The sequence below is a fragment of the Anaerotruncus massiliensis (ex Togo et al. 2026) genome (assembly GCF_030825285.1).
GTDB lineage: Bacteria > Bacillota > Clostridia > Oscillospirales > Ruminococcaceae > Anaerotruncus > Anaerotruncus massiliensis.
This window is the reverse complement of the sequence record NZ_JAPJQF010000015.1, coordinates 1-55,379: the sequence shown is the minus strand read 5'-3', so window position 1 is coordinate 55,379 and position 55,379 is coordinate 1. Positions and strand designations below refer to the sequence as shown.

Here is a 55,379-nt window from a genome sequence, read left to right as displayed (position 1 = left end):
CTCCGCCGCCGAACCCGCCGCCGAAGAAGCCCCCGATGAACGGCCCGCCGTGGAAGTCGTCGTCGTCCCAGTGCCGGCGCCCGCGGTGACGGCCGCCGCGCATGAAGAGCATCACGACCGCGATCATGACAAAGAAGACCACGAGCGCCCCGGCGAAGTTTCCCTCGCGGGAATCCTCCCCATAGTCGCGCGGCTCGTAACCGGGCAGCGCCTCGAGACCGTACTCCACCATCGTCTCGGAGAGCAGGGCGCTGTAGAGCTCGCGGGTCCCCGCGTCAAAATCGCCCGCCTTGTAGCTTTCGAGCGCGTAGGCGTCGATCATGCGGCCGACCTTCGCGTCGTTGAGCGCGCCCTCCAGACCCCGCCCCACCTCGACGCGGATCTCCCCGTCGTCGGGCGCGAGCAGAAGGAGCAGGCCGTTGTCCTTCTCCCCGTCGCCGATGCCCCACTGGCGGCCCACGTTCAGCGCATAGGACGCCGGGTCCTCGCCGTCGAGCGACCGCACCGTCAGCACGACGATCTGCGCGCCCGTCTCCTGCGCAAGGGAGGCGGACTGCTCCATGATATACGCTTTGGTGTCCGGCGAAAGCACGCCGGCGTAGTCGTTTACAAAGAAGTCGCTGGTCGGGCTCGGATAGGCGGCGCCGCAGAGCGCCGCCGCCACAAGCAGGAGCGCCGCGAGAATGGCTGCTGTCTTTTTCATGCCCGTCCCTCTCCGCTTACGCGCCGAAATCCACGTCCGGCGCAGACTGCGCCGACTCGGGCGCGGTGAAGTACTCCGCCTTCTCGAATCCGAACATGCCGGCGACCAGGCGGTTCGGGAAGGTGATGATCCTGCTGTTGTAGCTCTTGACCGCGTCGTTGTAGTCGTTGCGCGCGACCGAGATGCGGTTCTCGGTGCCCGCGAGCTCATCCATCAGCGAGATATACCCCTGGCTCGACTGGATCTCCGGATAGTTCTCCACGACCATCAGCAGCCGGGAGAGCGCGCTGGAGAGATTGTCGTTGGCCGCGGCCAGCTCCTCCATCCCCATGCCCTGCGCGCCCGCCAGCTGCGCGCGCGCCTCGGTGACGCTGTCGATGACCGACTGCTCCTGCGCCGCCAGCCCCTTGACCGTGTTGACGAGGTTGGGGATCAGGTCGGCCCTGCGCTGAAGCTGGGTCTGGATCGCCGCCTGCTGGGTGTCGACGTTTTCGCGCGCCGCGGCGATGCCGTTATACCCCCCGACAAGGGAGACACCGATGATCACGATGATCGCGAGAACCGCGATCAGGACGACCACGCCGGTAGACATTTTTTTCATCTTATCGTTCCTTTCTTTTGGCCTGCCACCATCCTAGCACAACCCGGCGTCCCGTACAAGCGGGCCGCCCGTGAATTCACGAATCCGTCACAGACCGTTCATTTTCCCAGTTCGCGGACCATCTGGACATAGGGCAGCTCTTCGTAGCCGAGGCGGCCGTAGAGCCTGCGCGCGCCTTCGTTATCCGGCTCCACCTCGAGGCGGAAGCGCGCCGCCCTCCCCGCATAGTATTCGCTGACAAAGGAAAAATACGCGCTGCCGAGCCCCTTCCCCTGGAATTCGGGACGCAGGTAGAGCTCCTCGAGCAGCACGACCATGCCGCCCGCCTCGGTCGACCAGGTGAGGGACACCTGCCCGTAGCCGGCGAGCTTCCCCTCCTGCTCGAGGAGGAAGACGTCCACATAGGGGCTGTCCGAGACCGCCTGCTCGTAGGTGCGTTCAAAAAAATGCGCCGGGACGGGGTGCAGCACGGCCGGCGAATGGTAAAATTCATCGAGCAGCGTGAGAAAATCCGTTTTGTCCTGCGGGGTCAGCTTCCTGATCATGTTATTCATGCTCCTGTTCCTTGATATTTGGCAACAGTATACCCAATTCCGTCCCGTTTTGCAACTCCGCCCGGACGTCCCCGGCCTCCCTTGCCAATTCCGCCCACCCGTGCTATAATGTTGCCAACGGGAAATATCCGGTACAATTTCATCGCCTGCGTCCAAGGGGGCTCCCGCGGATCAAGGCTTTTCAGGTAAATCGTTCTAAAGCGCGCGGGTTCGGCCCGGCGGAGAAGGCGGTGGTATTTTTGTGCTGCAAACGCGGCGCCGCGCCTTTGGGGACGCGGCGCTTTTTTTGGCGGCGGAGACGCGGCCGCTTCGGAAAGGAAGGCTGACGGATGGAAACAAGAATCGCCCTGATCGGCATCATCGTGGAGGACATGCGGGCGGCGGACCGGCTCAACGCCATCCTGCACGAATTCGCGGGCTGCATCGTCGGACGGATGGGCATCCCCTACCACGCGAAAGACGTCAGCATCATCAGCGTGGTCGTCGACGCGCCGAACAACGTGATCAGCTCCCTTTCGGGCAAGCTCGGGATGCTCCCCGGCGTCAGCATCAAGACGGTCTATTCCAAGGCAGGAGGTCCCCCGCATGACGCTGAATGACACGGTTTCCGGGCTGGCAGGGCTTCTCACTTTACAGGACTTCTCCCCCGTCTACCGGGAGGCCGACCGGGTCCGTCGGGAGGCGGTCGGGGACGTGGTGCACATCCGCGCTATCCTCGAATTCTCCAACCACTGCAGGCGGCAGTGCCGCTATTGCGGGCTCAACAGCAGGAACGCGGCCTGCGACCGCTACCGCATGACGCCGGAGGAGATGGTTGATTCCGCCCGCGCCGCCTGGGAGGCGGGCTACAAAACGATCGTGCTCCAGTCGGGCGAGGACCCGTTTTTTACCTCCGCGCTGCTCGGGGAGATCGTCCGGGAGATCAAGCGGACGGGACTGGCGGTGACGGTGAGCTGCGGCGAGATGCCGCGGGAGGACTACGCGCACCTGCGGGCGTGCGGGGCCGACCGCTACCTGCTCAAGCACGAGACCGCCGACCCCGTCCTCTACGATTCGCTGCACCCCTGCGGCACCCTCTCCGAGCGGGTCGCCTGCCTGAAAACCCTCAAGGCCCTCGGGTTCGAGACGGGCAGCGGGTTCATGATCGGGCTGCCCGGCCAGACGAACGAGACGGTCGCGCGCGACCTGCTGCTGCTGCGCGAGATCGGCTGCGACATGGCGGGCATCGGGCCCTTCATCCCCCACCCGGACACGCCGCTGCGGGACCTGCCGCACGGGAGCACCGAGCTCACCAAGCGGGCGGTCGCGCTCGCGCGGCTGCTGCTGCCGAAGGCGAACCTGCCCGCCACCACCTCCCTCGGGGTGATCGACGGGAAGGAAAAAAACGACGTCTTCTCCTGCGGGGCGAACGTCATCATGCGCAAGGTGACGCCCGACGCCTACAAGCAGAAATATGAAATCTATCCCGCCGCGCTCGGACATACCGATATCAAGGCCGAGCGCGCCGAGCTGGAAAATATGATCCGCGGTCTGGGAAAAATACCGCAGTAAAGAAAGGTTGAATGAAAATGTACAATCCGAAGTCGAAGGTCGCAACCGAATTTATCGACGACGCTGAGATCAGGGAGACGCTCGAGTACGCCGAACAGAACAAGGCGAATTTCCCCCTCATCGATCAGATCCTGGAGAAGGCCGCAACGCTGAAGGGCCTCTCCCACCGCGAGGCGGCGGTGCTTCTCGAATGTGAAGACCCCGCCTACATAGAAAAAATCTACGCGCTCGCGATGGACATCAAGAAGAAAAACTACGGCAACCGCATCGTCATGTTTGCCCCCCTCTACCTCTCCAACTACTGCGTCAACGAGTGCCGCTACTGCCCCTACCACCACCACAACAAGCACATCGCCCGCAAGCAGCTCTCCCAGGAGGACATCGTGCGGGAGGTCGTCGCGCTCCAGGACATGGGCCACAAGCGCCTCGCGCTCGAGACGGGCGAGGACCCCGTCAACTGCCCGATCGAATACGTGCTCGAGAGCATCAAGACGATCTACGGCATCAAGCACAAAAACGGCGCGATCCGCCGCGTGAACGTCAACATCGCCGCCACGACGGTCGAAAACTACCGCCGCCTCAAGGAGGCGGGCATCGGGACGTATATCCTCTTCCAGGAGACCTATAATAAAGAGTCCTACGAATACCTGCACCCGGCGGGGCCGAAGAGCAACTATGCCTACCACACCGAGGCGATGGACCGCGCGATGGAGGGCGGTATCGACGACGTGGGCTGCGGCGTGCTCTTTGGGCTCAACCTCTATAAATACGACTTTGTCGGCCTGCTCATGCACGCCGAGCACCTCGAGGCGGTCTTCGGCGTCGGCCCGCACACGATCAGCGTGCCCCGCGTGCGCACCGCCGACGACATCGACCCCGACGAGTTCAACAACGCCATCTCGGACGAGATCTTCCAGAAGATCGTCGCCGTGCTGCGTGTCGCCGTCCCCTACACCGGCATGATCATCTCGACGCGCGAATCGCAGAGGACCCGCGAAAAGGTGCTCCACCTGGGCATCTCGCAGATCTCCGGCGCCTCCCGGACGAGCGTCGGCGGCTACGCCGAGGCCGAGGAGGAGAACTCCGCCCAGTTCGACGTCAGCGACAACCGCACCCTCGACGAGGTGGTGGGCTGGCTGCTCGACCTCGGCCACATCCCGAGCTTCTGCACCGCCTGCTACCGTGAGGGACGCACCGGCGACCGGTTCATGACCCTTGTCAAAAACCAGCAGATCGGCAACTGCTGCGACCCCAACGCGCTCATGACCCTCAAGGAGTACCTCGAGGACTACGCCTCCCCCGAGACGAAGGCCAAGGGCGAAAAGATGATCGCGGACACGATCCCCCTCATCCCCAACGAGAAGGTCCGCCGCCTCACCGTGGAGCACCTGGCGGACATCGCCGCGGGCAAGCGCGATTTTCGGTTCTGACCGGGCCGTCCGCCCCCGTCAATGGCGCCGGGGACGGACACGAAACCGCATCATATAAAAGGAGTGCCATTCCATGAGCCTGACAACAACCCCCAGCGCCAACCGGCTGCACATCGGCATCTTCGGCAAGCGCAACAGCGGCAAATCCTCCCTTATCAACGCGATCACCAACCAGGACACCGCCCTCACCTCCGAGGTCGCGGGCACGACGACCGACCCCGTCTACAAGGCGATGGAGATCCACGGCATCGGGCCCTGCATGCTGATCGACACCGCCGGCTTCGACGACGAGGGGGAGCTCGGCGCGCTGCGCGTCCGGCGCACGCGCGACGCGCTCGAAAAGACCGACGTGGCGATCGTCGTCTTCTGCGAGGCGGACGTCTCTCTGGAGGCCGACTGGATCGGGGCGCTGCAGGAACGCGGCACGCCGGTCGTCGCCGTCATCAACAAGGCCGATCTGCTCGGCAACGTCTCCGAGATCGCCAGGGCGATCCATGACGCGTTCTCCCTCTTCCCCATCGTCGTCTCCGCAAAGGAGCGCACCGGCGTCAAGGACGTGATCGAGGCGGTCATTCGCCAGCTGCCCGAGGATTACGAAAAAAAGAGCATCACCGCCGGACTCGTCGGCGAGGGGGACGTCGTCCTGCTCGTCATGCCGCAGGACATCCAGGCGCCCAAGGGCCGCCTCATCCTGCCGCAGGTACAGACGATCCGCGACCTGCTCGACAACCGCTGCGTCGTGCTGTCGGTCACGGCCGACAAGCTCGACGAGGGCCTCGCGGCCCTGCGGGAGCCGCCCCGCCTCATCATCACCGACTCGCAGGTCTTCCCCGCCGTCTACCAGAAAAAGCCGCCCGAAAGCCTGCTCACCTCCTTTTCGGTGCTGATGGCGGCCGTCAAGGGGGACATCGCCTCCTTCGTCGAGGGGGCCGCCGCGATCGACGCGCTCACCCCCGATTCCCGCGTGCTCATCGCCGAGGCGTGCACCCACGCCCCCCTCGAAGAGGACATCGGGCGCGTCAAGCTCCCCCGCCTGCTGCGCAGGCGGGTGGGCGAAGCCCTCGCCGTCGACGTGGTCAGCGGCCCCGACTTCCCGGAGGATCTCAGCGGCTACAATCTGATCATCCACTGCGGCGCCTGCATGTTCAACCGCCGCTACGTCCTCTCCCGCATCGAACGGGCCCGCGCGGCGGGGGTCCCGATCACCAACTACGGGGTCGCGCTCGCCAAGCTCGGCGGCATCCTCGACAAGATCAGCTACCGCTGAATCGCAACCGTGCAGCATCCTGCAAAAAGGCCGCCGAAGGCGGCCTTTTTCTGCACGGATATTTGCATTTTTCCCCTCCGCAGCCGGTAAATTTGGGCGGATTCTGCAAGACTTTCCCGGAAAAGATGCAAATAGGCCCAAATCCCCTTGACTTTACCGCTCTGATTGCATAAACTGTATCTCAAAGGCTTAGCGCCTTTTCTTGTGTTGCAAGAATGTTTAATATGGGAGAGGATTAAAATGAAAAGAGTACTTGCTCTCGTTTTGGCGACCCTGGTGCTGCTCGCGGCCGCGGGCTGCGGCTCCAAGCCCGCCGAGGAGAAGACCTTCACGATCGGAATGGAGTGCGCCTACGCCCCCTTCAACTGGACCCAGCTCGAAAAGACCGACACCGCCGTCGACATCGGCAACGCCTCCTACGCGGACGGCTACGACGTCGTCATGGGCAAATACATCGCCGAGAAGCTCGGCCGCACCCTGGTCGTCAAGCCGATCGCCTGGGAAGGCCTCGAGCCCGCCGTCAACAACGGCGAGATCGACGCGATCATCGCGGGCATGACCGCCACCCCCGAGCGGAAACAGAACGTCGACTTCACCACCCCCTACTATGAGAGCAAGATGGTCGTCATCGTCCGCAAGGACAGCGACCTGGCCGGCATTACCGACATCCAGCAGCTCTCCGGCCGCAAGGTCCAGGGCCAGCTCAACACCATCTACGACGACGTCATCGATCAGATCGACGGGGTCGACCACGTCACCCCGCTCGCGACCTACCCGCTGATGGTCGTCGCGCTCCAGAACGGCGAGGTCGACGCGCTGACCGCCGAGCTGCCCGTGGCGGTCGGCGTCACCAGCAGCAACTCCGACTTGACCTACGTCGAGTTCGACGCGGACAAGGGCTTTGAGGCCGACACCTCCGTTTCAATCGCGGTCAAGAAGGGCAACACCGAGCTGCTCGACGAGATTCAGAAGGCGCTCGACAGCATCACCGAGGAGACCCGCCAGCAGTGGATGATCGAAGCGACCGGGCGCCAGCCTGCGCAGGAATGATCCACGGCGCACGCCGTCCGAAAGTACGAAAGATAGGATTGTGTGACCATGTTTGCATCTGCAATTGATATCGCCGTCAAATACTGGCCGATGTTCTGGGCCGGCATCAAGACGACCCTGCTTCTGTCCATCACCGGCACCGTCATCGGCCTGCTGATCGGCCTGGTCGTCGGCAGCGTGCGGTCGGTCTGCTCCAAAAGCGAGTCGCGGGATTCCGGCGTCGCCAAGGCGGTCAAAAAGATCGTCTATTTCATCACCTGCGTCTATGTGGAGTTCTTCCGCGGCACCCCGATGATGGTGCAGGCGGTCTTCCTCTACTACGGCCTCAAGCCGGTCTTCAACTGGGACACCACCGTCGCCGGCATCTGCATCATCTCGATCAACACCGGCGCCTACATGGCGGAGATCCTGCGCTCCGGGCTCCAGTCGGTCGACGTCGGCCAGACCGAGGCCGCGCGCAGCATCGGCATGACCCCCGCGCAGACGATGTTCCACGTCGTACTGCCGCAGGGCGTCAAAAACGCCTTCCCCGCCATCGGCAACGAGTTCGTCGTCAACATCAAGGACTCCTCGGTGCTCAACGCCATCTCGGTGACCGAGCTGTTCTTCCAGTCCAACAAGATCGCGGGCAGCATCTTCAAGTTCACCGACACCTTCCTCGTGACCGCGCTGGTCTATCTGGTGCTCACCTTTACGACCACCCGCATCCTGCGCGCGATCGAAATCCGCATGCACCGCCCGCCCTCCAGCTATCCGACCTCGCAGACGGTGCCCGAGGCGCGCATCAAACCGGAAGGAGGGGCGCAGTGATGGAACACATCGTGGAGATCAAAAACCTCAAAAAGCACTTTGGCGAGCTGCGCGTCCTCGACGACATCAACTTCCACATCGACAAGGGGGACGTGATCACCGTTATCGGCTCGTCCGGCAGCGGCAAGTCCACCCTGCTCCGGTGCATCAACCTGCTTGAGATCCCCGACGACGGCGAGATCCTCCTCCACGGCAAGGATATCCTCAAGGGGGAGCTCGACGTCAACAAGCACCGCGCCAAGGTTGGCATGGTCTTCCAGTCCTTCAACCTCTTCAACAACATGAGCGTGCTGAAGAACTGCATGATCGGCCAGATGACCGTGCTGAAGCGCAGCAAGGAGGAGAGCCAGAAGAAGGCGGAGCAGCTGCTCGCCACGGTGGGCATGTCCAGCTTCATCGGCGCCTCCCCCGCCCAGCTCTCGGGCGGCCAGCGGCAGCGCGTCGCGATCGCGCGGGCGCTCTGCATGGACCCGGAGGTCCTCCTCTTCGACGAGCCGACCTCCGCGCTCGACCCCGAGATGGTCGGCGGCGTGCTCGCGGTCATGAAGGATCTGGCCAAGTCGGGCCTCACGATGATCGTCGTCACCCACGAGATGGGCTTCGCCCGTGAGGTCTCCTCCCGCGTCGTCTTCATGGACAGCGGCATCATCCTCGAGGAGGGCCCGCCCGAGCAGATTTTCACCGCCCCCAAAAACGAGCGCACGCGGGAGTTCCTCTCGCGCTACCTCGCATAGAAAAAACGGATCAAAAAGGCCGCCGGCATTGCCGGCGGCCTTTTTTCGTTTATTTGTGATAGAGCTTTTTGGTCTGGTACTGCGGTTCGCAGGTGAGGTTGAGCCCCAGCTTGCGGAAGGTGTCCCCGTCCACGTGGGAGAGGATGACCGTCGAGTGCGCCTCGCAGCCGCGCAGCTTCTGGAGCTGGCGCATCGCGAGCTCCGCCGTCGGGTTGGTCGCCGCGCAGATCGACAGCGCGACGAGGATCTCGTCGGTGTGGAGCCGCGGGTTGTGGTTGCCGAGGTGCTTGGTCTTGAGGTTCTGGATCGGCTCGATGATGATCGGCGAAATCAGGTGGATGTCGTGCTGGATGCCGCCGAGCGCCTTGAGGGCGTTGAGCAGCACCGCCGCCGACGCGCCGAGCAGGGCCGAGGTCTTGCCCGTGACGATGCGGCCGTCCGCGAGCTGGATGGAGGCGGCGGGCATCCCCGTCTCCTCCGCCTTTTTCAGCGCCGGGGCGATCACCGGGCGGTCGGAGGTCGACACCCCCGCCTGGTTCATGAGCAGCTCCACCTTGTAGACCATGTCCGCGTCGGCGAGGCCCTGGCGCTGCTCGCAGAGCACGCTGTAATAGCGGCGGATGATCTCCTGCCGGGCGGCCGCGCAGACCACCCCGTCGTCGGTGATGCAGCTGCCCACCATGTTGACGCCCATGTCCGTCGGGGATTTGTAGGGGGAGACGCCCGCGAGCTTCTCGAAGATCGACCGGAGGACGGGGAACACCTCCACGTCGCGGTTGTAGTTGACCGTGGTGACCCCGTAAGCCTCGAGGTGGAAGGGGTCGATCATATTGACGTCGTTGAGGTCGGCGGTCGCCGCCTCGTAGGCGAGGTTGACCGGATGCTTGAGCGGCAGGTTCCAGATCGGGAAGGTCTCAAACTTCGCGTAACCGGCCTTCACGCCGCGCTTGTATTCGTGGTAGAGCTGGGAGAGGCAGGTCGCCATTTTCCCGCTGCCCGGGCCGGGCGCAGTGACGACCACGAGCGAACGGCTCGTTTCGATGTATTCGTTTTTGCCGTAGCCCTCGTCGCTGACGATGAGGGGCACGTTGGAGGGATAGCCCGCGATCGGGTAGTGGCGGTAGACCTTGACGCCGAGGCTCTCCATCCGCTTCTGGAAGGCGTCGGCCGCGGGCTGGGCGCTGTACTGGGAGATCACCACGCTGCCCACGTAGAGTCCGATGCTGCGGAACGCGTCGATCAGGCGGAGCACGTCGAGGTCGTAGGTGATGCCCAGGTCGCCGCGCAGCTTGTTCTTTTCGATGTCCGAGGCGTTGATGACGATGACGATCTCCACCTCGTCCTTCAGTTCAAGCAGCATCTTCACCTTGCTGTCCGGCCGGAAGCCCGGCAGCACGCGGGACGCGTGGTAGTCGTCGAACAGCTTGCCGCCGAATTCGAGGTACAGCTTGCCGCCGAACTGCGCGATCCGTTCGAGGATGCGCTCCGACTGTGTGCGCAGGTATTTTTCGTTGTCAAAACCCAGCTCCATAAATCTCCAACCTCCACAAAACTTACCGCTCTCCATTATACTCAATTCCCGGGGATTTTACAAGAAAGTTCGCCAATTTTTCTGTATTTTCATCCCGCGGCGGGGATTCCTTCCCCACCGATACATACTTTTGGGAAAGAGGCAAATAATGTAACCATCCCTGCAAACGAATGGAGTGAGCAAATGAACGAAAAGACGGTTCTTCCGGTCAAAAACGACTACGGCTATTACGAGATCCGGCTGGAAAGCATCGGCGGGCTGGGCGCCAACCTCTGCGGAAAGATGCTCGGCGAGCTCGGCGCGGTCTATCTGGGGCTCAATTCCGCGTCCTTTTCGAGCTACGGCTCGGAAAAACGCGGTTCCCCCGTCAAGGCCTTCATCCGCTGGTGCGAGCAGGACATGGACCTGCGCGTCAACAGCCCCATCGAATCCCCCCACATCCTCGGGCTCTTCCACGAGGCGATGGCGGGCAAGCTGCCGGTGACGGCGGGCGTCACCGAGGAGACGCGCGTGATCGTCAATACCGGCGCCTCCCCCGACGAAATGCGCGAGCGGCTCAAGCTGCACGCCGGCGAGCTCACCTGCGTCGACGCGCAGAAGATCGCCATGGACTGCAAGTCGCGCGTCAACATGGTCATGCTCGGCGCGATCGTCAGGGCCTCCGGCTTCATCCCGCTCGACGCGGCGCTCTCCCTCGCGCGCGAGACGATCGGCAAAAAGTACCCCGCCCTCTGCGAGCAGAACCTCGAGGGCATCCGCCGCGGCTACGCCGAGGGCGTCTCCCGCCAGTTCTCCGACGACGGCCGCTTCCCCGCCGTCCCCTATACCGAGGCACGCGACAAATGGGGCTACCGGAACGCGCCGCTCGGCGGCGTGAACCCCCGGTTCGGCAGTTCCGTGTCCAACGACCTGTCCGCCTCCCGCGAGGGGTATATCCCCCTCTTCATCCAGGAGAAGTGCATCAACTGCGGGCTGTGCGACACCACCTGCCCCGACATGGTCTTCCAGTTCCGGCCCGGCGAGTACAAGGGCCGCAAGGCGATGGTCAACACTGGGCTCGACTACCACCACTGCAAGGGCTGCCTGCGGTGCGTCGACGTCTGCCCGACCGAGGCGCTCGTCGCCGGGCTCGAGCGCGAGCATCCGGACAAGAAGTGGTTCGTCCGCAACAAGGACCTCATCGTCGACCGGATGGAGTTCGAGGACGCGGGGCCCAACTCGTGGGTGACGAGCGAGAGCTTCCTCAATGAAAAACGTGTGGACGGAGGGGTTGTGTGATGAAAAAACAGCGGGTGCTTTTCGACAGCGGTAACGAATTGGCGGCCTACGCCGCCAAGCAGATCAACTACCATGTGATGGGCTACTACCCCATCACCCCCTCCACCCAGATCGCCGAATTCCTCGACCAGATGAAGGCGGACGGCGAGCACGACATCTCGCTGATCGCCGCCGAGGGCGAGCACAGCGCCGCCGGCATCTGCTACGGCGCGTCGACGGGCGGCGGGCGCGTCTTCAACGCGACCTCCGCCAACGGCCTGCTCTACGCGCTCGAGGAGCTGCCCGTCCAGTCGGGCACGCGCTTCCCGATGGTCATGAACGTCGCCTGCCGCACCGTCTCGGGGCCGTTGTCGATCAAGGGGGACCACAGCGACATCATGTATACCCTCAACACCGGCTGGGTCATCCTCTTTGCCAACTCCCCGCAGGCGGTCTACGACTTCAACATCTGCGCGCTGAAGCTCGCCGAGCGGGTGAAGCTGCCCGTCATCGTCGCGTTCGACGGGTTCTTCACGAGCCACCAGAAGCGCCGCTGCGAGGTGTTCGAGGAGGATTCCGACGTGCAGGCGTTCGTCGGGAAATACGACGCGCCCTACAGCGCCCTCGACCTCGCGCATCCCGTCTCGATCGGCTCCTATATGAACGAGCCGGACATCATCAACAACAAGTTCCAGCTCCACCTCGCGATGGAGCAGGCGCGCGAGGCGATTCCCGAGATCTTCGCGGAATATGAAAAGCTCTCCGGCCGTGCCTATTGCCGAACCGAAAGCTACCTCGCGGACGACGCGGAGGTGCTGCTCTTCCTGCTCGGCTCGAGCTACCACACCGCCAAGGTCGCGGCCGACCGCTTCCGCGCGCAGGGCAAAAAGGTGGGCGTCTTCACGACCAACGTGCTTCGCCCCTTCCCCGGCGAGGAGCTCGCCGCGATCTGTAAAAACGCCAAAACCGTGCTCGTCGGCGACCGGCAGGACAGCTACGGCGCAGAAGGCGGCAACATGAGCCTCGAAATCCGCGCCGCGCTCCAGCGCGCGGGCGTTTCCGCGCGGGTGCTCAGCCGCGTCTACGGCCTCGGGGGGCTCGACTTCTACGTCGAGGACGCCGAGCGGATGATCGAAAGCTGCTATGATACGAAAGCCCCCGCCTTCGACTATCTCGGCAGCTATCCGGGCGAGCAGGTGGACAACCAGCAGTATTTCGCGCCGATCACCGGGGAGGCCGCCTCCCCCGGGCTCACCACCTGCGTCTTTGAGGACGGCAAGGCCGTCGTCAGGGGCGGCCGCGTCAACGAGACGACCGCCATGCCCAAGCGCCTCGCCCCCGGCCACGGCGCCTGCCCCGGCTGCGGCATCCCCGTCAACGTGAACCTCCTGCTGCGCGGCATCGAGGGCAACGTCGTGCTGCTCTTCCAGACCGGCTGCGGCATGGTCGTCACGACCGCCTACCCCAAGACCTCCTTCCGCGTCCCCTACGTGCACAACCTCTTCCAGAACGGCGCGGCGACCCTCGCTGGGCTCGTCGAGATGTGCCGCCAGCGGCAGAAGCGGGGCGAGCTGCCCGAGGGGGAGATCACCTTCGTCATGGTGAGCGGCGACGGCGGCATGGACATCGGCATGGGCTCCGCCATTGGCACCGCGCTGCGCAACAATCACCTCATCCTCTTCGAGTACGACAACGGCGGCTATATGAATACCGGCTATCAGCTCTCCTACTCGACGCCGATGGGCGCGAAGAGCTCGACCTCCCATGTCGGCCCCAACCAGTACGGCAAAAACTTCTTCCACAAGGACACGCCGATGATCATGGCGGCCACCAACATCCCCTATGTCGCGACGGTCGCCGAATGCAACCCGGCCGACTTCCTCAAGAAGGCCGCGAAGGCGAAGGCCTACGCCGCCGAGCACGGCATGGCCTACCTCAAGGCGCTCTCCGCCTGCCCGCTCAACTGGGGCGACAAGCCGAACACCGAACGCCGTGTCATCCAGGCGGGCGTCGACTGCTGTTATTTCCCCCTCTACGAGGTCGAGCGCGGTATCACCAAAATCACCTACGACCCCGAGGCGGCCGGCAAGAAGCTCCCCGCCGCCGACTGGCTGGGGATGATGGGGCGCACCAAACACCTCATGAACGAGCGGTACGCCGACGTCGTGCAGGCCATCCAGAACGAGATCGACCACCGCTGGCTGCGCCTCAAGGCGCGCAACGACTGCGAACTGCTCTAGTTTCTACCAATCGCACGAAGGGCGGCGGGTTTCCCGCCGCCCTTTTTGTGCAGTTTTGCCATGCCGCTTTCCGGGCGCGGCCGCGGCGTCTGAATTCCCGTGAGATTCCACAAATTTGTCATATATAATCACGCCAAAGAAGTGCGGTTTTCACAATTCCGCCGGGACGGCGCGGCATTGCCGCGCCGTTTCCCTTTTGCGGCAGCCTGCGGTATGATGGAACCAGTGAAAAGGAGGCGGAGGCATGGCGGTTCCAAAGGTGGCGGCGATCCACGATCTTTCCGGGCTGGGGAAATGCTCGCTGACGGCGGCGGTCCCCGTTTTATCCGCGATGGGGGTGCAGGCGTGTCCCCTGCCCACGGCGGTGCTCAGCAACCAGACGGGCTTTTCCAGCTACGCATGCGTCGACCTGTCGCGGCACCTCGACGCCTTCACCCGGGAGTGGGAAAAGCGCGGCGTCCGTTTCGACGGCGTCTACACCGGCTTTCTCTGCGGAGCGCGGCAGGTCCGGATGGTCGAGCGGTTTCTCGACCGGTTCTACCTGTCCGGGACGCTGCTGCTCGTCGACCCGGTGCTCGGCGACAACGGCAAGCTCTACCCCGTCTTCGGCAGGACGATGTGCGACTCCCTCAAATCCCTTGTCGCGCGCGCCGACGTCATCACCCCCAACCTCACCGAGGCCTGCATCCTGGCGGACGGCGACTATGCGTCCGCCGCGCGGGCGCAAAGCCTCGAGCCGGTGTGGGAGCTGGCCGAGCGGCTCGCCGGCATGGGGCCGCGCACGGTGATCGTCACCGGCGTGCACCGGGGGGATCTGATCTGCAACGCGGGCTTCGACGCGCGGACGGGCAGGCGCTTCTCGGTGGGCAACCGCAGCGTCGGCAGCGGACGCAGCTTTTCGGGCACTGGGGACCTGCTCGCCTCGGTTCTCTGCGGCGGGCTGGTGCGCGGCGAAACGGCGGAGGCCGCGCTGGAAAAGGCGGCCCGCCTGCTCGAGGCCGCGATCTCCGACGCGGAGGCCGACGGCACCGATCCCAACGAAGGCGTCCCCTTTGAAAACCATCTCGACCTGCTGATCGGAAAGGAAGGATAAACGATGACAAGTCCGAATTCGGCGGCCCTGAGCCGCAGATCCTATAAGCTGCTGACCGCCAGCGCGATGTTCGCGGCGATGATCACGCTGACCACCGCCTACCTCTTCCACATTCCCGTCGGCGTCAACGGCGGCTACATCCACTTCGGCGACGCCTTCATCTATCTGGCGGCCGGCCTGCTCCCGATGCCCTACGCCTGCGCGGCGGCGGCGATCGGCGGGGGGCTCGCGGATTTCGTCTCGGGCGTCCCGGTCTGGATGATCCCCACGATGATCATCAAGCCCCTCACCGCCGTCTGGTTCACGGCGAAATCCCCAAAGCTCCTCTGCGGGCGCAACCTGCTCGCCCTGCTGCTCGCGGGGATCGTCTCCAACGCCGGCTATTACGTCGCCGAGGCCCTCTTCTCGGGCAACTGGCTCGCGCCGCTCGTCACCCTGTGGGGGGGCGTCGTCCAGTCGGGCGGAAGCGCGGTCGTCTTCCTGCTCGCGGCGTTCGCGCTCGACAGGTTGAATGTGAAAGAACAGCTTGGGCTTTACAGGGGGAACGAGTGATGGAAGATATCCTTTATGTATACGGCGACAGCCTCTACGTCAACCTGACCAACAAATGCCCCTGCCGCTGCACCTTCTGCATCCGTTCCCAAAAGGAGGGGCTCGGCACGGCCGAAAGCCTCTGGCTCGACCACGACCCCACCGCCGAAGAGGTCCTCGCGGCCTTTGGGGATTACGACCTCTCCGCCTATCAGGAGGTCATCTTCTGCGGGTACGGCGAGCCGATGTGCGCGCTCGACACCCTGCTCGCCGTCTGCCGGTACCTGCGCGGCGTGGGCGGCGTGAAGATCCGCGTCAACACGAACGGCCTGGGCGACCTCATCCACGGCAAACCCACCGCCCCCCTGCTCGAGGGGCTCGTGGACACCGTATCGGTCAGTCTCAACACCTCCGACGCGGAAAAATACAACGCCGTCTGCCGCCCCTCCTTCGGGCCCGCGGCCTACGACGCGATGTTACAGTTCGCCGTGGACTGCAAGCGGTACGTCCCCGCCGTCAAATTTTCGATCGTCGACGTCATCCCCCCCGACGAGATTGAAATCTGCAAGCAGACGGCCGCGCGGCTGGGCATCCCGCTGCGCATCCGGCATTTTTCCGACTAGAAACGCAGAAAAAGGCGGCCTCCGGGAAGCGCGACAGCCGATAAGGAAGTATTGAGAGCAAACTAACTTATACGGCCGGCAAGCGAGGTTGCAGCAGAAAGCGAGTGAGAAGCAATACACTTTTCACTCGCTTTTTGTTTCCAATAGAGTTATAGAATAGCGTTTTGTTCCTCCCAGGATAATTATACCGAAAGTTTTTGATATGCACTCTGAAAGGCACATAAATACCGACTTCTTGACTTTCACTCTTTTTACGCTGATGGGATAAATATTATGCGTCAACGTGGAGCGTCGAGGACAAACAACCAAAAAAGAACAACAGATAAAATCGCTTGCAATTAGTGTGTTAATGGACAAATATAGAGGGTAAGCTCCAAAACCTCCCCCCTATATGTATTACATCATTTCTCGCAACTCTTGCATGGTTTTTAACAACTTCATTGTTGAGGCATAATCCAATTGAGTACCTTCGTATTCACAACGGTAAAGTCCTTGCAAATTAGAGGGTAACACTGTACCCTTCTTACAGAGTAGTATAACACGCTTTCCATATAACGCAATAGCAGCACCGATCTCAATCAGAACATTCTCATTAAGACGGTTGAATTTTTGTTCGCCATTCCCAACAGGAACTTCCTCAGTATCTATATGAATGATACCTGCGTCGCAATTTCTCATATCATCAAAAACTTTATCTGGCACAGGAATTGCAGTGGTTTCCCTTTCTACCGAAACAATTGCTTCCATTTGTCCGTATGCCAATAACTCTTTAAGTTGCCCTATGATAATTGCATTGTTTTTACCATGCGATATGAATATATTAGGTTTTTCTTTTTTCAATGGTACAGCGGGTGTTGTGCCAATTGGCGGGGCGATGTTCATCTTCTCAAGTACATCATTAGGCAACGATTGCTCTGCATGAGTGGACTCTAAGCTACTGCTTTCTGCATCATCGACTATGTTTGGTGAAGATGTCACTCTGTCTAAAAAAATGTATTCGTTGCCGCTAATAACTCTAAGAATTTTTGCCTTGATAGCATTGTTTCTTAGTAATTCCCATGTGCTTTCTACTTTATCTCCGGGAACGCCTTTGGTGAGAAGGATATTCCGCGCAATATCTGGACGTGGCAATTTGTTTTTGTCAAACTGCTGATAAAAATCTGCTAACAATGTTGGAAGCATTATGGCTTCTTTCAATGCAATATCATTATCGCCTTCAATTAGTGGAGCAACAATACGCTCCCCGAGGTGTGTTAATGAAATGCTTTGTGCATTGTATGCACCGCTTGTTATTCCGTAAGCTACTGCTGCGCCTGTTAACGTCCTCCAATTAGAGCTAGTTGGAGATATTTTACATGCTTCAGCCAGCAATAATGGGGGTGTAGCTTGTCCAGCAAAATTGTCTTTAATTGCCTGGGGGATAATCAATACATCCTCTATGGGCACAGATGGACATACCGCTTGTGATAAGCGAGTCTGCTTTTTCTTTTGCGGCGTTGCCGCCACGCCCTCTTGCGATACGACATTTTCTTTTGCCATGACAAAACCTCCTATAATTTTTACTATGTTTGTATTATATGATTAAAAGTTCACGTTGTCAATACATTTTTTTGCAATCTTCCCATTCAAACAAAACAATTCTTTGCTTAGTGCTGACAAAGTTATTTGTAACGCAGTAGGACGCCATTTTAAGGGGTGTGAGTATAAAATCCTTAGCCATGCCTTTATTGCGTCCACAAAGCCGCATAAATACAGGCTTTTCTACCCTCTATTGCGTGACAGAGAACCCTATAATTTAAGAGGGCGCAAGCGGTTTATCCGTTTGCGCCCTCTTGATTGCTTAACATCAAAGACGGAAACAGCCGTCAAGGACGCGAAGCGTGAAGTTTATCCTTGACGGCTGTTTTTGGCTTTGCTACTTGCGCGGTGGCTGATAGTCCGTTCGGAACTTCATAACAGCCATGAGCAGCTTTGCATTTAACCGCTCTTTCATATCGGCGTTTCCTCCGATTAATCTGCCTATGTAGGCTTTGTGTTGTTCCTGTACCGCAAGGAGCGCGGCGGTATCGCCTGTGATTGCTCTTTCAATCACTTCATAGGGAACAAGGTTGTATTTGCTGTTCCTCATCATTCATCTTCTCCATTTCCGTCCGCAACTGTTTCAAAGCTGCGTTTTTCTGATAGTTGACCGTTGTACGTGGCTTTCCCAATAACGCCCCAATCTGCTTATATCTTAATTGCAGATAATAGCGCATAAGAATAATTTCCCGCCGACGCTCCAATAGGCACAACAAAGCTTTTGCTAACTTCTCGCTGTCAACAATAACCGTCTGCCCGTTGACTGCAAAGGCAGTCGGCTTGTCCTGCAAGACAAAGTATTCGTCCATACTGCGAGGTGCAAAATAGGTATTCTCTTGCAGATACTCAAAGGATATTTCACGCTGTACCTTGCGCTTTCGTTCCCTGTAATAATTACAGGCTTCATTGTGTAATACGGCTTTGCAAAATGCGTGAAACCGGCGTTCAGTACGCTCTCTGTATTCTTTGGATAACATCATTCTCACCCCCTTTCCGTTTGGAATGAGGGCTATAACAAAACCGCCTGTGCAGCGCAAAACTGAACAGACGGTTATGCTATATGATGTGATAATGCATTTATAATGATGTGAGAGTTCCTCTTGATAGCCGCAATATCCCGTAGGTAGGAACGGCCTTTTTTTGACAAACTACTGATTGGAAAACAGTGTTGATATAAAGCGGACATAGCGATACCTCCTTGATACCGCCGTATCCTTGCAAATAATCGTTTTTTCTCCGTATTTCTGTTTTACATGAAAAACGGCGGCTCTATATTTTCCCCAAAAACGAAAAAGCCGATAACCATGAGTTTTCACCTCATGTGTTATCGGCTCTGCGTCTATGCGTCTGGCTCTTTGGAAACGGACATATTCAGTTGCCCTATGTTGATTAGGGTTTCATGTTTGCATTTAGGGCAGAATAGCGGGAAGTTCACAAGAACGGTATCGTCGCGTATTCTTACCCTTGTTTTACTCTTGCAAAAGGGACACAATATCCAACTTTCCTTTTTGGCGTTTACGGGTAACTGCACGTTACTTGTCCTATTCCCACTTAAAGAATTTCACTGCAATTCCTGTGCAGATGATTGTAACCATTACCATAACCACAATAGGAAACCAAGTATTTGGGGTCGGCAAGCCAAGAAAAGTTGATTTCATCAGTTGGATACCCTGTGTCATTGGAAAAACGCTCACGATTTTTTGCATAACTGCGGGCATTACCTCAAAGGGAAGTGTCGCACCCGAAAAAATTAACATTGGGAAATATAAGATACAGGCGATAACGCTCGCGCTCTTTGAATTTTTTGCAATACCGCCGACCATCATTCCGATACTTAGGGTAGATACCATTGCCAGCAACCAACTTCCTAAAAACGCTAACCATGAGCCGCTTATTCTCACATTCCATATCAGCATTGCCGTAGGAATAAGCGTAAGCATAGATACAAGACAGTACACGACATAAATTGTAAATTCAACAGAAAGCAGCTTTAGCGGGCTAACAGGCGTAACTTGAAAACGCTTTAGGATTTTTCGCTCCCTGTATTCTGATACAACAAGGGGCAGCCCCATTAAGCCGCCTGCGCATATACTTATCGTGCAAAGTGCGCCGAAAGATTGTTCCATAAAAGTGTACGCCGCACCGTCCGCAGCGGGCTTTGTTCCATAAATGAAACCGAGAATAACCAAGACAACAAACGGCATAATGACCGCAAAAATAACCATGTTCATATTTCGGATATTGAGCTTCAGCTCATTCTTTAATAATGCTCCAAACGATTTCATTCTTCTTCGACCTCCTCACCGGAAAGGGCAAGATAAGCGTCCTCAAACTTTGTGCAGCCGCTTGTTTCTTTTGCCTGTTCAACTGTGCCATAGAATACGACTTTTCCCTGTTTGAGAATACATATCTCGTCGCAAAGGGCTTCTACTTCGTCCATGAGATGTGAAGTCAGAAAAATAGTTAAGCCCTTGCTTTTCAAATCAGACAATATTTTCCACACGCCGCGACGGGCTTTTGCGTCAAGCCCCGTTGTCAGTTCGTCAAGAAAAACAAGTTGTGGGTTAGGAATGAGCGCAAGGACGATAAACAGCCGTTGCCTTTCACCGCCGGAAAGACTTTTTACTGCGCTGCTCATCTTATCGCCTATTCCAAATTGAGTACAAAGTTCTTTCCAGTCTGCTGGGTTTTTATAGAGACAGGCGGTTTCTTCGCATAGTTCAGAAACTTTGATTTCCGGCTGATAGTCGCACTCTTGAAACTGTACACCTACATTTTGAAAAAGATTGCGTCTGTCCCTTTGGGGATTGCACCCTAAGACGGTTATTGTACCGCTGTCCGCAGTTCTTGTTCCCAAGATACATTCAATGATTGTACTTTTTCCTGCTCCGTTTGCTCCAAGCAGTCCATAAACGGTACCGCGTTCTACGGATAGACTGATATTGTCTATCGCAAGCAGCTTGCCATAGGACTTTGACAACTGCTCCACTTCGATTGCTGTTTGCATGGTAATACCTCCTTAGCTTTGTTTTCGTAAATAAGAATACCACCAATAAAAACATTGGTGGTAAAATGTAGGGTTTATTAAAATCGAATTTTCATTTCTTGCAGCATATTCAAGACTTTATAAGCATTTTCTTCTGCCACCGAAAGTGAAATGATAAGTCTATCGCAGGCTGAAATAATATTGTCAGATTGTTTTGGAGTGTTTAATGCAGTCCGAATATCTGCATGGGGATTTTTGGATATTTGTTGGAGCAGCCGTAAAATTGCTTCTAATGAATAGTTTGCACACCGTAGAGAACGAATAATTTTTAACCGTTGTATATCTTCATCCGTATATACACGATACCCATTTTCTTTTCGTTTAATGGTAAGCAAACCGTTCATTTCCCAATTTCGGAGCGTGTCCATAGAAATATCAAGTGCTTCTGATACCTCTTTTCGTTTTAAACATTGCGTGTGTTCCTGCAAGCCGCCGGATAGAAGCTGTTTCACAATCTCGATAGCTTCCTCGGCGTTGGCGCGTTCTTGCTTGATTTGCTTTAGATAGTCATTGATAAGTAAGATTGCAGCGTCAAAATCTCCTGTCGCTGCTATTTTAGTCATTTGAACAATTTTCTTCCGCAGTCCATTTTGTAATACTTCAACTTGAAACGCAATCCGCACCAATCGGCATTGTTCTATATGAAATTCTGTAAATACCCGATAGCCGTTTGGTAATCGTTCGGGCTTTGGAATTAACTTCAATTTTTCATATAGCCGTACTGTGTTAGGGTGTATTCCAATAATTTCCGCAACCTCGGCGGTTTTATATGTTGTCATTGATTGCCACCTCTATTCTTTTCTTCAATAGTATCACAAATAAAAAGTCTGGTGTTATAGTGTATGGTTTCATTATATCATGGAGATTAAACCACTACAAGGTGAAATGCTATTTTAAGACTTTCGGTCACGCCAAATAGCAAATATAAATCATGGCATTGCAGCCGCTATGTGCTGCAATACTCTGAACCTTTGGCAAAAACGCCCCCTGCGGTGTTGTAGGTAGTGAAAGGAGAACTGCGAATGGAAAACAGAAAACGGAACGTGCAAATCATTGTACGTGTAACAGAGGAAGGAAGGGCGTTGATTGAGGAAAAAGTGAAGCAGATACCGACGATAAACCTATCTGCTTACTCCCGTAAAATGCTTATCGACGGGTATATTCTTATTTTGAATTTAGAAGAAGTCAAAGCGCATACGGCGAAGCTTCAGAAAATCGGTGTGAACGTCAATCAGATTGCAAGGCGTATCAATGAAACAGGGCGCATTTACGCCGACGATATGGACGAGATAAAACGGCTCATGGAAGAAGTATGGAGATTGGAGCGTCGGCTGCTCCTGCAATTCAAGGGGCTGATAAAATGAGGGTTTGGGAAACTTTCCAACAAGCGTTTTGTAGGGCAAAATACGGAACCGGCTATCCGGTTCCTATGCTTGCTACGAAACTGTAAACACCGATTTCAAGGGAAAGGACGGAAAGGAATGGAAAAGAAACGACAACAAGACGAAAGCGAATACTTACCAAAACGGGGCAATTCGCTAAACGAAACCGTCTATTACAAAATAGGCGGCACAATCTTTGAAATTGAAACCTCCTGCGGCGGTTCTGAACTGCTGTATGATAAAATGAAACGGCTCATAAAATCGGAAACCGTCACATCGTCTGCTGACAAGGAGAAGAAAGTCCGCTATAATAAAGACAGCAACCAGTTTGTCGGGCGTTCATTACAGGAGGAATGAACCCATGACGAATACAAATTATCCCGACAATATAACCGCTTTATATGCCCGTTTAAGCCAAGAGGACGCGCTTGACGGTGAGAGCAATTCCATAGCCAACCAGAAGAAAATCCTGCTCAAATACGCCAAAGACAACGGTTTTCCAAACCCCTTGTTTTTCATCGATGATGGAGTATCTGGAGTAACTTTCGATAGACCCGGTTGGAATGAGATGATAGGGCTTGCGGAAACGGGAAAGGTCAAGACGGTCATCGTCAAGGATATGTCCCGTATGGGGCGCGATTATCTGAAAGTGGGCTATTACACCGAAAGTTTCTTTGCCGAGAGGGATATTCGCTATATCGCCATCAATGACGGTGTGGACAGCGACAAGGGCGACAACGATTTCACTCCGTTTCGCAATCTGTTCAACGATTTTTACGCACGGGATACGAGTAAGAAAATCCGCGCTGTGATGAGGGCAAAGGGCAATTCGGGCGAACACCTCTGCACCAATCCGCCCTATGGGTACAGGAAAGACCCGGAGGACAAGAAACAGTGGATTGTGGACGAGGAAGCCGCCGAGGTAGTCAAACGTATCTTTGTGCTGTGCGTGGACGGAAAAGGGCCAATGCAGATTGCAAAGCTGCTGACCGCCGACAAGGTTTTGACCGTTAAGGCGTACTATGCAAAGCGCGACGGAAAGCCGATGCCGGACAATCTCTATCGGTGGGATTACAAATCCGTCGCAGGGATATTGGAGCGTCCCGAATATACGGGGTGTACGGTGAACATCAAGACCTATTCCAAATCCCACAAGCTGAAAAAGCGGCTGGACAACGCGCCCGAAAATTACCGTATCTTTCCCAATACACAATCTGCCATCATTGATGAAAAAGTGTTTGAGAGAGTACAGGAATTGAGGAAAAACAAACGCCGCCCCGCAAAGCAAGCGGAACGGCAAGGGTTATTTTCAGGGCTACTGTACTGCGCAGACTGTGGGAGCAAGCTGCATTTTGCAACTGGGAAGAACATGACCCCAGAGCAGGATTGCTACCGCTGTGCAAGGTACAAGAGCAATACGGGCGATTGCACCATGCACTATATCCGCGAGGAAACGCTAAAGCTGTTTGTGCTGCGCCGAATATTCGACGTAACGGCGATGTTCATAGACAACGCCGACGATTTCCGCAGGGTAGTACAAAAGCAGCGTTTTGAGGAAACGGAAAAGGTTGTAAAGCGGCGCAAGAAAGAGTTGGAACAGGCAAAAAAACGGATAGTGGAACTTGACCGTATTTTCAAGCGTATCTATGAAGACGACATAACGGGCGCGATTTCCCATGAACGGTTTTTGAAGCTGTCCGCCGAGTATGAAGCAGAGCAAAAGGAACTGATGGAGTTTGTCAAGACAGAACAAGCCGCCGTTGATACCTATAAGCAGGACAGAGCCGATTTTGACAGCTTTGCCGCCGTTATCCGCAAGTATGTAGGTATCAACGAACTGACGCCTACTATCGTCAATGAGTTTGTGAAAAAGATAATCGTCCACGCCCCCGACAAGTCCAGCGGACACCGCCGGCAGAAAATCCAAATCGTTTGGAACTTTATCGGGGAATTGGAGCAGGACAACGAGACGCAAACCATTGAACGGCAAAGAAAAAGCAGAACGGCATAGCCTTTCGACTATGCCGCCTTGCAAATATTAAATTACTTCCTTGTGGGTGTGTGCCAAACCGGAGGCCGCCTTTTTTCAGCGCCGGGTGTTCGGTCCGAGCGCTTCCTTCTTGACGTTGTGATGCTGGTTCTGGTTGGCCGCGTGATGGTTGCTCTCCGGCCGGATTCCTTCGTTCTGCGCCTCGACCCGCTCGGCGGGGCCGTCGGGCAGCTTTGCCTTCTTTGCCAACGGAGATTCCTCCCTCTCAGGATTTCTTTCCATTAGGATTCCTCCGCCGGCCCCGGATATACGAATAAAAGCGGCGGGAATCCCGCCGCTTTTATGTTTATGCCGTTACTTGAAATAGCGGTTGAGCAGGCCCTGGAAGCCGCAGCCGTGGCGCGCCTCGTCCTTGCACATCTCGTGGACGGTGTCGTGGATCGCGTCGAGACCGAGTTCCTTGGCGCGGGTGGCGAGCTTCTTCTTGCCCTCACAGGCGCCGTTCTCGGCGGCCACGCGCAGCTCGAGGTTCTTCTTGGTGTCCGCGAAGACGACCTCGCCGAGCAGCTCGGCGAATTTCGCGGCGTGCTCCGCCTCTTCGTAGGCGGCCTTCTCATAGTAGAGGCCGATCTCGGGGTAGCCCTCGCGGTGCGCCTGACGCGCCATCGCCAGATACATGCCGACCTCGGAGCACTCGCCGGTGAAGTTCATGCGCAGGCCCTCAACGATCTCCGGGTCCACGCCGGCCGCGACGCCGACACGGTGCTCATCGGCCCAGGTCAGGGAATCGGCCTTCTGCTCCTCGAACTTGGAAGCGGGCGCCTTGCACTGCGGGCAGAACTCCGGTGGGGTGTCCCCCTCATGAACATATCCACAAATGGTGCAAACAAACTTTTTCATCGTCATATCCTCCTGTCAATTTCGATTTCAAGTGCGGTTTTCTTAACCCTGGTTAACTATACCACAACAGTATAGTTAAGTCAAGCCCTTTTGGAAAATTCCAGAGAAAATGATAACAAATCTTTCTGAATATATTTCCGTTTCCGTGTAAACTTTTTTCCAACCCGCCGGGGATTTTCTGCCATTGCCGATCATTGCATGGAATAAACCGTCCGAATTTCCGAATAATAAGAGTACACTAATTGAAAAGAGGTGAAATGACCATGGCGAAGAACAACAACCGTTCCGAACAGAACAGCCTGAGAAACGAGCAGAATAATTCTTCCAATCGTTTCAGCAACGAGCAGAACAATTCTTCCAACCGTTTCAGCAACGAGCAGAACAACTCCTCCAACCGTTTCAGCAACGAGCAGAACAGCTCCTCCAACAACAACCAGAAATCCTCCCAGGCGAAGAAGAACCGTAACGAGCTGTCCGACTAAGGCCATTTCGTCTGATAGAGCGCCGAAAGCCCCCGGATATCCCGCCGCGCGCGGCAGATCCGGGGGCTTTCCCTCGCCGTTTTACAAAGAGGGCCGGCCGCGCGTGCGGCCGGCCCTCTTTTTATCCGGTGATCGGCTTGAAGCCCAGCCCGATCACCTCGGTGGAATCGGTCACGATGATGAAGGCCGCGGGGTCGACCTCGTGGATGATCTTCTTGAGCGGATGGTACTGCTGGCGGCGCACCGCCACGAGCAGGACCTGCGCATCGCTCTGGGTGAACGCCCCGGTCGACTTGAGAAGGGTGCAGCCGCGTTCCAGCTCCGCCATCACCCGCTTGGCGATCGTCTGGGAGTCCCGCGACATGACGTAGATGAGCTTCCCGGTATCCATGCCGTAGAGGATGCCGTCGATCACCTTGGAGGCGGTAAAGACCGCCACCATGCCGTAGAGGGCCGTTTCGATGCGCCCGAAGACCGCCGCCGAAATGAGGATGACCACCACGTCGATCGACATCAGGATCCTGCCGAGCGGGATATAGGGATACCGGAGCTGGAGCACCCGGGAGACGATATCGCTGCCGCCCGTCGTGGAGCCGCGCAGGAAGACGACCGCCATCCCCGCGCCCATGAGCACGCCGCCGAAGAGCGCGGCAAGCAGCGGGTCGCCCGTGTAGGCGGGCAGCGGCGCGGCGGCGTAGTCGATCATGACGGACAGGACGACCACCGTCTTGAGGGTGCGCAGGGCGAACCGCCTGCCGAGGAACCGGAGCCCGACCAGCAGCAGCGGGATATTGATGAAGAAGGACCAGACGCCGATCGGGACCTGCGTCAGGTAGTTGAGCACCACCGCAAGGCCGCTCACGCCGCCCGGCGCGATCTGGTTGGGGGCGATAAACATCTGCATCCCCACGGCGAAGGCAAAGCTGCCCACCCCGTCGAAGGCAAGCTCCACCAGCAGTTCCCACAGCGTTTTGCGCAGTCCCGCTCTCTCCAACGCGATCCCCCTACCCTTCCGCCGCGGCGCAGGCCAGGTCGAAAAGCTCCCCGATGCGCTCCGTCTCGCCCTTGAGATAGAGATAGCCGAAGAGCGCCTCCACGCCGGTGGCGCGGCGGTAATCGGCGAGCGCCGCGTGCTTGGGGGAGCTGGTGGCGTTGGCGTTGCGCCCGCGCTTGTAGACGGCGAGCTCCTCCTCGGTGAGCGCACCGGAGATGCGCTCGAACGCGTCCGACTGAGCCGCCGCGTTGACGAGCTTCACCGCCTTGCGGTGCATGTCGTTGACGGGGCGGTTGCCCTCCGCCACGACCCGCTGGCGCACGCACAGCTCATAGACCGCGTCCCCCAGAAAGGCGAGGGTCAGCGGGCTTAAGAGCTTCGGATTCTGTTCCTGCGGTTTCATATCGAGCATAAAAGCCGTCCTTTATCTGATGTATTCAAACTCAAAATTGAGGATGCTGACCGTGTCGCCCTCCTGGATGCCCATCTCCTCGAGCCTGTCGATGATGCCGCTCTGGCGCAGCACCCGCTGGAAATACTGAAGACTCTCGTAGTCGTCCATATCCACCATGCCGAGCGCGGGCATCAGCCAGTCCGCCTCGACGATGTAGACGCCGTCCTCCACATGGATGTCGAAGACGTTGCGGGCGAGCCGCTCCCGCTCCTCGAGCGGGACATGGTCGACCTCGTATTCCCTGATGGGCGGCAGGGTGTCGAGCTTCTGCGAGATCGCGTAGACGAGCGGTTCGATCCCCTCCCCGATCGGCGCGCAGATCTCATAGAAGGGATATCCCTTTTCCTCGATGTAGCCGCGGAAGGCCGCGAGCTGTTCGGGGGAGGCCATGTCGGTCTTGTTGGCGGCGACGATCTGAGGACGGGAGGCGAGCTCGGGATTGAACTTTTCAAGCTCGGCGTTGATCGACTCGAAGTCGCCGACGGGATCGCGGCCCTCCGAGCCGGACACGTCGACGACGTGCACGATCAGGCGGCAGCGGTCGACGTGGCGCAGGAACTCGTGCCCGAGCCCGACCCCCTCGCTGGCCCCTTCGATAAGACCGGGGATGTCCGCCATGACGAACGATTTGCCCTCCGCCACCTTGACGACGCCGAGCACCGGCGTGAGGGTGGTGAAGTGGTAGTTGGCGATCTCCGGCCTGGCGGCCGACACCATCGAAAGCAGGGTCGACTTGCCCACGTTCGGGAAGCCCACCAAACCCACGTCGGCCAGCAGCTTGAGCTCCAGCTCGACCTCGTACTCCTCGCCGGGCAGCCCCGGCTTGGAGAAGCGGGGGCACTGGCGGGTCGGGGTGGCAAAGTGGCTGTTGCCCCAGCCGCCCTTACCGCCGCGCGCGACCACCGCGGGCTCATCGCCCGACAGGTCGGCCATGACCCGTCCCGAGGCCGCGTCCCGCACGACGGTCCCGCGCGGCACGCGGATGACGAGATCGGGCGCGTTTCTGCCGCTGCGGCGGCCTCCGCCGCCCGGCGAGCCGTTTTCCGCGAAGAAGCGGCGCTTGTACTTGAAGTCCACGAGCGTGGACAGGTTGGTGTCCGCCTGGAACACGACGTTTCCGCCGCGCCCGCCGTCCCCGCCGTCGGGTCCGCCCGCCGCGACATATTTTTCCCGGTGGAACGCCACGGCGCCGTTGCCGCCGTCCCCCGCCCTGATGCGGATTTTTACCTTGTCAACAAACATGCTTTTACTCCTGTCTTCGGTCCGGGTGTGATGGATTTAGGATGCCCCAATAAAGAACAAAAATCCCGAGTGTTTCCACTCGGGACTTGCTGCAAAAATGATTACTGGACAGGAACGATCGAGACCTTCTTGCGGTCGCGACCGAGGCGCTCGAATTTCACTTTCCCGTCGCTCAGGGCGAAGAGGGTGTCGTCGGAGCCCCTGCCGACGTTGGTGCCCGGATGGATATGAGTGCCCCTCTGGCGGACGAGGATGTTGCCGGCAAGCACGAACTGGCCGTCAGCACGCTTCACGCCAAGGCGTTTGGATTCGGAATCGCGTCCGTTCTTGGTAGAACCTACACCTTTTTTATGTGCCATTTAAAACACCTCTGCTTTCCTTTCTACGATTAAGCCTTGATCGACTGGATTTCGACCTTCGTATACGGCTGGCGGTGGCCCAGCTTGCGGGCGGAGCCCTTCTTCGGACGGTAGGTGAAGACGGTGATCTTCTTGGCCTTGCCGTTCCTGAGCACCTTGCCGGTCACGGTCGCGCCCGCCACGGTGGGGGCTCCGACGACCACGCCGTCGTCCTTGCCGACTGCGAGGACCTGGTCGAAATTCACGGTTGCGTCAACCTCGGCGTCGAGCTTCTCGATAAAAACAACATCGCCTTCAGAAACGCGATACTGCTTTCCGCCTGTGCAAATGACTGCGTACATTCTGTTTCCTCATTTCAATAGACTCGCTGCGGTCAGGCGGCGTATGGGCGCACTTATAGCCTGAAACATGCGGCAAGTGATATTTTAGCATACCGGGGCTCCCATGTCAAGGGACGAGAGGTATTTTCAGGCGTTTCTCTCACTTTTTGGCGGCGGTGATGGTATTTCTCATCAGCATCGTGATCGTCATGGGGCCGACGCCGCCGGGCACCGGCGTGATCGCGCCCGCGACCTCGGAGACCTCCGCAAAGTCGACGTCGCCGCACAGCTTGCCGTTCTCGTCGCGGTTCATGCCCACGTCGATGACGACCGCGCCGGGCTTCACCATGTCGGCGGTGACGAACTTCGCCCTGCCGACCGCGACGACGAGGATGTCGGCGCGCCGGGTGACGGAGGGCAGGTCGGCGGTGCGGCTGTGGCAGATCGTGACGGTGCCGTGCTGGTGGAGCAGGAGCATGGCCATCGGCTTGCCGACGATGTTGCTGCGCCCCACGACGACGCACTCCCTGCCCTTCACCTCGATGCCGGTCGATTTGATCAGCTCCATGATACCCGCCGGGGTACAGGGCAAAAACTTGTAGTCGCCGATCATAATCTTTCCGACGTTGACGGCGGAAAACGCGTCCACGTCCTTGTCGGGCGAGATCGCCTCGATGACCGCCTTCTCGTCGAGGTGGGCGGGCAGCGGGAGCTGCACGAGGATGCCGTCGATATCCGGCTTTTTGTTGAGTTTATCCACGAGCGCGAGCAGTTCCTCCTGCGTCGTCTCCGCGGGCAGCGCGTACTCCTCCGAGTGGAGCCCCAGCTCCTCGCACGCCTTCTTCTTGTTGCGCACGTAGACCTTGGACGCGGGGTCGTCCCCGACGATCACCACGGCGAGCCCCGGCGTGATGCCGTCCTCCGCCAGCGCGGCGACCTCCTCCTTGAGCTGCTCGCGCAGCGCGGCGCTTACCGCCTTTCCATCAATCAGCTTTGCCTGCATCTTCATCGTCCTCCCCATCGGTCGTCTCGGGTTCCTCGTTTTCCTCGGGCGTGTCCCCCGCCGGTCCCCCGGCGGTCGCCGCCTCTTCGGACGCGTCCGCGCCCGTCTCCAAAGGTTCCGGAGAAGCGGGTTCCTCCCCCGCCCCCGAAGCCTCCGACGGTTCGGGCGCCTTCGCCTCCGCCTGCTGATAGAAGGTCCCGGCCAGCACGGCCTGTCCCTCCTCGGTATCCACATAGAGCTTCAGATAATCGGGATCCCCCGCGTGCGCGCGGATGCGCCCGCGCACCCAGACCTCGACCGCCAGCGCGGCGACCACAAGGACGACCGCGAGCGCCTGCGACACCCGGACGCTCCCCCACATGAGGCTGTCGGTCCGGAGGCCCTCGATGACGGCGCGGCCCGCGCCGTACCACGCGGCATAGACGAGGGCCAGCTCGCCGTCGAACCGGCGGCGTTTGGTATACCACGCGATGAACAGAAACCCGAGCAGGCACCAGGCCGACTCGTAGAAGAAGGTCGGGTGCACCGGAAGCGACGGGTCGACGACCACCCCCTGCGCGGCGAGCGCCGCCTGGTGGCTCGCGAGGTACTGCCGGACCGCCGGGCCCGCCATCCCCCAGGGAGCGGTGGTGTTGGAGCCGAACGCCTCGATGTTGACGAAGTTGCCCCACCGGCCGATCGACTGCGCGAGGATGAGCCCGCCGACCGCGAGGTCGGCCATGGGCAGGAACTTCACCTTCCGCCAGCGGCAGATGAGGTAGCCCACGAGAAATCCGCCGATCACGCCGCCGTAGATGGCGATGCCGCCCTTCCAGAGGTAGAAGACGCTGATCGGGTCGTCCGCGTAGATCTCCCAGCTGAAGATCACGTAGTAGAGGCGCGCGCCGACGATCCCGCCGATGACCGCGCCGATGATGACGTCGAGCACCCGGTCGGCGTCGAGGCCGAAGGTGCGGGTGCGCTTCAGGATATAGAGGATCGCGAGCAGGAACCCCGCCGCGATGATGACGCCGTACCAGCGGATCGGCCAGTCGATGCCGGGGATCGTAAAGGCGGTCTGGTTGATCTCAAACTCCCCGATGCCAAGCCCCGGGAAGGAGACCGCGTGCCTGTAAAAGTCCATGCTGTCAGCCTCCCCCGCTTATTCGTCGAGCGGCCGCACGATCGAAAGCGCCGACCGCGTCTCATCGAAGGCGGTCTCCAGCCGTTCGGTGAGCTGTTCGACGGTCGCGTCCGCCACGATGTCAAGCAGCGAATAGATGTCGTCGACGCCCGCAAAATAGGTCGCGGCCATGAGTCCCGCCACCGATTCCACACGGCTGTACATGCCGATATAGCGCCCGTAGGTGGCCCGGCGGCAGAGTCCGAACATCCGCTCGTCGATCCCCTCCCGCTTCATGCGGGCGATCTCCTCTTTGATCTCCCGCGCGACCCGTTCCGGCTCGCGGCTCTCGCCCGAGAAGATCGCGCACATATAGTCGCGCCCGGCCATGATCTCGCTGCCGAAGGTCGCGTTGATGATGCCCGCGTCGTACATGCGGCGGTAGAGCGGCGACGCCTCCCCCGCGATGATGTCGGCGAGCAGCTCGTCGAGCACCTGGTTTTTGAGGTTTTCCCGGGGGGCGCCGGCGCGGCCCTTGAAGCCGAACTCGAAGAGCGGCGTGGCGACCGACAGCTTTTGCTCGACCAGCGGGCGGCAGACGCTTTCCGGCTCATCGACCGTGCGGCGCTCGATCTCCACCGGCTTCTCGTCCGGATTGAGCACCCGGTCGGCGACCTTCAGCACGGTGTCCACGTCGAAGTTGCCCGCCACGCAGAGCACCATGTTGTTCAGGTTATAGAAGGTGCGGTAGCAGCGGTAGAGCAGCTCGTGGTCGATCTTGGAGATCGACTCGACGGTGCCGGCGATGTCGATGCGCACCGGATGCCTGTGGTAGAGCGCGGCGAGCAGGTTGAACTGCACCCGCCAGTCGCCGTCGTCGTCGTACATGCGGATCTCCTGCCCGATGATCCCCTGCTCCTTCTGCACCGACTCCTTCGTGAAGTAGGGGCGGCGCACAAAGTCGAGCAGGATCTCGAGCGACTGCTCGAAGTTGCCGGTGCAGGCGAAGAGGTAGGCGGTCTTGTCGAAGGAGGTATAGGCGTTGGCCGAGGCGCCCGTCCTGGCGTACCGCTCGAACGCGTCCCCCTCCTCGTTCTCAAACATCTTGTGCTCGAGGAAATGCGCGATCCCTTCCGGCACGTCGACGAACTCCGCGTCGTCCTGCGTCTTGAAGCCGGTGTCCACCGAGCCCACGTTGGCCGTGAAGGTCGCGTAGGCGGTCGAGTAGCCCTTCATCGGGCAGAGCAGCATGTTGAGGCCGGACTTGTGCTTGATCCGCACCATCTCCTCCCCGAGCCGCGCGGATTTGACAATCTGCTGATCCATCTTACTCCGCCTCCTTTCCTGTGAGGAAATAGACCGTGTCGAGCGTGACCTGCCCGGCCGCCGCGATCACGTCCTCACGGGTGACCTCGTCGAGCAGGGCGCTCTCGTCCTTGGCCGAGTACTGGGCGCCGCCCACGATCTGGGTGAGGTACCACTCCTCGGTCGCGCTGAGCGAATCGCCGACCGCCTCCAGGGAGGTCTGCATGAGCAGGCGGGTGGCGGTGAGCTCCTCGTCGGTGAATTCGCCCCTGCGCACACAGTCGAGCTGGCGGAGGATCTCGTCGTAGGCCTTCCGCCCGTTCTGCTTCTCCACGCCGCTGTCGACGAACATGAGCCCGGTCAGACGGTCGAACCGCGCGGCGCAGTAGTAGCAGAGGCTGAGCTTTTCGCGCACGTAGGTGAAGAGCCGCGAGGTCGGCGTGCCGCCGAAGAGCGCGACCATCATGCGCATGCCGCCGAAGGCGCGGCGGTCCTTAATCTCGCCGGTGCGGAAGCCCATCACCAGCTTGGACTGCGCGACGTCCATCTCGTCGGTCTGCTCGCGGACCCTGTCGGCGCGCAGGGCCGTTTGGACCTTTTCGAGCGCGGCAGGGCTGCGGCGGATTCCGGAAAACGCCTTGCGGAAGGTCTCCTTCGCCTCGGCCGGGTCGCCGCTGCCCACGAAGAAGAGCTCCACCTGCGCCGTTTCGACGACGCGGCGGTAGGCCTCCGCCGCCGAGCGGGCGGTGATCGCCTTTGCGTCGGGGATGGAGCCGTATTTGTCGACCGCGATCGGCTCTCCCGCGCACATGAGCGACTTGCAGCGGGTCAGCGCATAGAGGCGCTTGTCGTTGATCTGCCCCTCGATCGTGTCCACGAGCTGCTGGCGCTCGAGCGCCGTGTCCTGCTCGTCGAACGCGCCGTCCGACAGCTTCGGGTCGAGCAGCACGTCGCAGAGCAGCGCCGCGCACTCGCGTGCGAGCGGGGCGTTATCGAGGGTGAAGCGGTCGTCGATGCCGTAGATCGAAAGCTCCAGCACCTGGTAGCCGCCGAACTTGGACACGTCGCAGGAGAGGGACGCGCCGTAGAGCTCGCACAGCTTCTGGTTGAGCATGGTAAAATCGGGGCAGGAACGGCAGCCGCGCCGCAGGATAAAGGGCAGGGCCGCGTTCACCGAGGCCGTTTCGCTCTCCAGCCCGACCAGCAGGTTGGCGGAGATGCGGTTGTGTTTGAATTTGGGATCGGTGACGCTGCTGAACCAGACGCCGTCGCCGATGGATTCCCGTTGGAAGCGGTCGTTCATTCGATGATCTCCTTTGGGATATTTCATTACGAGAAGTTATTATACCATAAAAACCCGCGCGCGCACCATCTTTTTTCCATCGTTTTTAAATCGTTAACAAAATGGTGTGGCTCGCCCCGTCGAGCGGGATTTCCTCCGCCGGATTCCCGTCCACCGTGAGCGTCCGCTTCCCCGTCCGGGAGCATTCGATCGCGTAGGTCGCCTCCCCCTCCCGTACCGTAACCGAGAAACGGTTCCAGCTTTCGGGCAGGCGGGGCGAAAGGGTGAGCGCCCCGCCGCGGAAGCCCAGTCCCAGCAGTCCGCCGACCACCGCGCGGTAGTACCACGCCGCCGCGCCGGTATAGATGCTCCAGCCCCCGTGGCCGCAGCACCCGGCGTGGGTGTAAATGTCGGCGGCGAGGTAGTAGGGCTCGGTCTTGTAGCTCTGGGCGAGCGCCGCGTCGGTGCAGCGGGAGGCGGGGTTGAGCATGTCGAGCAGCCGCCAGCCCTCCTCCGCGCGGCCCGCCTCCAGCAGCGCGAGCGCGAGCCAGATGGCCGCGTGGGTGTACTGGCCGCCGTTTTCCCGGATGCCGGTGGGGTACGCCTTGATATAGCCGGGGTTGTGGTCGGAGCGGTCGAAGGGGGGCGTAAAGAGCTTCACGATCCGCCCCTCATGGTCCACAAGGCGGTCGAGCGCGGAGTCGAGCGCCGTCTGCACGCGCGAAGCGTCGGGCATCCCCGCGAAGACCGCAAAGCTCTGGGAGAGCAGGTCGATGCGGCATTCCTCGCTCTTATGGCTGCCGAGCGGGGTCCCGTCGTCGTAAAAGGCGCGCAGGTACCAGTTTCCGTCCCAGCAGGATTTGTCGAGGTTCTGGCGCAGAAGCGCCGTCGTGCCCTTCATAAGCTCGGCGCGGAAGCTGTCCCCGCGTTCGGCGCAGAGCGGCGCGAACCGCCCGCACACCACGGCGAGGAACATCCCGAGCCAGACGCTCTGCCCCTGCCCGCCCGCGCCGACACCCGAAAACCCGTCGTTCCAGTCGCCGCAGCCGATCTTCGGGATGCCCTTGTCCCCGAAATTGCTCGCCTTTTCGATCGCGCGCACGCAGTGCTCGAACACCGTCGCCTTTTCCTCCGACTGCCGCACCGCCTGGTAGCGCTCCTGTTCCCCCTCCGCGAGCGGTTCCCCCTCGCAGAAGGCGATCTCGAGGTCGAGCAGCTCCCGGTCGCCCGTCGCCTCGACATAGCCGCAGACGGTGTAGGGCAGCCAGAGCAGGTCGTCGGAAAAGCGGGTGCGCACCCCGCGCGTCTCGCTGGGCAGCGCGTGCCACCAGTGGAGCACGTCCCCCTCGGGGAACTGCACGGCGCAGCAGCGCGCGATCTGCTCCCTGGCGATCTCCGGGTCGAGCAGCTGGTAGGCGCCCGCGTCCTGCAGCTGGTCGCGGAAGCCGTAGGCGCCCGAGCACTGGTAGAAGGCGCACCGGCCCCACAGCCGCCCCGCGAGGATCTGGTGGGGCGCGAAGGTGTTGATGAAGCGGTCGAGCGGCTCGCTCGGGGTGGAGATCGAGATCGAGCGGCGGCCGGAGCCGCCGGAGGGCGGCAGCGGCCGCCCAGCGAGCTGCGCCGCGGCCGCCTCCTCGGCGGCCGCCGCGAGGATGAAGCGGATCGACTCGCGCCGGCGGGGCGGCAGGCGCTTGCGCACCACCGTGCCCGCAATGGGGTCGTTATTCGGCAGCAGCTCCCGCGGCGACCAGTCCCCCGCGTAAAACGCGGCGCGGTCGGTCGTGTGGCTCGGATGCCCGTCCGGGACGCGGACCGCCATCCAGGCGGGAAGCTGCGCGTGATAGGGATTGTGCAGCGTCAGGCAGCCGTCGAGCTGCCCGAACCGGATATATTTCGCCGTCTGCCGGCTGACGCCCAGCACCGGCTCGATCACATAGGCGCAGATGGCCTCCACCTCCCCGTCGCTCTCGTTTTCCAGCGTCAAATCGAGGAATTTTGCGCTCCCCGCGTCGGATACTGTCACGCGCACCTCCGTCGAAAGGTCCCCCGCGCGCCCCTTCCAGCGGGCCTCCGACGGGGAAAAGAAGGCGCGCGCGCCGTTCACCAGGTCGTAAATCTCCTCCCCCAGCTTCAGCAGGAGGCGTTCGCCGTCGTTGCCCGAGGCGATGTCGTTGCGCCATGGGCTGAGCTTGCATTCGCGGGCGTTCTGCCACCAGGTGTTGCCGAGGCTCGCGTCCTGCATGAGGCACCCGAACGACGGGTTCGCCAGCACGTGGGAGAAGGGCAGCGGCGTCACCCGCTCGACGCAGAAGCCCTCCCCGAGGTAGGCCCCGCCCACCACGTCGAACCGGTTGGGGTCCTGCGGGATCTCCGCCGGCTCGGCGTGCAGGATGGGCGCGGGCCTCCACTCGGCCGGGGCGGGCTCCCGCGCGTCGGACGCGGTGTGGCAGGCGGCGGCCCTGAGGGCGGTGAGCACCTCCCGGGAGACCTCCCGCGGAATCCGGTACACGCCCTCCGGAAGCGGATTCTCCGGCGCGCCGAGCACGCAGAGGTCGAATTCCAGCCGGTGCAGCCGCATGATCGTCCAGAGTTCCAGGTAGGCCGACAGCCGCGCCTCGTCCGGCTCGGCGTCCCAGTCGTAGAGGACGACGGGCCGGTCGCCCGAAATCCCCAGCGACCAGAGCGCGTCCTGCCCGCGGGTGTTCTCCGCGAGGGCGGCGCGCGCCGCATCGCCGCAGTCCGCGCCGAAGAGCATCTGCGGCAGCAGCCGCAGACCGAACCGCGCGGCCATCGAATCGCCCATGAGCGGCGAGGGCGCGGGAGCCGAACGCTCCTCCCGCGCGGCCGCGAGATTGCCCGCGCTCTCGGCGAGCGACGGCCCGCAGGAGAGCAGCAGCGTCGCCGCCGCCTCCCCGCGCGCCGGGACGGTGAGGGTCAGGCGGAGGGCGCAGCAGCCATCGGGCGTGGCGGTCTGGCCGCCGAAGGGCAGCGCGTCGAAATGCAGCAGGTTCTGGAGCCCCTCGGGATAGGGGGTCATCTCCTCCCGGCGCAGGCAGCAGTCGAACGGGATCCGTTCCGCGAGCCCCGCCGAAAGGAAGAGCCCATCCGAGCCGTCCCGGTGGCGGCGGAAGAAGCTGACCGAATCGGTGGCCGCGTCCCGGCTTCCCAGCAGAAAGAGCTTGGAGAAGGCGGGATGCGCGGCGTATTCGCTGTTTTGGGCGAGCACCGGCTCGAAGTAGAAGCAGACCTGCGCGACCGCCTTGGACGCGGTGTGGTTGCGGACGGTCAGCGCGCACCGCTCCACCGGACGGACCGCGTCGAGGGTGAACCGCTGGGTGAGCTCGATCTCCCCCTTCCGGGCGTGGTAGGACGCGCCGTCCGCCGTGAACTCGCAGCGGTGCGCCACCCCCTCCTGCCAGAAGGGCGCGGCCGTGGCCGAGATCGTCTCGCCGCATGCCTTCACAAGGGCGAGAATCCCCTGCGGGTGGAGCAGCGGGTCGTCGGAACGGCGGGTCACGTCGCAGTCCCCATAGCGCAGCCAGCCGTTCCCCGTCTCGGAGAGCGGATGGCAGCAGAGCCCCGACGCGAGCAGAGTGCAGGCGGGCGACAGCGGGGAGAGCCCCTCCCGCACGATGGGCGCGCCCTCGGGCGCGGGCTTTTGCCGCTGGTCGTTTTCCGGTTTCATCTGGTCGTACACCACCGCATCCTTTGATATTTTTTCCTGCAAAAATTCCCTGGCGGAACCCATCGCGTGGTCGCGCATGAACCGCTTCTGCATGACGTTGTCGAGCAGCGCGTTCGCGCAGGCGACGATGCTCATGCCGACATGGTGCGCCATATAGGAGCGCACCACCGCAAAGCCTCCCGCCGGGGCGCGCCCGGGCGTGAAGTCGGCCGCCTCATAGAAGCCGTACCTTCCCGCCATGCCGAGCGCCTCGAGGCGGTCGAGGTTTTTCATCCCGCCGTCAAGGTCGAAGGGCAGCGCCAGAAAGGTCGCATAGGGCGCGACGACGCATTCCCGGTCGAGCCCCCGCTTCACCCCCAGCGCCTGCACGCCGTGCGCCTTGTACTGGTAGTTTAAGTGCGGGTCGAAGGCGAAATACCCGCTCTCGCTAATCCCCCACGGAACCCCCGCGCGGCGGGCGCGCCGCTTCTGGCAGTAGAGCGCGTAGTGAAGCGCCTCGCCCAGCAGCGATCCGTCGTAGGCGGGCAGCAGCAGGTGGGGCATGAAGTATTCAAACATCGTGCCCGTCCAGGAGACCGGCCCCGCGTAGGGGCCGCAGCGGGACATCGCGCGCCCGAGCGCGCTCCAGTGCCGCCGTCCCGCCTGCCGGGTGGCGACCGCGTAATAGCTGGCGGTGCGCGCCTCGCTCATGAGGAAGTCGTAGTGGGAGCCGGAGGGATTGCCGTTCCGGTCCAGGCCGATCGTCAGGAGCTTGCGGCGGCGGTTGTAGAAGACGGAAAAATCCGTCCGTTCCAGCAGCGCCTCCACGCGTCCGACAAGCTCCCCCATCCGCGGCTCCTGCGCGGCGTACTCCCGCAGGCCCTCCCCCAGCGCGACGAGCGCGCAGAGGAAGTTTCCGCTGTCCACCGCCGAGACAAACGGCTCGGGCAGCACCCGCAGGTCGTCGGTCGCGTACCAGTTATAGAGATTTCCCCGGTAAGTCTCGAGCTTTTCGATCGTCGAAATCGTCCGCTCGATGCGGGTGTAGAGCCCCTCGGTGTCGATCAGGTGCAGATCGCGCGCCGCGAGCATCGAGAGCAGCATCATGCCGATGTTGGTCGGCGAGGTGCGCCGCGCAACGGCCTCCACCGGAGAATCCTGGACGTTGTCGGGCGGCAGGTAGTGGTTCTCCTTCCCGGCATAGTCCTCGTAGAAGCGGAACATCTGGGCGCAGAGGGAGAGCAGGCGCTCCCGCTGGACGCGGCCGGGCAGCGCTTTGACCTCCGGCGTCGGGCGGGCGGTCGCCGCCGCGACGGGCGCGTAGAGCAGAAAGAGCGCGCCGTAGAGCTTGACGACAAGACTCTGCGGCGGCGCGAAGATGAGCAGGCAGAGACCGATGAGCTCGGAAAGCCAGCTTCTCCGCAGCACGGCGAGCACCCCCGCGTCGCGCGTCTCCCCCTGCGCGGCGGTCGTCCACTGGAGCAGGTTCTTGTGGGAGAACGCCATCCGCCAGAGGGCGCGGCAGGCCGCGTCGAGGGCGACGACCGCCTGCTGGGCGGTCATGATCGTGCCGAGCAGCGCCTGCCCCAGCAGCTCGAAGACGCGCGGCAGCGTGCGCGCGAAATAGCGACGGGTCAGTGCGAACCGCCCGCCGTTCAGGATGGCGCGCACCGCGCCCAAAAGCGGCGCGAGCGCGCCCGAGAGGAAGGCCAGCGCGCAGAGCAGCAGCGCGGTCCCCTGCGGCAGAAAAGCCGCAGCAGCCACGCAGGAAAGCGCCGCCGCCGGCGTCAGCGAGCGGCGGAGATTGTCGAGGAGCTGGTATTTCGCGAGCGGGCCGACCGGGTTGGGACGGCGGGAGCCGTTCAGCACGATCGTACGGCGCAGGAAGGGCAGGTTCTGCCAGTCGCCGCGGATCCAGCGGTGCAGCCGCGTGAACCAGGAGAGCGCGTTGGTGGGCATCCCGTCGGTGAGCTCCACGTCGGAGAGGAGCCCCACCCGCAGGTAGGCGCCCTCCACGATGTCGTGGCTGAGCACGCGGTTTTCGGGAAACCGCCGCCCGACGACCGCGTGGAAGGCGTCGATATCGATGAGTCCCTTGCCGGAAAAGACCGTCTGTCCAAAGAGGTCCTGATAGAAGTCGCTGCACTCCTGCTCATAGGAGGAGATGCCGCCCGCGCCCGCCATGATACGCGTAAAGTCCGTCGCCTTTGCAGACTCCAAATCGGTGCCAATACACGCGGTCAGGATGCCGTAGCCGGCGGCGACGGCGTTGTGTTTGCCGATCACCGGGCGGTTGAGCGGGTGCTCCGCCGCCGCGAGCAGCTGGCGTGCGCCGTCGAAGGAGAGGTTGGTGTCCGCGTCGAGCGCAATGAGGTATTTGAGGTTCCCGAGCGCCTCGCGGTCCCCCGCGAAGCAGGCCACAGGCGTCTCCCCGCCCTTCACAAAGCGGATGAATTCGATGATTGCGCCCCGCTTGCGCTCCCAGCCGCAGTAGGCGTTCTGCGTCGGGCTGTAGACCCGCCGCCGCACAAAGAGGAAAAACCGGCCGCCGTACCGGCGGTTCAGCTCTTCGATCACCCGTTTGGCGGCGTCGATCCGGGGGCCGTCCTGCGGGCTGAAGGGCCGGCGGTCCTCCCCGAAATCCGCGAGCACGCAGAAAAAGAGGTTTTCGGCGGGGTTGGAAAAGTAGAGCTGCTCCAGCCGGTTCCGCAGCCCGTCCGCCTTGTCGGCGGCGGGCAGCAGGGTCGTCACGGCGACCGCCGTCTTCGGCAGCTCGGTCAGTTCGACGCGCGGAATATGCCCCGCCGGGACGCCGCGCATCGCCAGCGAGGAGGCCGGCACCCGCACAATCTCGACGAGCGGCAGGTACCCGAGCAGCGCGGCGGCGGGACCGAAGCCCGCCCAGAGAAAGGCGCAGAGGGCCAGCGGCAGCGCCCAGGAGAGCAGGAGCGCCGCGCGCCCGCGCCGCCGGGCGCGGATGGCGCGCGGGTCGTGCCCGAGCAGATAGTAGCCGACGTGGCGTTCCCGCTCCCCCTTCGCGTCCCCGGCGCAGATGAGGATGTCGCGCGCAACGGCGCTTTCCGCCGCGCCGGTATATCTTGCGATGCGCGCGGCGATCTGCCGGTAGTGCCGCCGGGACTGCTCCGCCATGCGCGGGTAGACCCCGGCGGGGTCCTTTTCAAAGATGCGCTCGACCGCGCTCACCGAACGGGTGAGCGCGTCGAAATCGAGTTCGTAGACCGCCGTCAGCCCGGTGACCGCGTAGGAGAGGAGGCGCTCCCGCCCTGCGGAATCCCGCTCCCCCGCGCAGGCGTCCGCCGCCGCGTGCAGCAGGACGCATTTGAGCGCGGTGTAGGTGAATTCCAGTTGCCGCTCCCCGAGCTCGGAAAGCTCGTTCGCGGCCGTAAGCGCCGCGCGGACCTCCTCCATGCCGATCGGGATCTCCCCGTCGGCAAAGACCGCCTCAAGCTGTAGATAGAGCCCGAGCAGCGGCGCGCTCCGCTTTCGGCAGCCGCGCAGGTCGAGCAGCGACTGCTTGGCGTGCGCCTCGAGCGCGTAGAAATTGTCCGAAAGCCACTGCTCCCAGCCCTCGGGCGCGCCGGTCTCCCGCAGGGCGGAAAACCGCGCGCGCAGCTCCGAAAGCTCCCGCCGCAGCCCGCGCGCGATCTGGCGCGCCCCGCCGCGCGGGACCTCCCGCGCGGCCGCGCGCACCCGTTCCTCGATCATCGTCCGTTTATTCCCGTCCATCTGCAAACCGCCATTTCTTTTATCGTTCGCAGATATTTTTACCAGAAGGCCCCCAAACATGCAGAAAGGGCCGCCGGGGTTTTCCCCGGCGGCCCTTGGCTGTCCGTTATTGTCCGAGCAGTTCCCGCAGGCCCGCCTCGTCGATCACCGCCACGCCCAGGCTCTGCGCCTTGGTGAGCTTGCTGCCCGCCTCCTCGCCCGCCACGACGTAGTCGGTCTTCTTCGAGACGCTTCCGCTCACCTTGCCGCCCGCCGCCTCGATCATCTCCTTGGCCTCGCTGCGGGTCAGCGACGGCAGCGTGCCGGTCAGCACGAAGGTCTTCCCGGCGAAGGTGTCCGCCGCGGGCGCCGTCTCGCAGAGCATGTTGAGCCCAAGGGAGCGGAACCGCTCAATGAGCGCGCGGTTCTGGCCGAGCGCGAAGAAATCCGCGACGCTCTGCGCCATGATGCCGCCATAGCCGTCGATTCCGGCGATCTCCTCCGCCGTGGCGGAGAGTACCCCGTCCATGCTGCCGAACCGCTGGGCCAGCAGCTGCGCCGACCGCTGCCCGATGCCCGGGATGCCCAGCGCGAAGAGCAGCCGCGACAGGTCGCGGGATTTCGACCGCTCGAGCGCCTCCAGCAGGTTCTGCGCGCTCTTCTCCCCCATCCGTTCGAGGGCGGCGAGCGGTTCCTTTTCCAGAGTGTAGAGGTCGGCGGCCGAATGCACGAGTCCGCTTTCCAGCAGCTGGTGGACGATCGCCGGGCCGAGGCCGTCGATGTCCATCGCGTCGCGGCTGGCGAAATGCACAAGGTTGCGCGCCACCTGCGCCGGGCAGGCCATGTTGACGCAGCGGAGCACCGCCTCCCCCTCCTCCCGCTCGGCGATGCTGCCGCAGGAGGGGCAGACGTTGGAAATCCGGTAGACCGGCGCGCCCGGCTGGTGGAAGGCGACCGAGACGACCTCGGGGATGATGTCGCCCGCCTTGCGCACGACGATCGTGTCCCCGATGGCGATCCCCTTCTCGTTGATGAAGTCCTGGTTGTGGAGCACCGCGCGGCTCACCGTCGTGCCCGCCAGCGTGATCGGCTCGAAGACCGCCGTGGGTGTGAGCGCGCCGGTGCGCCCCACGCGGATCTCGATCTCGCGCAGGGTGGTCCGCTTCTCCTCGGGAGGGTATTTGAAGGCGACCGCCCAGCGGGGGAACTTGGCCGTCGCGCCAAGCTGTTCGCGCTCTGTAAAGTCGTCGACCTTGATGACCGCGCCGTCGATGTCGAAGGGGAACTCGTAGCGGTTTTCGCCGATCCGCCCGATCTCCGCGATCGCGTCGGAAATGTCGGTGAACGCCTTATAGGAGGGGATCACCTTGAAGCCGAGCGCCGCCAGGTAGTCGAGCGACTGCTTGTGGCCGGTGAGGGTCTTCCCCTCGATCCGCTGGATGTTGAAGACGAAGATATCCAGCCCCCGCTGCGCGGTGACGCGGCTGTCCTTCTGCCGCAGGGAGCCCGCCGCCGCGTTGCGCGGGTTTTTGAAGGGCTCCTCCTCGTTTTCGAGCTGCCGGGCGACCACCCGGTCGAAGCTCGCGCGCGGCATGTAGACCTCCCCGCGCACCTCGAGGAAGGGGAGCTTTTCGGTGAGGGTCATCGGGATCGACCCGACCGTCTTGAGGTTCTCCGAGACGTCCTCCCCGGTGACGCCGTCCCCGCGCGTCGACCCGCGCCAGAAGGCGCCGTCCCGGTATTCGAGCGAGACGGACAGCCCGTCGATCTTCGGCTCGACGATGTAGACGGGGTCCGCCACCGTCTCGCGCACCCGTGCGTCGAAGGCGGCGATGTCCGCCGTGTCGAAAACGTCCTGCAAGGAGCCCATCTGCACCTCGTGGCGCACCGGCGCGAAGGTGTTGAGCGCCATGCCCCCGACGCGCCGCGTCGGGGAGTTCTCCGTCGCGAGCTCGGGGAATTCCGTCTCGATGTCCAGCAGCTCGTGCAGCAGCCTGTCGTAGTCATAGTCGCTGATCGAGGGGTTGTCGAGCACATAGTACTCATAGCTGTATCTTTCCAAAATCGGGCGCAGCTCGCCCGCCCGGTTTTCCGCCGTTTTCCGGTCCATGCCGTCTTCCTCCAGTTCGGTATCATTCCCTGTTATTCTATCACAAATCCCCGTCTCAATCCACATTTTTCAGGCCGTAATCGTTGACCTTGTCGATGAGTCCGCGGTTGTCGCCCGAGATATCGGTGAACGACTGCGGCACCTCTCCCACAATCACCGTTTCGGCGATGCAGATGTCGGTCGAGACGTCCGTCTCGACCGTATAGAGGGGCAGGATCGCCGCCACGCGGGTGTTGACCGTCACCATCACCTGGTGCAGCGTCTGGTTGATGCCCGCCGACTGGAATTTGTTGTAGATCTGCGTCTCGGTGTAGCCCATCGGCACGACCTTGAACTGGACGCTCGGCCCCCGCCCCGACAGGAAATGCCCGCCGAGCAGGGTGCCCAGCGGAAGGTCGATCGGCTGTTCGATCCCCTTCTGGAGCTCGTCGCTGACCGCGTTGTTGATCTCCGCCTTGAGCCGGTTGAGGGCAACCATATTGGTGGTGACCGTCGTGACCTTGCCCTTCTCATCGAGCACGGCGTTCATGATCTTCCCATAGGTGATGTTTTCCTCGGAAATGACCCGCAGCACCGCGTCGTTGACCGCGCGGGTCGCCACCAGCTTGGACTGGTAGGTCGACACCGTCGAGACGAGCGGCCGGATGCGCCCGTCCACCCAGAAGGCCGCCAGCAGGATCAGCGTCCCCGCCGCGAGCATCTTGAGCGCGCGCAGCTTGCGGCGGCTGATGCGGATGGTGATCGGTTTCACCGCGCCGCCCCCTTTCCGTATGCGTCTATCTATAAATGTATTCGGCCCCGCGCCAAAACGTTCTCGCAGACGGAAAATCCGGCTAAATCCCTCCGCTTTGGGTGACAAACCGGGCGTTTCGTGCTAGGATGGAAGAAAAAGGAGGGAACGCCATGCCGCAAAAGCTGAACGAACGGGAGCTCGCGGAGTTCGGGATCACAACCAACCACGAGCGGATGGAAAACGGCGAGGTCCGCTTCCGCCTCACGGGGCGGGACGGCAGCAGCTATATCCGCTGCGAGAATACGGGCGGCCCGGTGTGGGAAAACAGCCATTCCCACAGCGCCCTGCGGGAGATGGTGATCGTGCAGGAGGGCTGTGTCGTCTTCGCCGAATACCGGGAGGGGACGGCGCGCCTGCGGGAGCTCCCGCCCGGCGGCTGGGCGGTCACCGTCCCCGGCGTGCCCCACAACGAATGCCTCGCGCGCGGGACCGTCGTGCACACGGTCAAATTCGGGGACTGCTCCCATCCCGACTGGATCGCCAGTCCAGAGCTCGACGCGCTCACCAAGCGGCTCTCCTTCGCGGAGGCGCTCGAAATCGCCCGGAAAACGAAAACGGACGCCTGACCTGCCGGTCGGGCGTCCGTTTTTAGAGCGGATTATTTCTTCTGATCCTTCGCGCGGATCTCGGTGCGGCGGATCTTGCCCGAGATCGTCTTGGGCAGTTCGGTGACGAACTCGACGATGCGGGGGTATTTATAAGGAGCGGTCTGTTTTTTGACGAAGGTCTGGAGCTCCTTTTTGAGCTCCTCGGAGGGCTGGTAGCTGCTCGTCAGGACGATCGTCGCCTTGACCACGATGCCGCGGACGGGATCGGGCGCGCCGGTGACCGCGCATTCCAGCACGGCGGGGTGCTCCATCAGCACGCTCTCGATCTCGAAGGGGCCGATGCGGTAGCCCGACGACTTGATGACGTCGTCGGTGCGTCCGACATACCAGAGGTAGCCGTCCTCGTCCATCCATGCGGTATCGCCCGTGTGGTAGTAGCCGTCGTGCCAGGACGCGGCCGTCTCCCCGGGGTTGCGGTAGTAGCCGCCGAAGAGCCCGGGATGGGGCTTCTCGGTGTTGATGACGATCTCGCCGACGGCGCCGCGCGGCACGTCGTTGCCGTCCTCGTCGATCAGGTGGATGTCATAGATCGGCGACGGCTTGCCCATCGAGCCCGGCTTGGGGGTGGTGCCCACGAAGTTCGCGACCTGCATGACCGTCTCGGTCTGGCCGTAGGACTCCATCAGGCGCAGGCCGGTGAACTCGTACCAGCGGTTGTAGACCTCGGGGTTGAGCGCCTCGCCCGCCGTCGTGGAATAGTGCAGGGCGGACAGGTCGTATCCCTCCATCCCCTCCTTGATGAAAAAGCGGTAGATGGTCGGCGGTGCGCAGAAGGTGGTGACCTTGTATTTTTCCATCATGTGCAGCAGGTCGTGGGGGACGAACTTGTCAAAGTCGTAGACGAAGATCGACGCCGCGGCGAACCACTGCCCATAGAGCTTGCCCCAGACCGCCTTCATCCAGCCCGTCTCGGAGACGGTCAGGTGCAGATCGTCCGAGTGGACGTTGTGCCAGTAGCGGGCGGTGATGATGTGCGCCACCGGGTAGGCGTGGTTGTGGACGACCATCTTGGGCATGCCCGTCGTGCCGGAGGTGAAGTAGAGGAGCAGCGGGTCGTCCCTGGAGGTCTGGACCCGCTCGAAGTTCCCGTCGTACTTTTCGAGCTCCTCCGAATAGGTGAGCCAGCCCTCCCGCCTGCCGCGGACGATAAACTTGGAGTGGACCCCGTCATACTGCCTGCACGCCTCGTCGACATACTCGGAGATGTTGCACTCGCCCGAGCAGACGCAGGCGGTGATGCCAGCCGCCTCGAAGCGGTAAACGAGGTCGTGGGTGGTCAGCAGGTTGGTGGCGGGCACGCCGACCGCGCCGAGCTTGTGGAGCGCGAGGACGGTGAACCAGAACTCATAGTGCCTTTTCAGCACCAGCAGGACCATGTCGCCCTTTTTGACGCCGTGGTCGGCGAGCATCTGGGCGCATTTGTCGGAATAGAGCTTCATCTCGCCGAAGGTGAGCACCCGCTCCTCCCCCGCCACGTTGCACCAGACCATGGCGCGGCGGTTCGGCTCGAGGCGGGCGATCTCGTCCACCACGTCGTAGGCAAAGTTGAAGTTATCGGCGATCACCGGCTCAAAGTAGTTGAGCACGCCGTTTTCGTCAAAGCCCTCCTTGCAGAAGCGCTGATAAAAATTCTCGAGATCCATCAGTCGTTCTCCCCCTTGTCGTTTTCATCTTTCATGACGACCGCAAGGAACACACAGTCCTCGCCGCCCGTCGCGATCATGCCGTGCGCGTGGCCGGAGTCGTAATAGATCGCGTCCCCCGGTCCCATATACTCGGTGTGGTCCTCCATCTGCACCTTGAGCTGCCCGCTCAGGACAAAGTCGAACTCCTGCCCGTCGTGCTGGGAGAGGTGGATGGGCTTCTCCTGCTCCTCCTGCGAAAAGGGCGCGGTGACGAGGAAGGGCTCGGCAATCTTGCGGGAAAAGCGGTAGGCCAGGTGGTTGTAGGTGAAGCCGGCGCGGCGGTTGATGCTCAGCCCCTCCCCCTTGCGGACGATCGAGTAGAAGGAGAGGTGCGGGGCCTCGCCGGTGAGCAGCTCGATGATGTCGACGCCGAACGCCTGCGCGCAGTTATAAAGGAAGGTAAAGGTGAAGTCGCTCTTTCCGTCCTCGGCGGCGAGGTATTCCTCGGCGGAAAGGCCGGTCTGCTGCGCCATCTCCGCGACCGGAATCTCCATAATCTCCCGCAGCGTACGGATCCGCATGGCAATTTCCTGTAGTTTCTGCTCTTGCATATCGGTGACCTCCATCTCAAAATTGACCGGATTTGTTGTGGCCGCGGCCCGGGAACGGGCGCGGCGAAAATGAAAAAGACCCGTCCCTCAGATAAGGGACGAGTCCAATTTACGACCCGCGGTACCACCCGAATTGCGCAACAATGCGCCGCTTAGCGAAGCTCTAACAAGCTCCCGACCGTTAACGCCGTCCAGCGGGGAAGCCTACTTGATCTCCGTTCGGCTCCCAACTCGGGGGTGATGAGCTGTCAAACGGCCCGCCGCCGGCTTTCACCATACGCCGGCTCTCTGTGGGCTGGGCTGTGTCTGCGCCGTCCCCGTCATCGTCTTTGAAAAGTTATTGACGCTATCATACTGCAAACTTTGGGCGTTGTCAATACCGTTTTTTTCAAAAAATTTTCAGCGGATATACCGGAGCAGGTCCAGCGGGCGCTCCGCGACCGCGTCCGCGCCGTTCTCCCGCAGCTCCTCCTCCGACCGGAACCCCCACAGCGCCCCGACCGCAAAAAGCCCGCCGTTCTTCGCCGTCTGCATGTCCACGCCGCTGTCCCCGACGTAGACCGTGTCGGCGGCGCGGATCCCCGTTTCCTCCAGGATCTCCGCCGTCAGCAGCCGGTCGGGCTTTGTGGGCCAGCCCTCCCGCTGGCCGTGCACGACCGCGAACCGCTCCCCCAGCAGGCTCCTGCAGAGCTCCACTGTAAAGGCGTGCGGCTTGTTGGAGAGCACCGCACAGGCGGCGCCCGCCTGTTCCAGCGCGCCGAGCAGCTCCGGGACCCCCGGGTAGGGCGCGGTCAAATCGGCGTTGTGCGCGCTGTAGTAGGCGTTATACTCGTCCCGCAGCAGCGCGAGCGCACCGGGCGAATGATCGGCGTCCGCAGGGATCATCCGCTCGACGAGCTTATAGACGCCGTTGCCCACAAAGAGCTTGTACCGTTCGGCCGGGTGCTCCGGCCAGCCGTGCGCCCGCAGCAGGTGGTTGCCCGCCGCGGCGAGGTCGTCGAGCGTGTTGAGCAGCGTCCCGTCGAGGTCGAAAATCACGAGCTTTTTCATTCCGCGGCACCCGCCTTCGCATCCGTCTTCTGCTGGAAGCGCGCCGCGTCGACAATCACCCGGCTGTGCGTGCCGCGGCCGATCTCCCCCGCCGCGTCCCGCGCGGACACGGTGAAGTCCACCCGGCGGCCCTCCGCCGCGACGATCTCCGCCGACGCCTCCGCCGCCATGCCGGACGGCGTGGCCGACATGTGGGACACGTCCATCGCCGTACCGACCGACGTCTGCCCCGGCTCCAGAAAGCGCGCGAGCAGCGTGCAGGCGGCCCGTTCCATCTCCGCGATCATCGCGGGCGTGGCGAGCACGTCGAGGTCCCCGCTGCCCATATGAGACGCGAGCCGCTCCGGCCCGACCGTAAAGGTCACGGTATTCTTTTCTCCGATCATAAATGGCACCCCCGTTTTCTAACCGACGACAGTATAGCACAAATGGACGCGGGATGCAAAAAAGCAGTCCGGCGTTCCGGATGGAACGCCGGACTGCATCAAACGCTTCGGGGGTTCCGGGAGGACTTTTCAAAGCCTCCCTAGGAGAAGGTGAACTGTTCGTCCTTCCAGGAGCAGACGATCCGGTCGCCCGCCTTGATGGTGCCGTGGAGCAGCTCGTCGGCGAGGCGGTCCTCGATCTTCGCCTGGATCGCCCGGCGCAGCGGGCGCGCGCCGTAGAGCGGGTCAAAGCCGTCGAGGGTGATCTTCTCCGCCGCCGATTCGTCGAAGCTGATCTCAATGTGCAGCCCCGCGAGCCGCGTCTTGAGCGCGTCGAGCATGTTCCCGGCGATCTGCCGCACCTCCTGCTGGCTGAGCTTGTGGAAGACGATGATCTCGTCGACGCGGTTGAGGAACTCGGGCTTGAAGGATTTTTTGAGCTCGCCCACCATCATCTTGCGCACCGCCTCCTGCTGCTTATCCGGGTCCTCCTGCGCGCCCGCGGAAAAGCCGAGCCTGCCCTGCTCGCAGATCATGCGCGCGCCGATGTTGGAGGTCATGATGATGATCGTGTTTTTGAAGTTGACGGTGCGCCCCTGCGCGTCGGTGAGGATGCCGTCCTCCAGGATTTGCAGCAGCATATTGAAGAAATCGGGGTGCGCCTTTTCGATCTCGTCGAAGAGGATCACCGAATAGGGGCGGCGGCGGACCTTTTCGGTGAGCTGTCCGCCCTCGTCGTAGCCGACGTATCCCGGCGGCGAGCCGACCAGCTTGCTGACCGAGTGCCGCTCCATATACTCCGACATGTCCAGCCGGATCATCGCGTGCGGGTCGCCGAACATGCATTTGGCGAGCGCCTTGCAGAGCTCGGTCTTGCCCACGCCGGTGGGCCCGAGGAAGATGAAGGAGCCGAGCGGGCGCGACGGGTCGTGCAGGCCGACGCGGGAGCGCCGGATGGCGCCCGCCACCGCGTGTACCGCCTGCTCCTGCCCGACGATCATCTGGTGCAGCGACTCCTCGAGGTGGAGCAGCCGCTCGCTCTGCGCCTCGGTGAGGCGGGTCGCGTCGATGCCGGTGATGTCCGCCACGAGCTTCGCGATGTCCTCGGAGGTGAGCTTCTGAAGGCTTCCGTCCCCGCTGTCCTCCCAATCGTTCTGCGCCTTCTCCAGACGCGCGCGCAGGTCGCTCTCCCGGTCGCGGATGCTCGCCGCGCACTCGAAATTCTGGGTGCTGATCGCCGTTTCCTTCTCTGTCTTGAGGGCGGTCAGCTTGTTTTCCAGCTCCCGCAGGCTGTTCGGGACTGTAATGCTGTTCATCTTTACACGCGAGCAGGCCTCGTCGATCAGGTCGATCGCCTTGTCGGGCAGGCGGCGGTCGGCGATATACCGCGCGGACAGCGCCACGGCCGATTCGACCGCCTCGTCGAGGATGCGGATGCGGTGGTGCTCCTCGTACCGTTCGCGCAGGCCCTTGATGATCGCGACCGCGTCCTCCTCGCTCGGCTCCTCCACGAGGATCGACTGGAACCGGCGTTCGAGGGCGCTGTCCTTTTCGATGAACTTGCGGTACTCGTCGATCGTCGTCGCGCCCACGAGCTGGAATTCCCCGCGCGCGAGCTGGGGCTTTAAAATGTTGGCAGCGTCCACCGCGCCCTCCGCCGCGCCGGTGCCGATGATCGTGTGCAGCTCGTCGATAAAGAGGATGATGTTGCCCGCCGCGACCACCTCGTCGATTGTGTTCTTGATCCGCTCCTCGAAGTCGCCGCGGTATTTCGTGCCCGCGACCATGCTTGTCAGGTCGAGCGCGATAAACCGCTTCTGCTTGAGCTGGGGCGGTACATCCATCTCGACGATCCGCCGCGCGATCCCCTCGGCGATCGCCGTCTTGCCGACGCCCGCCTCGCCGATGAGGCAGGGGTTGTTCTTGGTGCGGCGGGTCAGGATCTGGAGCACCCGCTCGATCTCCTTCTCCCGGCCGATCACCGGATCGATTTTCCCCTGCCGCGCCATCTCGGTGAGGTCGCGGCCGTACTTGTCGACGAGCGGAGTGCGCACCGCGGGCTTGGGCCGCGGCGGCGCGGCGCGCCGTACGCCCAGCAGGTCCGCGCCCGTCGTCTGGGCAAAGTCGCCGATCTGCTTGACGACCGCGTCCGGTTCGACCGAGAGCTGCTTTAAAAAGCGCACGCCGTAGCTGTCGTTCTCCTTGAGCAGGTTCATGAGGATGTGCTCGGTGCCCGCGAGCGGCACGCCGCTCATCCGGGTCTGCATGAGGGACATCTCGAGGATGCGCTTGCAGCGCGGCGTGATGTCCGACGGGGTGAGCACCGAGCGGATGCCCTTGCCTACCGTCTTGATGAGCAGTTCGCGCACCTTTTCCGCCGTGACGTCGCATTTTCCCAGCACGGTGAAGGCCACTCCGCTGCCTTCGGCGAGCAGGCCGAGCAGCAGGTGCTCGCTGCCGATATAGGTGTGCCCGAGCACTGACGCCTCCTCGATTGCGCAGTTGATCGCCGTATTGGCCTTCGGCGTAAAGCCGTTGAATTTGAACAAAAGATCACCTCAGAAGTTCGTTTCCCCGCCCCCGAACGGCGTTTCCCTCCGGCCGGCGGCCCGCAGGGCGCCGTAATATCTTATGCGGGAACCATTCATAATATTGTCAGAAGCCCCCGCCGATATGCGCCGCCGAAAGCGGAAAACGCGCCCGCTGTAACCGAAGGGAAGGGAGCGACATAGTATGGGATGAAATCACTAATAGGAGGTCACCTTTCATGGGATGTAACAACTTTGGCGGCAACTACTTCTGGATCATTATCCTGATTATCATCATCTTCGGTTGGGGTTGGGGCGGCAACAGCGGCTTCGGCTTTGGCAACAACGGCGGATGCGGCTGTGGCTGCGACAACAACTGCGGCTGCGACAACTGCGGCGCCAACTACAACAACGGCTGCGGATGCGGCTGTGGCTGCTAATCGGCGGTAAGATCCAAAAAAAGAGCGGGAGGCGCGCTGCGCCTCCCGCTCTTTTTCCGTTATTCGGTTTGATCAGCCCTTTTTCACCGGGCGGTCCGCATACTCCCGGTCGCGCCGCTTGCGCCAGGAGCGCAGCAGGTTGATGGAGACCGACGCCGCGACGGCCACGAGCATCATGATCGGGATGAGCCACTTGCTGTAGGCCTCGTCGGACGAGAGCACCTCGGTCCACATCTTATCCATCGCGAGGCTCATCTCGGGCGAAAGCTCGATGAAAAACTCGGTCTTTTCGATCACCTCGTCGGGCGGATAGGCGATCGGGTCCCCGGTGACCTCGGGGTCCATCAGCTCGAGCGCCGCGTCGTTGGGGGACGAGTAGCCGATGTATTCGGCGTTGGCCGCGCCCACCTCCGGTTCGAGCAGGAAGTTGATGAACATCTCGGCGGCTTCCTTGTTCTTCGCGCCCACCGGAATGACCGCCGCGTCGACGAAGCGGTTGGTCCCCTCCTCCGGCACGAAATAGGAGAGGTCGGGGTTATCCGCCATCATCGTGATCGCGTCGCCCGCGTAGTAGGGCGCGATGGCCGCCTCGCCGCCGAGCATCTTGTCGAAGATCTCGTCCATGACGTACGCCTGCACCAGCAGCTTCTGGTCCTTGAGGGAATCGGTCGCGTCGCGCAGCTCCTCCTCCCTCGTCGGGTTCATCGAATAGCCGAACCTTTTCAGCGCGATCGCGAACGCGTCGCGCGGGTTGGAGAACATCAGGATTTCGCCGAGATACTTCTCGTTCCACAGCAGATCCCAGCTCCCCAGATCCTCCTCGTCGACCATCTGGGTATTGTAGATCACGCCGACGGTCCCCCAGGTGTAGGGGACGGAGTATTTCCCGCCCGGGTCGTAGATCGGGTCCAGGAAGCTCTCGGAGATGTTTTTGAGGTTGGGGATGTTGTCGAAGTCGAGCTCCTCGAGCATCCCCTCGTGGATCATCCGCGCGATCGCATAGTCGGAGGGGATGACCACGTCGTAGTTGGCTCCGCCGCTCTTGAGGCGGGCGTAGAGCTCCTCGTTGGTCGCGAAGGTGGTGTAGTTCACCTTGATGCCGGTGAGCGCCTCAAATTCGGAGATGACGTCCATCCCCTCGTCCGAGCCGTCGGAGATATACTCGCCCCAGTTGTGGACGTTGATCGACACGTTTTTGCCCCGAAACCGCTCATAGTAGGCGGGGTCGGAGACCTCCACCTCCGCGAGGGCGGGCAGAGGGAGCGCCAACAGCAGCGCCGCGGCGAGCGCGAGGGACAGGAGCCGTTTTTTCATCATACCCGATCCCTCGCTTTCATCCGGAGCTCCCGCTCCCGGCGCGCGTCGCCCACGTTGACGAGCAGCAGCACGGTGAGCACCACCACGAAGATGATGGTACTGAGGGCGTTGATCTCCGGGCTGACCTTGCGCCGGGTCATCGAATAGATCGTGATCGGCAGCGTCTGGGAGGTCGGCCCGGTGACGAAATAGCTGATAATGAAGTCGTCGAGCGAATAGGTGAACGACATCAGAAAGCCCGCGACGATGCCCGGCATGATCTCGGGGATGACCACCTTGAAGAAGGCCTGCGAGGGGCTGCACCCGAGGTCCTGCGCCGCCTCGAAGACGGAGATGTCCATCTGGCGGAGCTTGGGCATGACGTTGAGGATGACGTAGGGGACGTTGAAGGTGATGTGCGCCAGGATGACCGTCGTAAAGCCGAAGTCGAGCCGGATGCCCGCCGACTTGACAAAGACGAAGAGCAGCATGAGCGAGACGCCCGTGACAATCTCCGGGTTGATGATCGGCAGGTAGGTGACGTTCATGACAAGGGTGCGGGACATCTTCTTCATGTTGCGGATGCCGATGGCGGCCAGCGTTCCGAGCACGGTGGCCACGACCGACGAGATCACCGCCACGAGCAGGGTGTTCATGAGCGACTGGATGATCATCTGGTTGTGGAAGAGCTTCTCATACCAGCCGAAGGTGAAGCCGGTCCACGCGCCGCGGGATTTGGACTGGTTGAAGGAGAAGACGATGAGCACCAGGATCGGCGCGTAAAGGAACGCCATGACGATGGCCACGTAGGATTTTTTCAGCCATTTCATTTGAGCAGATCCCCCTTCTCATCGTCTCCGAACTGGTTGGTGATGCTCATGGCGAGCAGGATCAGCACCATCAGCACGAGGGAGATCGCCGCGCCGAGGTTCGGGTTGTAGGCGTTCCCGAGGAACTGCAAATCGATCAAATCGCCGATCAGCAGGTTTCCGCCGCCGCCGAGCATCCGCGAGATGATGAAGGTGGACACCGACGGGACGAACACCATGATGACGCCGGTCGAGATGCCCGGGACGGTCATCGGGATGAGCACCTTCGTGAGGACCTTGCGCGCGTTCGCGCCGAGGTCCTGTGCGGCCTCGATCACGCTGTTGGGGATCTTGGTCATGATCGAATAGAGGGGCAGGATCATGAAGGGCAGGTAGTTGTAGATCATGCCGAGCACGACCGCCCCCTGCGTGTTGATCATCTCGAAGGGGCCGAGGCCGAAATGCGCGAAAAAGCGGTTGATGAGGCCGTTCTTCTCGAGGATGGTCATCCACGCGTAGGTGCGCAGCAGAAAGTTCATCCACATGGGCAGCATGATGAGCATGACCATCGTGCGCTGGCCCGCGCCACTGTGCCGGGAGATGATGAAGGCGAGCGGATAGGCGATGACCAGGCAGATCACCGTGGCGAGGAAGGCCAGCCACACCGAGCGGACAAGCACCGGCGTGTATTCGCCCACCTGGGAGATGTAGTCGATCGTAAAGGTCCCGTCGGGAGTGGTCACCGCGTAGTAGGCCACCAGCCCGAGCGGCACGAGGATGAAGATCAGCATCCAGACGAGGTATGGGAACGCGGCCGCCTTCGATTTCATCCCTCCACCTCCATCTTGTGCATGATGTGGATATCGAAGGGGTCGACCTCCATTCCGATGAAGGTGCCCGGCTGCTCGCTGCGGGTGGAATGGATCATCCACTTGTAGCCGTGCGCGTCGACGATCATCTCAAAGTGCACCCCCTTGAAGATGACCGATTCCACGACGCCGGTGATCGGCGCGCGCTCCGGGGAGACCACCTTGATGTCCTCCGGGCGGATGACCACGTCGACCCGCTCGAGCCGGCCGAAGCCGGTGTCGACACATTCAAACTTCTGGCCCGCGAACTCCACGAGGCAGTCGGCGTGCATGACGCCGTCGATGATGTTGCTTTCCCCGATGAAATCCGCGACAAACGCGTTCTTCGGCTCGTTATAGATATCCTGGGGGGTGCCCACCTGAAGGATGTCGCCGTCCTTCATGACGACGACGGTGTCCGACATCGTGAGGGCCTCCTCCTGGTCGTGCGTGACATAGATAAAGGTGATCTCCAGCGCCTGCTGCATCCGCTTGAGCTCGATCTGCATCTCCTTGCGCAGCTTGAGGTCGAGCGCGCCGAGCGGCTCGTCGAGGAGCAGGACGCGCGGATGGTTGACGAGCGCGCGCGCGATCGCCACGCGCTGCTGCTGGCCGCCCGACAGCTGGTCGATGTTGCGGCGGTCGTAGCCGGTGAGGTTCACCAGGTCGAGCATCTCCCACACGCGGGTCTTGCGCTCGTTTTCCGGCAGCTTTTTGAGCTTGAGGCCGAACTCCACGTTCTCGAACACGTTGAGGTGCGGAAAGAGCGCGTACCGCTGGAAGACGGTGTTGACCTGGCGCTTGTAGGGCGGCAGGTCGTTGATTCTCACGCCATCAAAAAAAACGTCACCGGACTTGGGTGTGACGAAACCGCCAATCGTCCGGAGCGTCGTGGTCTTGCCACAGCCGGACGGCCCAAGCAGGGTAACGAATTCTTTGTCGCGGATGTCGAGATCCAGTCCGACGAGGATGGGATCGCCATCAAAATCGACGGAGATGTCTCTCAGGCTGACAATGGTGCTTTCTTTCATTTATGCATCCCCCTTTGCGGAATTTAGGCCGTCTTTACGGCCCCCGATGACTTCTTACCGCTTACCCGCAAAAGGAATTCGTTTCCCCGGCGGCGCATCCCCTTTCCCGTGCGCCCGTTCCGCGGAAACACTAATCGCAGCGGCGCCGTTTACCCCGGCGCCGCCCGTTATTAGGCGGCAGTTGATCATCGATTTTTTGCAGATGCAAAAACTGCAATTCCCAATATAGCATACGCAGAAAAAATGTCAATATAAAAGTCCATTATTTTTCGCGATTTTTACGTTTTTATCGGGAAATTTCCGCGAAACCCCAAAAAAATTTTGGAATGCCTCGAAATCCCTGCAAAATCCTCCGCCATGCTGTGATATGCTCCGGTTTTTCCGCCGTCCCTTCCCCGCCC

The 55,379-nt window shown here is 61.3% G+C and carries 52 protein-coding genes; 18 read left to right on the top strand and 34 right to left on the bottom strand.

The genetic code is table 11. The annotated features are described in order from the left end of the window. From RCI06_RS06805 to RCI06_RS06795, 3 genes are all read right to left on the bottom strand, one after another. The coding region (locus tag RCI06_RS06805; protein WP_306575194.1) for a YgcG family protein at positions 1-703 on the bottom strand (703 nt) is incomplete at its 3' end. A gap of 16 nt (positions 704-719) precedes the next feature. After that, complete coding sequence (locus RCI06_RS06800) at positions 720-1,304, bottom strand: LemA family protein (protein ID WP_276873247.1); 585 nt, start codon at positions 1,302-1,304, stop codon at positions 720-722. 98 nt (positions 1,305-1,402) lie between these two features. Next, positions 1,403-1,849 carry a GNAT family N-acetyltransferase gene (locus RCI06_RS06795; protein ID WP_121585738.1) on the bottom strand — a complete coding sequence of 149 codons (447 nt, stop codon included), beginning with the start codon at positions 1,847-1,849 and terminating at the stop codon, positions 1,403-1,405. A gap of 338 nt (positions 1,850-2,187) precedes the next feature. On the opposite strand from RCI06_RS06795, the gene RCI06_RS06790 reads away from it, so the two are divergent. From RCI06_RS06790 to RCI06_RS06760, 7 genes are all read left to right on the top strand, one after another. Then, positions 2,188-2,457, top strand: coding sequence for a TM1266 family iron-only hydrogenase system putative regulator (locus RCI06_RS06790; protein ID WP_101550943.1), 270 nt, complete (start codon positions 2,188-2,190; stop codon positions 2,455-2,457). Further along, positions 2,444-3,409 carry a [FeFe] hydrogenase H-cluster radical SAM maturase HydE gene (hydE, locus tag RCI06_RS06785; RefSeq protein ID WP_101550946.1) on the top strand — a complete coding sequence of 322 codons (966 nt, stop codon included), beginning with the start codon at positions 2,444-2,446 and terminating at the stop codon, positions 3,407-3,409. Before RCI06_RS06790 ends, hydE begins: the two co-directional genes overlap by 14 nt. Positions 3,410-3,426: 17 nt before the next feature. Then, on the top strand, positions 3,427-4,839 hold the full coding sequence (gene hydG / locus RCI06_RS06780; RefSeq protein WP_121585990.1) for a [FeFe] hydrogenase H-cluster radical SAM maturase HydG: 1,413 nt from the start codon (positions 3,427-3,429) through the stop codon (positions 4,837-4,839). A 73-nt stretch (positions 4,840-4,912) separates the two neighbouring features. After that, positions 4,913-6,106, top strand: a complete 1,194-nt coding sequence (gene hydF, locus RCI06_RS06775; RefSeq protein ID WP_121585744.1) for a [FeFe] hydrogenase H-cluster maturation GTPase HydF — start codon at positions 4,913-4,915, stop codon at positions 6,104-6,106. A gap of 240 nt (positions 6,107-6,346) precedes the next feature. Continuing rightward, entirely contained in the window at positions 6,347-7,156 is an 810-nt protein-coding gene (locus RCI06_RS06770; RefSeq protein ID WP_306575189.1) for a transporter substrate-binding domain-containing protein, read from the top strand. A gap of 48 nt (positions 7,157-7,204) precedes the next feature. Then, positions 7,205-7,966 (top strand): amino acid ABC transporter permease, encoded by a 762-nt coding sequence (locus tag RCI06_RS06765; RefSeq protein WP_101550950.1) that lies wholly within the window; start codon positions 7,205-7,207, stop codon positions 7,964-7,966. After that, positions 7,966-8,700, top strand: coding sequence for an amino acid ABC transporter ATP-binding protein (locus RCI06_RS06760; protein WP_101550952.1), 735 nt, complete (start codon positions 7,966-7,968; stop codon positions 8,698-8,700). The genes RCI06_RS06765 and RCI06_RS06760 overlap by 1 nt, the downstream gene beginning before the upstream one ends. A 49-nt stretch (positions 8,701-8,749) precedes the next feature. Here RCI06_RS06760 and RCI06_RS06755 read toward each other — a convergent pair whose 3' ends face one another. After that, positions 8,750-10,231, bottom strand: a complete 1,482-nt coding sequence (locus RCI06_RS06755; protein WP_101550954.1) for a DUF1846 domain-containing protein — start codon at positions 10,229-10,231, stop codon at positions 8,750-8,752. A 183-nt stretch (positions 10,232-10,414) separates the two neighbouring features. On the opposite strand from RCI06_RS06755, the gene RCI06_RS06750 reads away from it, so the two are divergent. From RCI06_RS06750 to RCI06_RS06730, 5 genes are all read left to right on the top strand, one after another. Further along, on the top strand, positions 10,415-11,509 hold the full coding sequence (locus tag RCI06_RS06750; protein ID WP_306575187.1) for a 2-oxoacid:acceptor oxidoreductase family protein: 1,095 nt from the start codon (positions 10,415-10,417) through the stop codon (positions 11,507-11,509). Next, positions 11,509-13,728: a thiamine pyrophosphate-dependent enzyme gene (locus RCI06_RS06745; protein ID WP_306575184.1), complete on the top strand. Its 2,220-nt coding sequence runs from the start codon at positions 11,509-11,511 to the stop codon at positions 13,726-13,728. The genes RCI06_RS06750 and RCI06_RS06745 overlap by 1 nt, the downstream gene beginning before the upstream one ends. A gap of 244 nt (positions 13,729-13,972) precedes the next feature. Beyond that, entirely contained in the window at positions 13,973-14,821 is an 849-nt protein-coding gene (locus RCI06_RS06740) for a pyridoxamine kinase (RefSeq protein WP_306575181.1), read from the top strand. Between the two features lie 3 nt (positions 14,822-14,824). Continuing rightward, complete coding sequence (locus tag RCI06_RS06735; RefSeq protein WP_101550962.1) at positions 14,825-15,373, top strand: TIGR04002 family protein; 549 nt, start codon at positions 14,825-14,827, stop codon at positions 15,371-15,373. Then, positions 15,373-15,975: a TIGR04100 family radical SAM protein gene (locus tag RCI06_RS06730; RefSeq protein WP_306575178.1), complete on the top strand. Its 603-nt coding sequence runs from the start codon at positions 15,373-15,375 to the stop codon at positions 15,973-15,975. Before RCI06_RS06735 ends, RCI06_RS06730 begins: the two co-directional genes overlap by 1 nt. A gap of 396 nt (positions 15,976-16,371) precedes the next feature. Here the strand turns inward: RCI06_RS06730 and RCI06_RS06725 are convergent, their stop codons facing one another. The 7 genes from RCI06_RS06725 to RCI06_RS06695 form a co-directional block, all read right to left on the bottom strand. After that, positions 16,372-17,514, bottom strand: coding sequence for a TIR domain-containing protein (locus tag RCI06_RS06725; RefSeq protein WP_306575176.1), 1,143 nt, complete (start codon positions 17,512-17,514; stop codon positions 16,372-16,374). Between the two features lie 376 nt (positions 17,515-17,890). Next, positions 17,891-18,103 carry a helix-turn-helix domain-containing protein gene (locus RCI06_RS06720; RefSeq protein WP_306575173.1) on the bottom strand — a complete coding sequence of 71 codons (213 nt, stop codon included), beginning with the start codon at positions 18,101-18,103 and terminating at the stop codon, positions 17,891-17,893. Next, positions 18,069-18,530, bottom strand: a complete 462-nt coding sequence (locus tag RCI06_RS06715; RefSeq protein WP_306575170.1) for an RNA polymerase sigma factor — start codon at positions 18,528-18,530, stop codon at positions 18,069-18,071. The genes RCI06_RS06720 and RCI06_RS06715 overlap by 35 nt, the downstream gene beginning before the upstream one ends. A 362-nt stretch (positions 18,531-18,892) precedes the next feature. Then, positions 18,893-19,084: a cysteine-rich KTR domain-containing protein gene (locus RCI06_RS06710; protein WP_306575168.1), complete on the bottom strand. Its 192-nt coding sequence runs from the start codon at positions 19,082-19,084 to the stop codon at positions 18,893-18,895. Between the two features lie 10 nt (positions 19,085-19,094). Then, on the bottom strand, positions 19,095-19,838 hold the full coding sequence (locus tag RCI06_RS06705; RefSeq protein ID WP_306575165.1) for an ABC transporter permease: 744 nt from the start codon (positions 19,836-19,838) through the stop codon (positions 19,095-19,097). Further along, positions 19,835-20,560, bottom strand: a complete 726-nt coding sequence (locus RCI06_RS06700) for an ABC transporter ATP-binding protein (protein ID WP_306575163.1) — start codon at positions 20,558-20,560, stop codon at positions 19,835-19,837. Before RCI06_RS06700 ends, RCI06_RS06705 begins: the two co-directional genes overlap by 4 nt. A gap of 77 nt (positions 20,561-20,637) precedes the next feature. Further along, a complete protein-coding gene (locus RCI06_RS06695; protein WP_306575161.1) occupies positions 20,638-21,378 on the bottom strand; it encodes a MerR family transcriptional regulator in 741 nt (246 codons plus the stop codon). A 243-nt stretch (positions 21,379-21,621) separates the two neighbouring features. Here RCI06_RS06695 and mobC point away from each other — a divergent pair, with 243 nt between their 5' ends. The 3 genes from mobC to RCI06_RS06680 all read left to right on the top strand — a co-directional run bounded on the left by mobC (position 21,622) and on the right by RCI06_RS06680 (position 23,992). Next, positions 21,622-21,963 (top strand): plasmid mobilization relaxosome protein MobC, encoded by a 342-nt coding sequence (gene mobC / locus RCI06_RS06690; RefSeq protein ID WP_306575158.1) that lies wholly within the window; start codon positions 21,622-21,624, stop codon positions 21,961-21,963. Between the two features lie 117 nt (positions 21,964-22,080). After that, a complete protein-coding gene (locus RCI06_RS06685; RefSeq protein WP_306575155.1) occupies positions 22,081-22,338 on the top strand; it encodes a hypothetical protein in 258 nt (85 codons plus the stop codon). 4 nt (positions 22,339-22,342) lie between these two features. Beyond that, entirely contained in the window at positions 22,343-23,992 is a 1,650-nt protein-coding gene (locus RCI06_RS06680; RefSeq protein ID WP_306575152.1) for a recombinase family protein, read from the top strand. A gap of 75 nt (positions 23,993-24,067) precedes the next feature. On the opposite strand, the gene RCI06_RS06675 is transcribed toward RCI06_RS06680, so the two are convergent. Both RCI06_RS06675 and RCI06_RS06670 read right to left on the bottom strand, forming a co-directional pair. Next, positions 24,068-24,220, bottom strand: coding sequence for a hypothetical protein (locus RCI06_RS06675; protein ID WP_158595521.1), 153 nt, complete (start codon positions 24,218-24,220; stop codon positions 24,068-24,070). A gap of 105 nt (positions 24,221-24,325) precedes the next feature. Continuing rightward, on the bottom strand, positions 24,326-24,871 hold the full coding sequence (locus RCI06_RS06670) for an NADH peroxidase (RefSeq protein WP_101550966.1): 546 nt from the start codon (positions 24,869-24,871) through the stop codon (positions 24,326-24,328). 242 nt (positions 24,872-25,113) lie between these two features. Here RCI06_RS06670 and RCI06_RS06665 point away from each other — a divergent pair, with 242 nt between their 5' ends. Next, entirely contained in the window at positions 25,114-25,353 is a 240-nt protein-coding gene (locus RCI06_RS06665; RefSeq protein WP_146021705.1) for a hypothetical protein, read from the top strand. A gap of 121 nt (positions 25,354-25,474) precedes the next feature. Here the strand turns inward: RCI06_RS06665 and RCI06_RS06660 are convergent, their stop codons facing one another. From RCI06_RS06660 to yunB, 12 genes are all read right to left on the bottom strand, one after another. Then, entirely contained in the window at positions 25,475-26,347 is an 873-nt protein-coding gene (locus RCI06_RS06660) for a YitT family protein (RefSeq protein ID WP_101550969.1), read from the bottom strand. Positions 26,348-26,357: 10 nt separating this feature from the next. After that, entirely contained in the window at positions 26,358-26,759 is a 402-nt protein-coding gene (locus RCI06_RS06655) for a Mini-ribonuclease 3 (RefSeq protein ID WP_101550971.1), read from the bottom strand. A 12-nt stretch (positions 26,760-26,771) separates the two neighbouring features. Next, positions 26,772-28,043: a GTPase ObgE gene (obgE, locus tag RCI06_RS06650; protein ID WP_288234181.1), complete on the bottom strand. Its 1,272-nt coding sequence runs from the start codon at positions 28,041-28,043 to the stop codon at positions 26,772-26,774. Between the two features lie 101 nt (positions 28,044-28,144). Next, entirely contained in the window at positions 28,145-28,402 is a 258-nt protein-coding gene (rpmA, locus tag RCI06_RS06645) for a 50S ribosomal protein L27 (RefSeq protein WP_101550974.1), read from the bottom strand. A 29-nt stretch (positions 28,403-28,431) separates the two neighbouring features. Beyond that, positions 28,432-28,743 (bottom strand): 50S ribosomal protein L21, encoded by a 312-nt coding sequence (rplU, locus tag RCI06_RS06640; protein ID WP_101550976.1) that lies wholly within the window; start codon positions 28,741-28,743, stop codon positions 28,432-28,434. A 139-nt stretch (positions 28,744-28,882) separates the two neighbouring features. Then, on the bottom strand, positions 28,883-29,725 hold the full coding sequence (gene folD, locus RCI06_RS06635) for a bifunctional methylenetetrahydrofolate dehydrogenase/methenyltetrahydrofolate cyclohydrolase FolD (protein ID WP_101550978.1): 843 nt from the start codon (positions 29,723-29,725) through the stop codon (positions 28,883-28,885). Next, positions 29,706-30,848: a prolipoprotein diacylglyceryl transferase gene (gene lgt, locus RCI06_RS06630; RefSeq protein WP_288234180.1), complete on the bottom strand. Its 1,143-nt coding sequence runs from the start codon at positions 30,846-30,848 to the stop codon at positions 29,706-29,708. The genes folD and lgt overlap by 20 nt, the downstream gene beginning before the upstream one ends. 18 nt (positions 30,849-30,866) lie before the next feature. After that, the gene (gene yfmH / locus RCI06_RS06625; RefSeq protein WP_306575149.1) at positions 30,867-32,153 is read right to left on the bottom strand and encodes an EF-P 5-aminopentanol modification-associated protein YfmH; all 1,287 of its coding nucleotides are present in this window, start codon (positions 32,151-32,153) and stop codon (positions 30,867-30,869) included. Between the two features lies 1 nt (position 32,154). Continuing rightward, positions 32,155-33,435, bottom strand: coding sequence for an EF-P 5-aminopentanol modification-associated protein YfmF (gene yfmF / locus RCI06_RS06620; RefSeq protein WP_101550984.1), 1,281 nt, complete (start codon positions 33,433-33,435; stop codon positions 32,155-32,157). Positions 33,436-33,520: 85 nt separating this feature from the next. Next, positions 33,521-40,825: a GH36-type glycosyl hydrolase domain-containing protein gene (locus tag RCI06_RS06615; protein ID WP_306575146.1), complete on the bottom strand. Its 7,305-nt coding sequence runs from the start codon at positions 40,823-40,825 to the stop codon at positions 33,521-33,523. Positions 40,826-40,931: 106 nt separating this feature from the next. Beyond that, positions 40,932-42,914, bottom strand: a complete 1,983-nt coding sequence (ligA, locus tag RCI06_RS06610) for an NAD-dependent DNA ligase LigA (protein WP_306575143.1) — start codon at positions 42,912-42,914, stop codon at positions 40,932-40,934. A 55-nt stretch (positions 42,915-42,969) separates the two neighbouring features. Beyond that, a complete protein-coding gene (gene yunB, locus RCI06_RS06605) occupies positions 42,970-43,665 on the bottom strand; it encodes a sporulation protein YunB (protein WP_306575140.1) in 696 nt (231 codons plus the stop codon). Positions 43,666-43,817: 152 nt separating this feature from the next. Here yunB and RCI06_RS06600 point away from each other — a divergent pair, with 152 nt between their 5' ends. Next, positions 43,818-44,273, top strand: a complete 456-nt coding sequence (locus RCI06_RS06600) for a hypothetical protein (protein WP_306575137.1) — start codon at positions 43,818-43,820, stop codon at positions 44,271-44,273. 32 nt (positions 44,274-44,305) lie between these two features. Here the strand turns inward: RCI06_RS06600 and RCI06_RS06595 are convergent, their stop codons facing one another. From RCI06_RS06595 to RCI06_RS06575, 5 genes are all read right to left on the bottom strand, one after another. Further along, positions 44,306-45,958: an AMP-binding protein gene (locus RCI06_RS06595; protein ID WP_172439220.1), complete on the bottom strand. Its 1,653-nt coding sequence runs from the start codon at positions 45,956-45,958 to the stop codon at positions 44,306-44,308. Next, positions 45,958-46,521 (bottom strand): cupin domain-containing protein, encoded by a 564-nt coding sequence (locus tag RCI06_RS06590; protein WP_242970838.1) that lies wholly within the window; start codon positions 46,519-46,521, stop codon positions 45,958-45,960. The genes RCI06_RS06595 and RCI06_RS06590 overlap by 1 nt, the downstream gene beginning before the upstream one ends. Before the next feature lie 429 nt (positions 46,522-46,950). Continuing rightward, positions 46,951-47,601, bottom strand: a complete 651-nt coding sequence (locus tag RCI06_RS06585; protein ID WP_101551001.1) for an HAD family hydrolase — start codon at positions 47,599-47,601, stop codon at positions 46,951-46,953. Next, positions 47,598-47,987, bottom strand: coding sequence for a thioesterase family protein (locus RCI06_RS06580; protein WP_101551002.1), 390 nt, complete (start codon positions 47,985-47,987; stop codon positions 47,598-47,600). The genes RCI06_RS06585 and RCI06_RS06580 overlap by 4 nt, the downstream gene beginning before the upstream one ends. Before the next feature lie 140 nt (positions 47,988-48,127). Continuing rightward, positions 48,128-50,575: an ATP-dependent Clp protease ATP-binding subunit gene (locus RCI06_RS06575; RefSeq protein WP_101551005.1), complete on the bottom strand. Its 2,448-nt coding sequence runs from the start codon at positions 50,573-50,575 to the stop codon at positions 48,128-48,130. A gap of 218 nt (positions 50,576-50,793) precedes the next feature. On the opposite strand from RCI06_RS06575, the gene RCI06_RS06570 reads away from it, so the two are divergent. Next, positions 50,794-50,994, top strand: coding sequence for a hypothetical protein (locus RCI06_RS06570; protein WP_101551007.1), 201 nt, complete (start codon positions 50,794-50,796; stop codon positions 50,992-50,994). 72 nt (positions 50,995-51,066) lie between these two features. Here the strand turns inward: RCI06_RS06570 and RCI06_RS06565 are convergent, their stop codons facing one another. From RCI06_RS06565 to RCI06_RS06550, 4 genes are read right to left on the bottom strand one after another with little or no spacing between them, the layout of a single operon-like run. Beyond that, complete coding sequence (locus RCI06_RS06565) at positions 51,067-52,308, bottom strand: PotD/PotF family extracellular solute-binding protein (RefSeq protein ID WP_306575131.1); 1,242 nt, start codon at positions 52,306-52,308, stop codon at positions 51,067-51,069. After that, a complete protein-coding gene (locus RCI06_RS06560) occupies positions 52,308-53,120 on the bottom strand; it encodes an ABC transporter permease (protein ID WP_101551011.1) in 813 nt (270 codons plus the stop codon). The genes RCI06_RS06565 and RCI06_RS06560 overlap by 1 nt, the downstream gene beginning before the upstream one ends. Further along, positions 53,117-53,929, bottom strand: coding sequence for an ABC transporter permease (locus RCI06_RS06555; protein ID WP_101551013.1), 813 nt, complete (start codon positions 53,927-53,929; stop codon positions 53,117-53,119). The genes RCI06_RS06560 and RCI06_RS06555 overlap by 4 nt, the downstream gene beginning before the upstream one ends. Then, positions 53,926-54,978 carry an ABC transporter ATP-binding protein gene (locus RCI06_RS06550; protein WP_101551015.1) on the bottom strand — a complete coding sequence of 351 codons (1,053 nt, stop codon included), beginning with the start codon at positions 54,976-54,978 and terminating at the stop codon, positions 53,926-53,928. Before RCI06_RS06550 ends, RCI06_RS06555 begins: the two co-directional genes overlap by 4 nt. Positions 54,979-55,379: the final 401 nt, after the last annotated feature.

Coding starts and splice junctions, on each gene's coding strand:
- RCI06_RS06765 (WP_101550950.1), top strand. CDS start 7,205: ATGTTTGCATCTGCAATTGATATCGCCGTCAAATACTGGCCGATGTTC.
- RCI06_RS06800 (WP_276873247.1), bottom strand. CDS start 1,304: ATGAAAAAAATGTCTACCGGCGTGGTCGTCCTGATCGCGGTTCTCGCG.
- RCI06_RS06770 (WP_306575189.1), top strand. CDS start 6,347: ATGAAAAGAGTACTTGCTCTCGTTTTGGCGACCCTGGTGCTGCTCGCG.
- RCI06_RS06680 (WP_306575152.1), top strand. CDS start 22,343: ATGACGAATACAAATTATCCCGACAATATAACCGCTTTATATGCCCGT.
- RCI06_RS06760 (WP_101550952.1), top strand. CDS start 7,966: ATGGAACACATCGTGGAGATCAAAAACCTCAAAAAGCACTTTGGCGAG.
- RCI06_RS06790 (WP_101550943.1), top strand. CDS start 2,188: ATGGAAACAAGAATCGCCCTGATCGGCATCATCGTGGAGGACATGCGG.
- RCI06_RS06600 (WP_306575137.1), top strand. CDS start 43,818: ATGCCGCAAAAGCTGAACGAACGGGAGCTCGCGGAGTTCGGGATCACA.
- ligA (WP_306575143.1), bottom strand. CDS start 42,914: ATGGACCGGAAAACGGCGGAAAACCGGGCGGGCGAGCTGCGCCCGATT.
- obgE (WP_288234181.1), bottom strand. CDS start 28,043: ATGTTTGTTGACAAGGTAAAAATCCGCATCAGGGCGGGGGACGGCGGC.
- RCI06_RS06595 (WP_172439220.1), bottom strand. CDS start 45,958: ATGGATCTCGAGAATTTTTATCAGCGCTTCTGCAAGGAGGGCTTTGAC.
- RCI06_RS06555 (WP_101551013.1), bottom strand. CDS start 53,929: ATGAAATCGAAGGCGGCCGCGTTCCCATACCTCGTCTGGATGCTGATC.
- RCI06_RS06565 (WP_306575131.1), bottom strand. CDS start 52,308: ATGAAAAAACGGCTCCTGTCCCTCGCGCTCGCCGCGGCGCTGCTGTTG.
- yfmF (WP_101550984.1), bottom strand. CDS start 33,435: ATGAACGACCGCTTCCAACGGGAATCCATCGGCGACGGCGTCTGGTTC.
- RCI06_RS06705 (WP_306575165.1), bottom strand. CDS start 19,838: ATGAAATCGTTTGGAGCATTATTAAAGAATGAGCTGAAGCTCAATATC.
- RCI06_RS06685 (WP_306575155.1), top strand. CDS start 22,081: ATGGAAAAGAAACGACAACAAGACGAAAGCGAATACTTACCAAAACGG.
- RCI06_RS06615 (WP_306575146.1), bottom strand. CDS start 40,825: ATGGACGGGAATAAACGGACGATGATCGAGGAACGGGTGCGCGCGGCC.
- hydG (WP_121585990.1), top strand. CDS start 3,427: ATGTACAATCCGAAGTCGAAGGTCGCAACCGAATTTATCGACGACGCT.
- lgt (WP_288234180.1), bottom strand. CDS start 30,848: ATGGACTTTTACAGGCACGCGGTCTCCTTCCCGGGGCTTGGCATCGGG.
- RCI06_RS06560 (WP_101551011.1), bottom strand. CDS start 53,120: ATGAAATGGCTGAAAAAATCCTACGTGGCCATCGTCATGGCGTTCCTT.
- RCI06_RS06550 (WP_101551015.1), bottom strand. CDS start 54,978: ATGAAAGAAAGCACCATTGTCAGCCTGAGAGACATCTCCGTCGATTTT.
- RCI06_RS06755 (WP_101550954.1), bottom strand. CDS start 10,231: ATGGAGCTGGGTTTTGACAACGAAAAATACCTGCGCACACAGTCGGAG.
- RCI06_RS06795 (WP_121585738.1), bottom strand. CDS start 1,849: ATGATCAGGAAGCTGACCCCGCAGGACAAAACGGATTTTCTCACGCTG.
- RCI06_RS06745 (WP_306575184.1), top strand. CDS start 11,509: ATGAAAAAACAGCGGGTGCTTTTCGACAGCGGTAACGAATTGGCGGCC.
- yfmH (WP_306575149.1), bottom strand. CDS start 32,153: ATGGATCAGCAGATTGTCAAATCCGCGCGGCTCGGGGAGGAGATGGTG.
- RCI06_RS06700 (WP_306575163.1), bottom strand. CDS start 20,560: ATGCAAACAGCAATCGAAGTGGAGCAGTTGTCAAAGTCCTATGGCAAG.
- folD (WP_101550978.1), bottom strand. CDS start 29,725: ATGCAGGCAAAGCTGATTGATGGAAAGGCGGTAAGCGCCGCGCTGCGC.
- RCI06_RS06570 (WP_101551007.1), top strand. CDS start 50,794: ATGGGATGTAACAACTTTGGCGGCAACTACTTCTGGATCATTATCCTG.
- RCI06_RS06655 (WP_101550971.1), bottom strand. CDS start 26,759: ATGCTCGATATGAAACCGCAGGAACAGAATCCGAAGCTCTTAAGCCCG.
- RCI06_RS06750 (WP_306575187.1), top strand. CDS start 10,415: ATGAACGAAAAGACGGTTCTTCCGGTCAAAAACGACTACGGCTATTAC.
- RCI06_RS06580 (WP_101551002.1), bottom strand. CDS start 47,987: ATGATCGGAGAAAAGAATACCGTGACCTTTACGGTCGGGCCGGAGCGG.
- RCI06_RS06695 (WP_306575161.1), bottom strand. CDS start 21,378: ATGACAACATATAAAACCGCCGAGGTTGCGGAAATTATTGGAATACAC.
- RCI06_RS06725 (WP_306575176.1), bottom strand. CDS start 17,514: ATGGCAAAAGAAAATGTCGTATCGCAAGAGGGCGTGGCGGCAACGCCG.
- RCI06_RS06715 (WP_306575170.1), bottom strand. CDS start 18,530: ATGTTATCCAAAGAATACAGAGAGCGTACTGAACGCCGGTTTCACGCA.
- hydF (WP_121585744.1), top strand. CDS start 4,913: ATGAGCCTGACAACAACCCCCAGCGCCAACCGGCTGCACATCGGCATC.
- hydE (WP_101550946.1), top strand. CDS start 2,444: ATGACGCTGAATGACACGGTTTCCGGGCTGGCAGGGCTTCTCACTTTA.
- RCI06_RS06720 (WP_306575173.1), bottom strand. CDS start 18,103: ATGAGGAACAGCAAATACAACCTTGTTCCCTATGAAGTGATTGAAAGA.
- rpmA (WP_101550974.1), bottom strand. CDS start 28,402: ATGGCACATAAAAAAGGTGTAGGTTCTACCAAGAACGGACGCGATTCC.
- mobC (WP_306575158.1), top strand. CDS start 21,622: ATGGAAAACAGAAAACGGAACGTGCAAATCATTGTACGTGTAACAGAG.
- RCI06_RS06730 (WP_306575178.1), top strand. CDS start 15,373: ATGGAAGATATCCTTTATGTATACGGCGACAGCCTCTACGTCAACCTG.
- RCI06_RS06670 (WP_101550966.1), bottom strand. CDS start 24,871: ATGAAAAAGTTTGTTTGCACCATTTGTGGATATGTTCATGAGGGGGAC.
- rplU (WP_101550976.1), bottom strand. CDS start 28,743: ATGTACGCAGTCATTTGCACAGGCGGAAAGCAGTATCGCGTTTCTGAA.
- RCI06_RS06735 (WP_101550962.1), top strand. CDS start 14,825: ATGACAAGTCCGAATTCGGCGGCCCTGAGCCGCAGATCCTATAAGCTG.
- RCI06_RS06590 (WP_242970838.1), bottom strand. CDS start 46,521: ATGCGGATCCGTACGCTGCGGGAGATTATGGAGATTCCGGTCGCGGAG.
- RCI06_RS06740 (WP_306575181.1), top strand. CDS start 13,973: ATGGCGGTTCCAAAGGTGGCGGCGATCCACGATCTTTCCGGGCTGGGG.
- RCI06_RS06585 (WP_101551001.1), bottom strand. CDS start 47,601: ATGAAAAAGCTCGTGATTTTCGACCTCGACGGGACGCTGCTCAACACG.